44 protein-coding genes and 1 riboswitch are annotated in these 57671 nt (G+C 40.3%); of the genes, 16 read left to right on the forward strand and 28 right to left on the reverse strand.

All coding sequences use genetic code 11. The annotated features are described in order from the left end of the window. Positions 1-454 precede the first annotated feature (454 nt). The gene (locus MED217_RS00005; RefSeq protein WP_009778397.1) at positions 455-808 is read left to right on the forward strand and encodes a hypothetical protein; all 354 of its coding nucleotides are present in this window, start codon (positions 455-457) and stop codon (positions 806-808) included. On the opposite strand, the gene MED217_RS00010 is transcribed toward MED217_RS00005, so the two are convergent. From MED217_RS00010 to MED217_RS00055, 10 genes are all read right to left on the reverse strand, one after another. After that, the gene (locus MED217_RS00010; RefSeq protein WP_009778398.1) at positions 805-2115 is read right to left on the reverse strand and encodes a voltage-gated chloride channel family protein; all 1311 of its coding nucleotides are present in this window, start codon (positions 2113-2115) and stop codon (positions 805-807) included. The two genes, MED217_RS00005 and MED217_RS00010, sit on opposite strands and share 4 nt — an antisense overlap. Before the next feature lie 46 nt (positions 2116-2161). Further along, positions 2162-2226, reverse strand: a riboswitch (Fluoride riboswitch). An 80-nt stretch (positions 2227-2306) separates the two neighbouring features. Further along, positions 2307-2696 carry a hypothetical protein gene (locus MED217_RS00015; protein WP_009778399.1) on the reverse strand — a complete coding sequence of 130 codons (390 nt, stop codon included), beginning with the start codon at positions 2694-2696 and terminating at the stop codon, positions 2307-2309. Between the two features lie 124 nt (positions 2697-2820). Continuing rightward, positions 2821-4764: a M1 family metallopeptidase gene (locus MED217_RS00020; RefSeq protein WP_009778400.1), complete on the reverse strand. Its 1944-nt coding sequence runs from the start codon at positions 4762-4764 to the stop codon at positions 2821-2823. 139 nt (positions 4765-4903) lie between these two features. Further along, the gene (locus MED217_RS00025; RefSeq protein WP_009778401.1) at positions 4904-6178 is read right to left on the reverse strand and encodes a DUF3570 domain-containing protein; all 1275 of its coding nucleotides are present in this window, start codon (positions 6176-6178) and stop codon (positions 4904-4906) included. Between the two features lie 12 nt (positions 6179-6190). Then, positions 6191-6403 (reverse strand): DUF4266 domain-containing protein, encoded by a 213-nt coding sequence (locus MED217_RS00030; RefSeq protein ID WP_009778402.1) that lies wholly within the window; start codon positions 6401-6403, stop codon positions 6191-6193. After that, complete coding sequence (locus MED217_RS00035) at positions 6400-7389, reverse strand: FAD:protein FMN transferase (RefSeq protein WP_009778403.1); 990 nt, start codon at positions 7387-7389, stop codon at positions 6400-6402. Before MED217_RS00035 ends, MED217_RS00030 begins: the two co-directional genes overlap by 4 nt. Next, the gene (locus MED217_RS00040; RefSeq protein ID WP_009778404.1) at positions 7389-7832 is read right to left on the reverse strand and encodes a thioredoxin family protein; all 444 of its coding nucleotides are present in this window, start codon (positions 7830-7832) and stop codon (positions 7389-7391) included. Before MED217_RS00040 ends, MED217_RS00035 begins: the two co-directional genes overlap by 1 nt. A gap of 103 nt (positions 7833-7935) precedes the next feature. Next, entirely contained in the window at positions 7936-10638 is a 2703-nt protein-coding gene (locus MED217_RS00045) for a PD-(D/E)XK nuclease family protein (RefSeq protein ID WP_009778405.1), read from the reverse strand. 81 nt (positions 10639-10719) lie between these two features. Next, the gene (locus MED217_RS00050; RefSeq protein ID WP_009778406.1) at positions 10720-12105 is read right to left on the reverse strand and encodes an OmpA family protein; all 1386 of its coding nucleotides are present in this window, start codon (positions 12103-12105) and stop codon (positions 10720-10722) included. Between the two features lie 459 nt (positions 12106-12564). After that, a complete protein-coding gene (locus MED217_RS00055) occupies positions 12565-15708 on the reverse strand; it encodes a UvrD-helicase domain-containing protein (protein ID WP_009778407.1) in 3144 nt (1047 codons plus the stop codon). A gap of 236 nt (positions 15709-15944) precedes the next feature. On the opposite strand from MED217_RS00055, the gene MED217_RS00060 reads away from it, so the two are divergent. Further along, positions 15945-16553 (forward strand): superoxide dismutase, encoded by a 609-nt coding sequence (locus MED217_RS00060; RefSeq protein ID WP_009778408.1) that lies wholly within the window; start codon positions 15945-15947, stop codon positions 16551-16553. 798 nt (positions 16554-17351) lie between these two features. Here the strand turns inward: MED217_RS00060 and MED217_RS00065 are convergent. From MED217_RS00065 to purN, 4 genes are all read right to left on the reverse strand, one after another. Further along, the gene (locus MED217_RS00065) at positions 17352-19250 is read right to left on the reverse strand and encodes an amidophosphoribosyltransferase (RefSeq protein WP_009778409.1); all 1899 of its coding nucleotides are present in this window, start codon (positions 19248-19250) and stop codon (positions 17352-17354) included. Between the two features lie 54 nt (positions 19251-19304). Further along, the gene (locus MED217_RS00070; protein WP_009778410.1) at positions 19305-20228 is read right to left on the reverse strand and encodes a PfkB family carbohydrate kinase; all 924 of its coding nucleotides are present in this window, start codon (positions 20226-20228) and stop codon (positions 19305-19307) included. A 145-nt stretch (positions 20229-20373) separates the two neighbouring features. Further along, positions 20374-21009: a ribonuclease H1 domain-containing protein gene (locus tag MED217_RS00075; RefSeq protein WP_009778411.1), complete on the reverse strand. Its 636-nt coding sequence runs from the start codon at positions 21007-21009 to the stop codon at positions 20374-20376. Positions 21010-21065: 56 nt separating this feature from the next. Next, the gene (gene purN, locus MED217_RS00080) at positions 21066-21635 is read right to left on the reverse strand and encodes a phosphoribosylglycinamide formyltransferase (RefSeq protein WP_009778412.1); all 570 of its coding nucleotides are present in this window, start codon (positions 21633-21635) and stop codon (positions 21066-21068) included. A 178-nt stretch (positions 21636-21813) separates the two neighbouring features. Between purN and MED217_RS00085 the strand changes: the two genes are divergently transcribed. From MED217_RS00085 to pyk, 5 genes are all read left to right on the forward strand, one after another. Beyond that, positions 21814-22047, forward strand: coding sequence for an acyl carrier protein (locus MED217_RS00085; protein WP_009778413.1), 234 nt, complete (start codon positions 21814-21816; stop codon positions 22045-22047). A gap of 19 nt (positions 22048-22066) precedes the next feature. Then, a complete protein-coding gene (gene fabF / locus MED217_RS00090; RefSeq protein ID WP_009778414.1) occupies positions 22067-23320 on the forward strand; it encodes a beta-ketoacyl-ACP synthase II in 1254 nt (417 codons plus the stop codon). Positions 23321-23330: 10 nt separating this feature from the next. After that, positions 23331-24077, forward strand: coding sequence for a ribonuclease III (gene rnc / locus MED217_RS00095; RefSeq protein WP_009778415.1), 747 nt, complete (start codon positions 23331-23333; stop codon positions 24075-24077). A gap of 96 nt (positions 24078-24173) precedes the next feature. Further along, positions 24174-24662, forward strand: a complete 489-nt coding sequence (locus MED217_RS00100; RefSeq protein WP_009778416.1) for an IPExxxVDY family protein — start codon at positions 24174-24176, stop codon at positions 24660-24662. Further along, positions 24662-26098, forward strand: coding sequence for a pyruvate kinase (gene pyk / locus MED217_RS00105; protein ID WP_009778417.1), 1437 nt, complete (start codon positions 24662-24664; stop codon positions 26096-26098). The genes MED217_RS00100 and pyk overlap by 1 nt, the downstream gene beginning before the upstream one ends. 100 nt (positions 26099-26198) lie before the next feature. Here pyk and dinB read toward each other — a convergent pair whose 3' ends face one another. Beyond that, positions 26199-27302 carry a DNA polymerase IV gene (gene dinB, locus MED217_RS00110; RefSeq protein ID WP_009778418.1) on the reverse strand — a complete coding sequence of 368 codons (1104 nt, stop codon included), beginning with the start codon at positions 27300-27302 and terminating at the stop codon, positions 26199-26201. Between the two features lie 110 nt (positions 27303-27412). Here dinB and MED217_RS00115 point away from each other — a divergent pair, with 110 nt between their 5' ends. From MED217_RS00115 to MED217_RS00125, 3 genes are read left to right on the forward strand one after another with little or no spacing between them, the layout of a single operon-like run. Next, a complete protein-coding gene (locus MED217_RS00115; protein WP_009778419.1) occupies positions 27413-28072 on the forward strand; it encodes an NAD(P)H-binding protein in 660 nt (219 codons plus the stop codon). Next, positions 28065-28535 (forward strand): CYTH domain-containing protein, encoded by a 471-nt coding sequence (locus MED217_RS00120; RefSeq protein WP_009778420.1) that lies wholly within the window; start codon positions 28065-28067, stop codon positions 28533-28535. The genes MED217_RS00115 and MED217_RS00120 overlap by 8 nt, the downstream gene beginning before the upstream one ends. Next, positions 28526-29023: a YciI family protein gene (locus tag MED217_RS00125; RefSeq protein ID WP_009778421.1), complete on the forward strand. Its 498-nt coding sequence runs from the start codon at positions 28526-28528 to the stop codon at positions 29021-29023. The genes MED217_RS00120 and MED217_RS00125 overlap by 10 nt, the downstream gene beginning before the upstream one ends. An 84-nt stretch (positions 29024-29107) precedes the next feature. Here the strand turns inward: MED217_RS00125 and MED217_RS00130 are convergent, their stop codons facing one another. The 6 genes from MED217_RS00130 to MED217_RS00155 form a co-directional block, all read right to left on the reverse strand. After that, positions 29108-30508: an efflux transporter outer membrane subunit gene (locus tag MED217_RS00130; RefSeq protein WP_009778422.1), complete on the reverse strand. Its 1401-nt coding sequence runs from the start codon at positions 30506-30508 to the stop codon at positions 29108-29110. A 1-nt stretch (position 30509) separates the two neighbouring features. Then, positions 30510-33647: an efflux RND transporter permease subunit gene (locus tag MED217_RS00135; RefSeq protein WP_009778423.1), complete on the reverse strand. Its 3138-nt coding sequence runs from the start codon at positions 33645-33647 to the stop codon at positions 30510-30512. A gap of 15 nt (positions 33648-33662) precedes the next feature. Then, positions 33663-34799: an efflux RND transporter periplasmic adaptor subunit gene (locus MED217_RS00140; protein WP_009778424.1), complete on the reverse strand. Its 1137-nt coding sequence runs from the start codon at positions 34797-34799 to the stop codon at positions 33663-33665. Positions 34800-34813: 14 nt separating this feature from the next. Beyond that, the gene (locus MED217_RS00145; RefSeq protein WP_009778425.1) at positions 34814-35317 is read right to left on the reverse strand and encodes a GbsR/MarR family transcriptional regulator; all 504 of its coding nucleotides are present in this window, start codon (positions 35315-35317) and stop codon (positions 34814-34816) included. Positions 35318-35408: 91 nt separating this feature from the next. Further along, positions 35409-37775 carry a penicillin-binding protein 1C gene (pbpC, locus tag MED217_RS00150; RefSeq protein ID WP_040532437.1) on the reverse strand — a complete coding sequence of 789 codons (2367 nt, stop codon included), beginning with the start codon at positions 37773-37775 and terminating at the stop codon, positions 35409-35411. Positions 37776-37779: 4 nt separating this feature from the next. Continuing rightward, on the reverse strand, positions 37780-43353 hold the full coding sequence (locus tag MED217_RS00155) for an alpha-2-macroglobulin family protein (RefSeq protein WP_009778427.1): 5574 nt from the start codon (positions 43351-43353) through the stop codon (positions 37780-37782). Positions 43354-43795: 442 nt separating this feature from the next. On the opposite strand from MED217_RS00155, the gene MED217_RS00160 reads away from it, so the two are divergent. Continuing rightward, positions 43796-44296, forward strand: coding sequence for a CAP domain-containing protein (locus MED217_RS00160; RefSeq protein ID WP_009778428.1), 501 nt, complete (start codon positions 43796-43798; stop codon positions 44294-44296). 269 nt (positions 44297-44565) lie between these two features. On the opposite strand, the gene MED217_RS00165 is transcribed toward MED217_RS00160, so the two are convergent. Continuing rightward, on the reverse strand, positions 44566-44886 hold the full coding sequence (locus MED217_RS00165; protein WP_009778429.1) for an antibiotic biosynthesis monooxygenase family protein: 321 nt from the start codon (positions 44884-44886) through the stop codon (positions 44566-44568). Between the two features lie 5 nt (positions 44887-44891). Then, on the reverse strand, positions 44892-45953 hold the full coding sequence (locus MED217_RS00170; protein ID WP_009778430.1) for an isoaspartyl peptidase/L-asparaginase family protein: 1062 nt from the start codon (positions 45951-45953) through the stop codon (positions 44892-44894). A gap of 108 nt (positions 45954-46061) precedes the next feature. Between MED217_RS00170 and MED217_RS00175 the strand changes: the two genes are divergently transcribed. Continuing rightward, on the forward strand, positions 46062-46595 hold the full coding sequence (locus tag MED217_RS00175; protein WP_009778431.1) for a 3-hydroxyanthranilate 3,4-dioxygenase: 534 nt from the start codon (positions 46062-46064) through the stop codon (positions 46593-46595). A gap of 221 nt (positions 46596-46816) precedes the next feature. After that, positions 46817-48370, forward strand: coding sequence for an L-piperidine-6-carboxylate dehydrogenase (amaB, locus tag MED217_RS00180; protein ID WP_009778432.1), 1554 nt, complete (start codon positions 46817-46819; stop codon positions 48368-48370). 35 nt (positions 48371-48405) lie between these two features. On the opposite strand, the gene MED217_RS00185 is transcribed toward amaB, so the two are convergent. Beyond that, on the reverse strand, positions 48406-49191 hold the full coding sequence (locus tag MED217_RS00185) for a helix-turn-helix transcriptional regulator (RefSeq protein ID WP_009778433.1): 786 nt from the start codon (positions 49189-49191) through the stop codon (positions 48406-48408). A 116-nt stretch (positions 49192-49307) separates the two neighbouring features. On the opposite strand from MED217_RS00185, the gene MED217_RS00190 reads away from it, so the two are divergent. From MED217_RS00190 to MED217_RS00200, 3 genes are read left to right on the forward strand one after another with little or no spacing between them, the layout of a single operon-like run. Next, positions 49308-50621, forward strand: a complete 1314-nt coding sequence (locus MED217_RS00190) for a TolC family protein (RefSeq protein WP_040533074.1) — start codon at positions 49308-49310, stop codon at positions 50619-50621. After that, entirely contained in the window at positions 50621-51682 is a 1062-nt protein-coding gene (locus MED217_RS00195) for an HlyD family secretion protein (protein WP_009778435.1), read from the forward strand. Before MED217_RS00190 ends, MED217_RS00195 begins: the two co-directional genes overlap by 1 nt. A 3-nt stretch (positions 51683-51685) precedes the next feature. Then, entirely contained in the window at positions 51686-53278 is a 1593-nt protein-coding gene (locus MED217_RS00200) for an MFS transporter (RefSeq protein WP_009778436.1), read from the forward strand. A gap of 51 nt (positions 53279-53329) precedes the next feature. On the opposite strand, the gene MED217_RS00205 is transcribed toward MED217_RS00200, so the two are convergent. The 4 genes from MED217_RS00205 to MED217_RS00220 all read right to left on the reverse strand — a co-directional run bounded on the left by MED217_RS00205 (position 53330) and on the right by MED217_RS00220 (position 57547). Next, a complete protein-coding gene (locus tag MED217_RS00205; protein WP_009778437.1) occupies positions 53330-54421 on the reverse strand; it encodes a TFIIB-type zinc ribbon-containing protein in 1092 nt (363 codons plus the stop codon). An 18-nt stretch (positions 54422-54439) separates the two neighbouring features. Continuing rightward, positions 54440-55561: an SPFH domain-containing protein gene (locus tag MED217_RS00210; protein ID WP_009778438.1), complete on the reverse strand. Its 1122-nt coding sequence runs from the start codon at positions 55559-55561 to the stop codon at positions 54440-54442. Positions 55562-55679: 118 nt separating this feature from the next. Then, positions 55680-56411, reverse strand: coding sequence for a metallophosphoesterase (locus MED217_RS00215; RefSeq protein WP_009778439.1), 732 nt, complete (start codon positions 56409-56411; stop codon positions 55680-55682). Next, positions 56408-57547: an ATP-binding protein gene (locus tag MED217_RS00220; RefSeq protein ID WP_009778440.1), complete on the reverse strand. Its 1140-nt coding sequence runs from the start codon at positions 57545-57547 to the stop codon at positions 56408-56410. Before MED217_RS00220 ends, MED217_RS00215 begins: the two co-directional genes overlap by 4 nt. Positions 57548-57671 lie beyond the last annotated feature (124 nt).

The raw sequence follows: 57671 nt of genomic DNA on the forward strand, positions 1-57671 counted from the left end.
CGCCTCAGGAGGCGTTTGAGCTAACTCTTTGTTATACTTTATTAAAGCTTCTTGAAATGCGAGAAACATGTTTTTTAAATGTTCCTCAAGATCATATTTGCATCCTTCTAGGGATGCTAATCTCCTTCTGTTTGGAGATTGATGAAAATTGTCTAATTTTGCCATGTTTAAAAAATATTAATTAAGAGCTCCAACTCTTTTTTATATTAAAAAATACTCCCTGCGTCAACAGGGATATTTTTTACTCCACAAATATATAATTTTTTTTGATTGTTGTATATAAAAAAATAGATTTGATGTATTTTTTTAAATTTTGCAATAATCAATTATTTAGAGCTCTTGCTTGAAATCTTTTTGAGTTTTAGAATATTAATAGTTCTATACGATGTTGATTCACTTTGCGTTATACATTTTGAGCTGGTATTAGCAGCTCGTAAACTAACCAAAGCGCAAGATGAAAGCCAAACCCATATTAATTTCCATTTTAATCTATTTACCCTCAGTGTTGCTCGCTGTTTTTTATGTTCCAACGGCGCTTGACAAATTGCTCGATCCTAATCAAACAGGGAAAATTGTACAAAGCAGTGCGGTGATGCTTACCGCAGGAATTTTTATTCTTACGGGACTTGCCTTATTCTATTATCAAAAAACGATGCTGTGGGGCGTAACGATGCTTTCGCTTTATATGCTTCCGGTTATTGGCATTCATCTGTATAAAGGTAAACCTGCCGAAGTATTAATGCTTATTTTGATGAGTACGCTGTTTGCAGCATACATAAGAAAACCAGAAGTGTTTGCGAGTAATTAAAGCTCTTTATTTGCTCTTTTCTCACTGATTTCAGAAAGCAAACTGCCTTTTTCGTTGTTGTAATGGGTGTTTTTAGGACTTCCGATGATTTGCGCAGCGTAAACTCCTGAATGACCAGAAAACAGGTAAGCGGTGCTACACGCGATGGCGATAAACACGCCAGATTCGATCCCAAAAAGTTCAATACCCATAATGGTGCACGCAATGGGTGTGTTGGTCGCGCCGGCAAAAACAGCAACAAACCCCATACCTGCGAGAAGATCCATCGGTAAGGGAATAAACCAGATCAATGCATTTCCTAAAGTCGCACCGATGTAGAACAAGGGTGTTACCTCGCCACCTTTAAATCCGGCTCCCAGTGTAAATGATGTGAATAATACTTTGACAAGAAAATCATATTTGTTCATCGCTTCGCTGAACGAATCTACAATGGTGGGAACACCAAGTCCTATGTATTTTGTGGTGCCTATTAAATACACAGCAATGGCGATTACAACACCGCCAATAAAAGGTCTTAGCGGCGGATATTTAATGTATTTTTTGAATTGCGAACTCCAAAAATGTGTGCTTTTTGAGAACAGCATACTCACCAAACCAAAAATAATTCCGGCGAGAAGTGCCCATAACAGGTTGGCCGGGTTCATTTCGGCAATTGAATTAATATGATAATGCGTGTGACCTACATTCCAGGCTTGGCAGAAATAATCGGCAAGCACGGCCGCAAGAAAACTCGGTACGATCGCATCTAGCCGAATTCTTCCAAGAATAAGAACTTCTAAAGCAAAAATCCCTCCGGCGAGCGGTGTTCCAAAAACCGAAGCAAAACCGGCACTTATCCCGGCAATAAGTAAAATTTTTCGGTCTTGATTATTCAGTTTAAAGATTTTTGTGAATTGATCGGCCACTGCGCCACCTATTTGAACCGCAGTACCTTCACGACCGGCTGATCCTCCAAAAAGATGCGTGGCGATGGTACCAAATAACACCAAAGGCGCCATTTTAAACGGAATCACTTTTTTAGGCGTATGAAACTCTTCAAGCAACAAGTTATTTCCTTTTACGACGCTGTTTCCGTAGAGGTGATAAGAAAGACCAACAAGAAAACCGCCAATAGGAAGTAGCGCAATAATCCATAAATGAGCTTCCCTATAATTGGTAGCCCATTCTAAACTGAGCAGAAAAAATGCCGAAATACTGCCTGCAATCGCCCCGATCAAGGTGCAGATGATAATCCATTTAAAAAGATAAACCAGAGAAGGAATTTGCTCGATTGAAGTGAGCGAGCGCTTGAATTTGTCTAAGTTCATACTGCCATATATAAATGATTCTACTTTGACCTCGCGTTTGCGGGCCGGTTAAGTAGAAGTCATCAGCTTGCTAAGAAGCGGTTTGAGGCAGACCTCATTGCCTGTGATTGAAGCAACAAAGATAAAATAAATCTTTAAAGTGCTTTAAGAAAACAGCTTTTACTGAATAATCAAGATTTAATGCTTCGATTCTATTTATTCTGGTCAAACAAGGCTTTTACGTGTGGCTTATTGATCTCAATAATTGAAAAGATTCCCAGAAGAATTCCTAAAATACCGGTAAGGCAATTGAGAATAGCAACGATAAGCACAAAGGTGTAATTGCGTGCTTCACCAATGTATTTGGCGCCTAGCAGCGTTACAATCCCAAAAATTAAACTCATGACGAAGCCTATCCCGCAAATGATCCCGAAAAAGGTAGACATATCAAAAGGCGTCTCGGCATTTTGGTTGACTTCAGTAAAAATAAAATTCATAAAGAAGCCGTAGCCTATAAAGAAAACAGCACCCAGAAGGTTGAAGATTCCTTTTATGATATAAAGGATGCGGTAGGTGTTGAGGTTGTTGGTTTGAGTTTCCATAATTTGATTGATGTTGATGATTTGAACTATAGGTAGGTAAAATCGAAAAATGTTACACTGCTATAGATCACATAAAAAACCCCGAATACTGAAGCATTCGGGGTTTTACTTTTAAAAGCTACACTTAGTTTTGGTATTGTGCTACCGGCCAGCTGTCGTTTGAGAAGTTGACATCTGGTAACATCTTGTTTGGATCAAGCGTTACTTTAGCGACTTGTTTATCAGTTTCTAAAAGATAGTTCCAGTCATTACCTCTTTGCCAGATCTCCACAGGAAGTTCTACCATTTGAGTAGTATCATCTGCAAAAGTAACTTGCATTTTTACCGGCATCGGGATATCACCGTTGTTTGAAAGGCTAATCACATAATTACCTTGATATTGACGCACGCTATTTACAGCTAAATCAATATTACCGGTTCCATAAAACCATCCTTTAAAGAACCAAGCCAGGTTTTCACCGGCAACATTTTCCATATGATTGAAGAAATCACGTGGTTGTGGATGCTTGTACGCCCAAGTTTTAATGTAAGATTTAAAGGCGTTGTCAAAGCGCTCCGGGCCTAAGATATACTCACGCAACATAAATAATCCTTGTGCAGGTTTTGCATAAGCGATCATCCCTAAGTTTCTTAAGTTAGTTACATCAGGATAGGTGTCAATGCCTTCACGATTAGGGTTTGTATACCATCCTATCGCATTTCGGGTTTGATTAAGGTTTGAAGGGTATTCTCCGTTATTAAATTTGTTTGAGCTGTAGTGGTTGATGAACGTATTGAAACCTTCATCCATCCAAGCATAGCGACGCTCATTTGTACCAACGATCATCGGGAACCAGTTGTGACCAAATTCGTGATCGGTTACGCCCCATAATCCTGCTCCGGTAGACTTCCAGCTACAAAAACTAAGACCGGGATATTCCATTCCGCCGATGTCTGCAGCAACATTTACAGCTACAGGATAAGGATATTCAAACCACATCTCAGAGTTGTTTTCAATCGAATGTTTGGTGTATTCTGTAGAACGTGCCCAAGCGCCTTGACCGTCACTTTCAATAGGGTAAACTGATTGTGCCAACGCTTTCTTTCCGCTAGGTAAATTGATTTTTGCTGCATCCCAAATAAAAGCTTTAGAAGAAGCAAAAGCAACATCACGGGTGTTTTCCATTTTGAAATGCCACGTGAGTGTACCGCTTTGTTTTGCTCTCAACGACATATCGTCTAGTTCGTCTGCTTTTACCAGCATCACCGTCTCGTCGCTGTTTTTTGCTTTTTCCATGCGGTCACGAAGTGTTGCTGAAAGCACATCTTTTTCATTTTGCAAAGCGCCCGAAGCAACTACGATGTGATTGTAAGGCGCAGTGATTTTGAAATCATAATCTCCATAATCGAGATAGAATTCGCCTGCACCTAAATACGGCTCGATATTCCATCCTTCGATATCGTCAAGAACTGCCGCACGCGGAAACCATTGTGCCAGGGCATAGATGGTTCCGTTTTCGGTTTCCAGACGGCCCATACGATCCATTCCTTTCACCGGAATTTTATAAGTAAAGTTCATAGAAACGGTCGCTTCACCACCATTTGCAGGAATGGGTTCGTCAAAAAAGACCTGCATACGCGTGTCTGTAATGATATGTTTTGATGAAGAACTACGTTTTACATTAGCCTCCAAATTGGTGATGGTATAACCCCCGTCTACATCACCATTGTAGCGATTACCGCTAATGGGCGTTGTTAATGTTCCGCGAGAATCTTGGGTAAAGCGATTTTGTTCTAAATGCATCCAGATAAAATCAAGCTCTTGTGGACTGTTGTTGGTATATTCTAACGTAAGTTTCCCGGTGATGGTGTGTGCCTGATCATCAAGAGTGGCTTCGATTTTATAATCGGTTTCGTTTTGCCAGTAATCTTCTCCCGGTTTTCCGGTTGCTGTACGAAACTCATTTCCGTTGTGATCTAAGAATTCGTTAAAAAGCGATTGATTGCTTTGCACTTCTTGTGCATTACTTGCTGCAATTCCGCCGAAAACAAGTGCGGCAAGAGCAAGTTTTTTTCTAAAAATGTTCATTAACTAAAAGGATTTACTAAAATTTTGAAATAGTATTGTTTCTGTTTTAAACCTAGGGTAGGGTGAACCCTGAAGATTATAATGGCTTAAAAGTAGAAGTTCTCTTCCTTTTTGCGAAAAATAAAGCTACAATAATGCCTTAGTCTTGAACAAATTTGAATCCTGCAGTAATGATATTTGAGCTTAAACCGGTGTTGCGTTTGTAGTTGTAGTACTTCAAGTCAATACTTTTGAGACCAAATTGAAAAATGTGGAATTTGGTAAAAATGTCTGTATAGTTCAGACCGAAGCCAAACTGATTGGCATTATACTTAGATAAATCATAGTCTGAAGTATAAAAAGCATCGGTAGAAAGATGCGTTTCATAAGCACCAAATTGATCTGCAGCCGTCTGATTGTAAAAACGATAAGACGGGTAAATCGTGAATTTATCACCCAATTTTATAGGAAGTTCAAGACTTGCAGTATGTGACGTGATGCCCCAATCATCAGTGTAGTAGCGATAGTAGGAGCGCAAGACAAATACAGAATTAATGTAGTAATTCAATCTTCCGCCAAGAGCAATTTTAAAACGTGTATCGGGAAGACGCTCTACATCATCTGCCAGCTGAAAGTCATCAAAGAAATAATCTTGTTTATCACTAAAATAAACACGCTGAAAAGGCGTAGATAATAGTCCGTTTTGTTGAACCAGATCCAGTGCTAAGGAGCCTTGAAGATTTTTTGAAAGAATCTGAGAAAAACCAAAACCTAGCGAATAGGAATTTCGTGATGTGTCATCAAACGGTGTAAACTGCGGATTGTAGCCCGCATCGCCATAAGCGGCGCCCGGTCTCAATTCTACAGGATAGATTGCCGTCCACGTATCTAGGTATACATTTCCCGTGATGCTTAATTCTGTGTTTTTTTCATTGAATAAACGCGTGTAGCTTCCACCGAAACCTATCGAGAAATAATCATATTCAGAAGAGACTGAAGCTTTTGCCGACCAGATCTGATTGCGATCATCAGAATTGTGTGTATACGAGCCGGTCAAATTGGCCCAAGTATCGCTTTGAGAAGCACCAGAAGACGCTTGAAATGCATTTCCCAAGTTTGCGCCGTCAAAAGGATTGATGTTTGAAGAAGAGGCAGAGGTGTATGCAGAAACTCCGGCATCAATCGTCAAAACATCATCATCGTTTAATGGAATCGCCACTACGATCGTTCCTGTGGCGTCTGTGAGCTCTTCGGTACCAATACCACCACTTACGGCGGCGTTGTTTCCATCTTGGCTGTAATAACTGCTAAGCAGGTCGACTTCGGTAGTTTCAAGAACACGTTTTTTATACGTGCTTTCTTGTTGCTCTTCCTGAGCAAAAAGAGCAACTGAAAACAGGGCAAAAAATAGTAAGAAGTAGTTGTTCTTCATCATCGCTTTATAGATTTAGTTACAACCGCAGCCTCCGCCCGTTTTTCCTCCGTTAGCACCAACTGCCGCCTCGCGATACGAGTGAAAGGTAGATACATTGCGATCTGCAGCTTTATCAGCAAGCGCCATATCAGGATCATTGATATTTACCTTTTCATATTCTTTTACAGCAACGCAGCTGGTAAAGGAACACGCTAAAATGAACAGCATACTCAGTTTTTTTATCATGGCTTCTCGATTTCTATATGGTCTGACTTGTGAATGTTTCCTTGATCATCAACGATGATGCATTCTATGCCAGGTAATTGATTAATTCTATTTAGGCCTACCTCTATTCCTATGACAAAAACCGAAGTAGCCAGCGCATCTGCCAGTTCTGCTTTAGGAGCAAAAACCGTTGCGCTAATTATTCCCGTTGCGGGGTAGCCGGTTCTTGGGTCAATTATATGCGCGTATCGTGTGCCGTTAAACGTCACGTATTTTTCATAGTCACCAGAGGTTACTACGGCGCTGTTGACGATAGGTAAAAGAGCAAAGACTTTATTTTTATCCAGCGGATTGGTGATCGCAACTTTCCATGGGTTGCCGTTGGTTTGTTTTCCCCAAGTGTTCATATCGCCTGAAGCGTTTATGATTCCTGCGGAAACACCTTTTTCGATCAAAAGCTGTTTGGCTTTGTCTGCTGCATAGCCTTTGCCAATGGCTCCAAAGCCAATTTTCATCCCTTCTTTTTTGAGAAAAACCGTGCTTGCTTCAGAATCTATGACAATGTTTTGAAAACCTACTTTCTCAACAGAATTGGTTATGGTTTGCGCATCGGGCATTGCGGTCATGCTTCCGTCAAACTTCCAGATTTTATCCATCGAAGCATAGCTGATATCAAAAGCGCCATCGGTTAGTTTTGAAATGGCAATAGCCCGCTGAATAAGCTCAATAAGTTCGCGGTCTACTTTTACTGGTTTTTTTCCTGCATTGGCATTAATTGCCGAAGTCTGTGAATTAGGGTCCCACGAAGAAATCAATTTTTCGATCCGGGTAATTTCGCCGACTGCCCAATCAATATAGGCTTCTCCTTGCGCTTCATTATCTGCTACAACTGTAATGTCAAAGCGACTGCCCATCAATTTGAGCGTTCGCTTGTACGGTTGTTGTGCCGCGTGTAAATTAAACGTGGTCACCAAGGCAAGGATAAAGAGTAGAGCAGGTTTGAGCATTATTTTACAAAGGCATTTAGTTTTTTGATATAAGCTTCTGGAGTTGTTTTTTCATAACCTGTGTTTCCTAAAACGTGGCCATTCTTGTCTAAAACAACCACAAATGGGAAGTAGCCGTTGGGATTATAGTGTTCCGCTAATGTATTATTGGCTTTTTGTTGGGCTTCGGGTAGTGCATTTTTCTTTTTCCGTGGAAAATCTGCTTGAAGCATCACATAATGCTTCTGAGCATAAGATTTAAAGGCGTCAGATTGCCAAATTTCCTTATCTAATTTAATACACGGCGCACACCAGTCTGAGCCTTGAAAGACCAGAATAATGGGTTTGTCTTGAGTGGTTGCGCGTTCTTTTGCAGTGCTCCAACTGGTCAACCAGTTTTGCGCGTGAAGCGTTTGTTGAGCAAATACTAATACAACAAGTGTAAAAACAATTTTTTTAAACATAATAACCTTTCATTTTAACCACTTTAAAAGTAGTGCTCATTTTCTATAGATCTTGTAACTCGAGTTACATAGATATAAACGAAAAAAAAGGCTATTTAGTTTTTTAGACTTCCTTCTCAGTAAAAGGCGTATTGATGTCTAGAATCTCATTGATAAGTTTCAGAAGGTATTCTTCAAAGGTTTGCAGCAATTCTGAAGTTACTGCCGTGTCTTTGTCTTGGCTAAGCTTTAAGAAGCCAGAATTCAAGTTTTTAAATGAAATTATACCCGCTTCACAAGCACCGGGAAGGCCTTCACTTTTAGAAAGCATCAAGGCATAGCACAATACTTGAAATGCTTTAGACTGCTTTTTATAATCTGAAATGAGTGTTTCCCAGTCCTTTATTACCAGTTGTCCACGATCGACTTTGCCGGTTTTATAATCGAGAATACGGGTGACTTTATTTTCAAGATCGAGGCGGTCAACAGTTCCTTTAAGCTTAATTTCTGGAGTAAGCTGAATCGTATATTTGGCTTCTAGAGCTTTGATGATAATCTCTTTACCTGATTTAACCGATTGAAGTTCAAGGTTGAGAAAATTCAGTACAAACTGCTTGGCAACATTAAATATGATTAGGTTTTTACCTGTTTTAATGTTGAGTGCATTGTAATGCAATTCAAATTGATGTTGTACTTCAGCGTTTACCTGTTTTAAAATTTGCTGAAGTATTTCTTCGGTTAAGATGGTGTTGAGGTAGGGTTTATACAGGTTTTCTAGCGATTCGTGCACCACCGTTCCTAAAGTGTTGTGCGCGATAACATCTTCTACTGCTTCCAGTTCTTCAACACCTAGAACATATTTATAATAAAAATCAATAGGGTTTCTAATGTAGGTGCTTAAAGCCGAAGGTGAAAATCCGGAAGCTGCGTGTTTTTTGATTGCTTCAATGATCTCAGGAGTCTTTTCAACTTGTTTTAAGGTGACCGGCTCAAGACTTACGGGCGCGCTAGCACTTTGTTCCTGATACTGATAACGAGCATTAGGATCTGTGGCGAGCTGTAATAAAAACCGGCTCTTTTCTCCGCTGTTGAGACCACCTGCTTCATTGTTATAAATGAGGTTCACCTTTTGAGCGCGCTGAAGAATTCTGAAAAAATGATAGGCATAAATAGCATCCTTTTCACGATAGGTAGGAAGCTTGGCTTCGATTTTTAGATCAAAAGGAATAAAGCTGTTTTGACTTTTTCCCGAGGGAAACGTGCCTTCATTAAGAGAAGTGATTATGATGTTTTTAAAATCGAGCACACGAGACTCTAAAACTCCCATAATCTGCAGTCCTTGATAGGGATCCCCTTTAAAGTCGAGTGTTTCCTGACTTAATAGTTCCTTATAAAACTGTTTAAGTGTGCGTAAGTCGTTGAGGTATGTATAGGTGTCGTTTAAGTTTTTTAAGCGTGTGAACAGTTCTAGAAATGCGTGTAAAAATTCAAGCTGAAGCCAGTTTTTTTGAGGAAACAGGATTTCCTTAATGGCTTGAATACTTTCTAAAATATACTCGAGTGCACTACTGCTAGAATTTTGCCAGGAAGAGAATAGGAGTTTGGCGTTATCAGAAGCATTGGAGTCAATAATAAATTGAGGTTCGAGGTAGATCAGATTTTTTTCGGTAATCGTTCTTTTTAAAATTTCGCGTTCTCCATCAAGTAATAGTATTGCATACTGTTGGTCTAACAATGACAATACATCTTTGTAATAATAACCCTGCCCTTGCTTGTTGATCTGTAGTTGAAACCAACTTTCAAAAAATGCTGCTTGAGCTACCTGTTCTAGGGGTAGCCCCATAGTGACGTTAAGGTGCTTTATTGAAGCGGGTAGCGAATTGAGCAAAGGCAAAAGCAAATGCTCATCTCCCAAAATTACAGCAGTCTCGTTAAGTTCAGCATTGGATAGATTTTCTAAGAGTTGGCCTACATACTTTACTTGCCCAACGTGTTGAGCGATTCCTGTTGCAGTAATGTTCTTTTCAACGTTAAAATTTGATTGCTCTACAGGAAAGGCAAAGTTTTTGTCGGCGGCAGCATTCCACTTTTTAAGATAGGTTTTGATAAATCTACTGGCGACGTGATTTTGATCTTCGAGAAAATAGGGATCGATGTCCCAGTATATTTTGGTATTCGGTCTTTCTAAAAAACGATCTATTATTTTTTGTTCTGCGGTGTTAAGCGCATTAAAACCACAAAAAAGAACATATTCTTCATTTTGGTCGAGATAGCGTTCAAGGTTTTCTACCGCTTTTCTGTAAAGCATACCTTGATACCCTAAGCCTAGACGTTCGAGGTGTTGTTTATAATGCTCATAATAGCTGCTGATCGATTTCCAAAAGATCAAATAATTAGAAATAAGTTGAGAATCCTGATCTGTAGACCAATGATTCAGTTCTTTAATAGCAGAGAGGTAATCAAAAAACGAATTGGTATCAATAAGATGGCGATCAATTTCATTAAAATCACCTAAAAGCGTTTGTCCCCAACCTAAGAAATTAAGGAAGGATTCTGGATTGTCACCTTCAAAGTGCGTTTGATAGGTGTGGTAAAGTTCAACCTGTAACTGCGTCTGAGATGCCGCTGTTAATCCTGAAATCTCTTCTACAAGTTCTTCAATACTAATAGTTTTGGGAAGAAAACAAGTAGTTTCTTGGAGTTGAAGCTTTAAACGCTGAAGAAAAAAATTACCCGCGCGTTTGGAGGGCAGTACCACTACAGTTTGTGTAAGGGGTAATTGAGATTTTAGAAGGTTATTTATTACTTCATCTATGAATGTAGTCATAGGTTAAAAATAAAAAACGCCCTGAATTATCAGGGCGTTTTCCATTTATATTATTTCAGATAAAATCTGAAAAGAAGTGTCTTACTCTAAAGTAAGTTTTACACGTCTGTTAAGTTGCATACCAGCAGCTGTAGTATTAGGAGCGATTGGCTGCTCTTCACCGTAAGCTTTGATAGATAACTGGCTTGCATTAACACCTTCTTTACTTGTTAAGTAATCTACAACAGATTGTGCTCTTCTTTCAGAAAGATCCATGTTGTATGCGTTGCTTGCGCGGCTATCAGCGTGACCTTCAACCTCAAAAGAAGCAGTAGGATATTCTTTAACGATACTAGCGATTCTAGCTAGAGTCTCGTAAGAACTTGTTCTAATAGTTGCTTTATCAGTATCAAATAAGATACGACCAGCTTCACCATTCAATACTTCTAATACAGAAGCATCAACTTCAGGACATCCATTGTTAGAAGCAGGACCAGCTACATTAGGACAGTCATCATCTTTATCTGCAACACCGTCACCATCAGCATCAGCGAAAGGACATCCGTTGTTAGAAGCAGGACCAGCCTCATTAGGACACTCGTCTTCAGAATCAATTACACCATCACCGTCTGCATCAGGGCAACCGTTAGTTGCAGCAGGACCAGCAACATCTGGACAAGCATCTTCGTTATCAGGGATTCCGTCACCGTCAGTATCAGGGCATCCGTTAAATTCTGGTAAACCAGCTACTTCAGGACAAGCATCTTCAGAATCTTTAATTCCGTCACCGTCAGTATCAGGACATCCGTTGAACTCAGGTAAACCTGGAGTTTCTGGACATTCGTCTTCGTCATCGTAGATTCCGTCACCGTCAGTATCAGTTCCTCCGAAAGCAAAACCAATTCCTACTACGTGTTGCATGTGTCTGGTGTAATAAGTACCAGGCATCATTGCGTGCTTGTAAGTAGATGATACATCAAGGTTGATGTTGTCGCTTAACCAAAATTTAATACCTACAGTACCGTTAAGGGTTCCGTGACTTGGCATATCACCAATGAACACGTAACCACCACCACCACCTAGGTAAGGGTCAAACCAACCGCCTTCTCCAAAAAGAGCGTCACGGAAGCTATAAGAGAACATACCATCAACAGAGTAGTATGCTAGATCATCAACAGGAAGGTCTCCCATTTGATCAATTTTGTTGATAGAACCTCTAACGCCAAATGCAAATCCAGCACCTACGTAGCGACCTACGTAAAGAGTAGAAACAGAAGGAAGGATATTCCAGTGATCTCTAACGTTGAAATATTCGTCAGGGAATCCTCCGGTTAAAGGTCTGTTATCTGGTGGATATACAGGATAGGTATCCACTGCATTAACCCCTATACTAATAGCCCAAGGGTTATTTTTGTCTTGTGCGTTTGCAGTACTCAGACCCACGAAGGTCAAAGCCGCAAACAGAAATAATTTAGTAAGATTTTTCATGTTAAGTAAGTAAAATTTAAGTGTTAATTGAAGCAAATGTAATTTGTTAAAATCTAGCAACAAAGCCAAATTTAATAAAAATCATCAGTGAAATTTAATATTGAGTCATTCTATACTTGATTTTGTTGCTTAATCTTTGTTAAATCACATTGTTTATTTTAATCAATTCACCGAAAACTAAAACTATTTAAATAAGTCTATTGCTCTTTTCGGTTTGGTTGTTTAACATTTACAGGGGTAAAAGTAGTTTGTTAATGCAAAGCCACAAAATGACAAGTGATAAAGTTTTATTAAACCTTTATTGAAAATAATACCTTGTTATAAGGTGTTGACATACAGCGTTTAATTTGTTTTTAAAGCTTTGTGATGTGGGTTAAACCCTAAGAATAAGTTGTTTAAATGTATTTTTAGACTTTGCTGATTATGAATATTTTAGGAATTTACACTATTTATAAAATGTTAAAGCAAAACAATAGGGTTTTGGTCATTTAGATAGATGAGTGCTTTTAAAATCACCTTATAGTTCATAGTTTCCAAAGTTGTTGCATACTGCTCAACTTGGTTTTTATGTGTGGCATTAGGAGTACCTGTTTTATAGTCGAGTAGCCAAACTGAATTGTTTTTGCCTATTTCAACGCGGTCAGGTCTTATTGTTTGTCCTTTACTGTTAATATCGCGCTCATTTAGAATAAGATGCTTGTGATTAAAAAAACCAATTTCTTCCAAAGCACTTATTAATGTTCTAAGTTGTGTGCTGAGTTGGTTTACGTCTTTTTGTTCGATCCAGCCTCGGGTAAGTGCTTTATTTACGGCGCTATCAATATCAGCGATGGTTTTTATGCCGGCCATGAGTTCGTGTATAATATTTCCCATAGAAAGCGCTTCTTGCCTAGAGTCGTCCCATAACGCTTCGGCCTGTGTAACAATGCTAAGGTCGTGATCTTCACGGGCAGTGCTTAGCAATCTCAGCGTTGAGGCTTCTTTGGATGCTGGCTTCGATCCTGATTTTCGCGTTGCGTCACCAAAACTATAAAAACGGGTTTCAGACTCATATAGGTTTTTGGAGCTCAAATACTGCACAAATAAATCTGCAAAGTTTTTGGGTTCCGCATTATCCTTGCCGGTTTTAGATATGATGTGTAATTGTTCAACACTACGCGTTAAAGCAACATACAATACATTAATAGTATCAAGCTGCTGCTGTATGCGTTTGTGATGATAAAGCATAGCAGTTTGTTCGTTATACTCCGTCAACTCAGCTTTTTGTCCTAATAAAAGCGCTTCAAAGCCCTGATAATTATCGCTTTCAGGGAGATACCAATTGTAAGTATCGGTGTGATTGGAGTATAATTCGGTATGAGCAAACGGATAAATTACTACCGGAAACTCGAGCCCTTTGGCTTTATGAATGGTCATAATTTGAACCGCCTCTGAAGTTGGTGGTGTGCTTATACTCAACTTGTCTTGTTTGCGATTCCACCAGATGATAAGTTCTGGAATACCGCCTGAATTTTTTTGAGCAAAGTCAAAAATAGCATCTAAGAAAAACTGTAAATAGGCGCCTCCGTTTTTGTTAAGGTCAAAGCATCTTATGATATATTCTGCGGCTTCATAAATAGGCAATAACGCGCATTGTTCAAAATCAAAATTGTTGATTTGATGTGATAATTGCTGAAACAAGTTGGCACCGGTATACTTAAGATGTTCTTTGTAGAACTCGTGTGCATTTTCAACCTCCAGATAATTCTTAGCAAGATATTCTAAGATATTTAAGGTGATTGCAGAGGATTGAGGCTCAATGGTGTAATGCAGTAGATTTATGATAAACTGAACCTGCGGAGATTGTTTCAGTAATAAACTTTCACTAGAGATGACCGGAATATTTTCTTCTTGAAGGCGTTGCGCGATGGCTACACCTTCTGAATTTCTACGTACCAAGATACAGAGTTCGCCAAGCTCAAAGTTATTTGAAACACAGGTTTCAATGGTTTTTACGACCTCATCTAGATAAAGCGGAGTTAATTCATCTACCGTATTTCCTTCAATAAAATTAAGCGTGACTTGACCACCTATACGATGATTGATTTGTTGTGCGTTGCCTGATTTGTAAATGTTTTCATATTCCGCATAAGAAAAATCGCTTGAAACGTGCGTAAAAAACTCATTGTTGAAGTTTATTATTTGATCATAGCTGCGGTAATTCTGAGGGAGATCAATGGTTTTTTTATCCTCGTTCTGAAAAGGGTTAACCTCCGATTTTGATAAACGTATAAATTGTTCTGCTTCTCCACCTCGCCAACGGTAAATGGCTTGTTTGGGATCGCCTACCAGCATAACACTGTTAGAAACACTTTCGGTTTGACTCGTACTCACAGCATTATCAATAAGCGGCACCAGATTAGACCACTGAAGAACCGAGGTGTCTTGAAACTCGTCGATAAAATAATTCTCGTAGCGTTCCCCGAGACGCTCATAAATAAATGGCGTAGGTTGATTGGCTATATTTTTATGAATAAGCTCATTAAAATCGGAAATCAACACGAGGTTATTTTCAGATTTTATTTTTTCTACTTCTTGTTGAATGAGCTGAAGCAAGGAGAGCGGCGTGATTTTTTTGTACAACTCCTCGTTAAGTTTCAGTTTAAAAATCAAAGGTTTTATTGCATTAAACTGTGATGTAATTTCAGTAGAAAGCTTATCTAAAATTGCCTTGATGGGCTCTTTCTGACTTTTTGTGTACATCGGTTCTTGACCTAAATTCTGTACCCATTTCGTATTAAAATTCACATTAAAATCACCTTCAGCCATTTTATCAAGCGCTTTAGGTAAATATTTACGAGTGAAATGTGTGGCTTCTAATCCGTTTGACGCTATGAAGGTGATCAAGGCGGAAGCAGCTTCTTGAATTTCCTTTTCTAGATGTTTAGTTGATGTTTTTAGATAAGCTTTAAGTTGCTCAAAATCATCAAGTGACTTAGACTTGATGCGTTGCAGGTATTCCCGGTCATTTTCACTAAGTAGCAACTTGCTTATATCATAAAAGTCTCGGGAGATGTCCCAACTTTTATCGTTATCAATTTTCTCAAGAGCATAGTCAAGTAAAACGCGGGTTATGTTTTGATCTTTTCCGGCTTTATCGATAAGGCTGTCTACAGCTTGTTCTAATACATCTTGTGTGTTTAATTCAACTTCAAAGTTTTGCGGAATTTTGAGATCGTAAGCAAATGTGCGTATGATGCGATGTGTAAAATTGTCTATGGTCACCACATCAAATGAAGCATAATCTTGAACAATGTGTTTTAAAATGCGTTTTGCTTTATTCTGAATTTCGCTGCGCTCCAAACCGGTTTCTTCTTCAACTGCTGAGAGCATTGGGTTGTCTTGAGTAAAAATGGCATCACTAGAGAAATCCTGTAAATTCTTGATGATACGTGTTTTCATTTCGGCAACTGCCTTATTGGTAAATGTAATGGCAAGAATGCGTCTATACTTAAAATCATTACTGCTTTTAAAAAGAATGCTCAAGTAATTTTTGACAAGAGCAAATGTTTTTCCGGCACCTGCCGAAGCATTATAAACAGATATGGAGTGGTGATTTTGCATGCAGTCAAGTTACTAAATTACGCGATGTTGACTTCGGCAACTTTAATAAAGATATGTAGCAAATGCACTCAGACTTTTAGGTTTTGATGCTGTTTTGAGATTTTTGACGATACCCTGCTGAAAATGAACCGTCTTTGTGCAAACCTTAAGAGTATTATAACACAAGATACTTTAGATAAGCCGTGTTAAATAGTAACTTTGAGATTCAACTATTCTATTAACGAAAAAAATAAAATATGTCTTTTCAACTTCCAGAATTAAAATATGCTAAAGATGCATTAGAGCCTCATATCGATGCAAAAACTATGGAAATTCACCATGACAAACATCATGCGGGTTACACCAGCAAATTAAATGCTGCTATTGAAGGTACAGATCTTGAAGGTAAGACTATCGAGAATATTCTTATCAACCTTGATATGACTAACAAGGCAGTACGTAATAATGGTGGAGGTTTTTACAATCACAGTCTTTTTTGGGATGTGATGTCACCAGACGGTGGAGGAGAGCCAACCGGCGAACTAGCAGAAGCAATTAATGCTGCTTTTGGTTCTTTTGAAGCGTTTAAAGATAAATTTAGTAGCGCTGCAGGAACTCAGTTTGGTTCAGGTTGGGCTTGGTTATGTGTACACGAAGGTGGTAAAGTAGAAGTTTGCTCTACACCAAATCAAGATAACCCATTGATGCCTGAAGTAGGTTGTGGAGGAACTCCAATTTTAGGAATTGATGTTTGGGAGCACGCGTATTACTTAAAATATCAAAACCAGCGTCCAGCGTATATCGATGCATTCTTTAATGTGATCAACTGGCAAGAAGTTTCTAGCAGATATGCTCAGAATAAGTAAGAAGTTTTAAAACTGAATATAAAAGCTCGGCGTAAGTCGGGCTTTTTTTATGGGTACTAAAGGGTTTTAAATCCGAGTTTGTTTAAGCTTTAAAAGCAATCCGCAAAGCGGAATTTAAAGTTTTTTAGAACTGAAAGCAGTACGAAGTATTCTAAGCTTATAGCACAATTAAATTACATCAGGGCAAGCCTGTTTGCCGACAAAGGCAGGCCCATAAAGCATTGTTTGAAAACGAATTTTCAATTTCGAAGCAGGCCTTGGAGTATTAAACCCTTTGGCGGTGCCCAAAAAAGGTGGGAAACCCGTGGTTGAAGAAACGGCTCGCGGCGTGTTTTAGCTCTGTTTTTCAGTGTATATTTTGAAGAATTATCAGTAGCGACTAGTGTTTGTAAACCTGCTCGCCACCCCGATTTGATGCAAGTAAACAATCTTAGGGAAAAACCATGAAGCATTGCTTGAAAACGAACTTTCTATTTCGAGGGATGCCTTGGAGTATTGAACACTTTGGTTACCAAAAAAGGTGGAAAACCCGTGATTGAAGAAACGGCTCGCGGCCTGTTTTAGCTCTGTTTTTTCAGTGTGTATTTTGAAGAATTATCAGTAGCGATTAGTGTTTCTAAACCTGCTCGCCACCCCGATTTGATGCAAATAAAAAAGGTGGAAAAAATCCACCTTTTTTGCCCCAAATCTACCATGAACTTAACCTACTTATGTTATGGCAGATACTAAAGTATTACTTCTCTCCAACCGAAACCAATCTTTTAGATAAAGTGCGGAATTATTAGTTGAAGCGTCTTTTTAATAAGCTCTCTTTAAATTTCCTTCTACATAATTGATAAAAGCACGGTTTACAACACGATTTCCACCAACGGTAGGGTAATCACCGGTGAAGTACCAGTCTCCCAAATTCTTAGGACAAGCCTTGTGTAAATCACTCACTTTTTGATAAATCACACTTACCTCAGGCTTGATAGTTTCATCTTTTAAAAGCTCGGCAATTTTATTTGAAATTTCTTCGTCTGTAAAAGGTTCGTAAATCTCTTTAACGTAGTTGATCACATCAACATCTTCAAAGTCGATCTGGCTTACACATTTCTCATAAACCTGATTGATGATCTCTTCTTTGCCGTTTTCTTTAAGCAGATCAATGGCAGCTCTAAAGGCAATAAAATCTTGAAGTTTTGCCATATCAATTCCGTAGCAATCCGGATAACGAATTTGCGGTGCAGAAGAAACTACTACGATCTTCTTAGGATTAAGACGAGAAAGCATTTTTATGATACTCTTCTTAAGCGTAGTACCGCGTACGATACTGTCGTCTATAATTACAAGATTATCAGATTCTTTAACCACACCATAAGTCACATCATAAACGTGTGCAACCAGATCATCTCTACTGCTGTCCTCGGTAATGAAAGTACGTAGTTTTACATCTTTTATCGCAATTTTTTCGGTGCGTAATTTTTTAGACAGAATGGCTTCAAGACCTGCTTCATCCAATTCATTTCTGCGCTCTAGGATCTCTGTTGCTTTTTGCTTATCAAGTTCAGCTTGTGCAGCTTCAACCATACCGTAGAATGAAGTTTCAGCGGTATTAGGAATATAACTAAACACACTATTCTGCGTGTCATGATCGATATGCTTAAGTACTTCAGGCATTAACAACCTACCCAATTCTTTACGCTCTTGATAGATTTCGGCATCGCTTCCTCGAGAGAAATAGATGCGTTCAAAAGAACAGGCTTTACGCTCGTGCGGCTCCTGAATTTTTTCGATAGAAGTTTTTCCGCTCTTCTTGATGATCATCGCGTGCCCGGGATCGAGTTCCTGCACATCTTCAAACTTGGCATTAAAAACCGTTTGAATCACAGGGCGCTCGCTCGCAACAACGACAACTTCGTCGTCTTTATAATAATAGGCCGGGCGAATACCTGAAGGATCTCGCAACACAAATGCATCTCCGTGACCTAAAAGACCAGCCATCGCATAACCGCCATCCCAATCTTTAGAAGCTTTCTTTAATATTTTGGCAATATTCAAGCGCTCTGCGATTTGCGGAGAAGCTTCAAATTTTGAAAAACCTTCTTTCTTTAATTTCTTATAAATCTTAGCAACAGCATCGTCAAGAAAATGACCAATCTTTTCCATTACGGTGATGGTATCGGCCTTCTCTTTTGGGTGCTGACCTAGCTCTACAAGCTTATTAAAAAGCTTAAAAACATTGGTCATGTTAAAGTTACCCGCAACGATAAGGTTACGATGCATCCAGTTATTTTGACGCAAGAATGGGTGTACACTTTCTACACTGTTTTTACCAAAAGTACCGTAGCGCACGTGACCTAGTAAGAGTTCGCCAACATAAGGAACGTGACGTTTTTGTAAAGCGACATCATCAGCATACTCAGGGTTTTCTAACAGAACCTGGTTAATTCTTGAATTAATTTGAGCAAAAATATCTTGTATAGGCTGTTGTGCGATAGAACGTTGTCTGCTTATATAGCGCTCACCCGGTTCCATATCTAATTTAATGCTGGCAAAACCCGCACCATCCTGACCACGGTTGTGCTGTTTTTCCATCATTAAATACATCTTGTTTACACCATAAAATGCGGTGCCGTATTTTTCTTTATAATACTCCAGGGGTTTAAGAAGACGTATTACCGAAATTCCACATTCATGCTTAATTGCATCACTCATAGCTTATTCTAATGTTTGCGCCCCCTTCTGGTTAAGAAGAGGGCGCGCGTTGTTTTATAGGTCTAAATTAAATTGCGTTAAGGCTTTAAATTTCAGCAAACGCTTTTCGATTTCTTCGGGTTTTAAATTTTGCATACGCTCTGTACCAAATTTTTCTACACAAAACGATGCGAGGTTTGAGCCGTGAATGATGGCCCTTTTCATATTTTCAAAAGAAAGATCTCCCGTGCTGGTTAAATAACCGGCAAAGCCACCGGCAAAAGTGTCGCCTGCTCCGGTTGGGTCAAAAACTTCTTCAAGAGGTAGGGCGGGTGCAAAAAAGACTTTGTCGTCCTCAAATAATAAAGCACCGTGTTCTCCTTTTTTAATAACCACAAAACGAGGTCCCATCGCTGAGATTTTTTGAGCCGCAGTTACTAATGAATATTCGCCGCTCAGTTGGCGTGCCTCTTCGTCATTAATTGTGATCACGTCAACCTTTGCAATAACCTTTTTAAGATCTTCCAGAGCACTGTCCATCCAGAAATTCATGGTGTCAAGAATTGCCAGTTTGGGCTTTTTATTCATTTGATCCAAAACAGAAAGCTGCACAAGCGGGTGTAAGTTACCCAACATTACGATTTCGGCATCTTTGTAAGCTTCAGGAACGATCGGATTGAAATCGGCTAAGGTGTTGAGCTCGGTAATCAAGGTATCTCTAGAGTTGAGATCGTTGTGGTAACGCCCTTTCCAAAAAAAGGTTTTTCCATCTTTTACGACTTCGAGCCCTTCCATATTAATACCTCTGCTTTTGAGCAAGTCAATATATTCCTCAGGAAAATCTGATCCTACTACTGAAACAATAGCTTGATCAACATCAAAATTAGAGGCGGCCAGACCTATAAAGGTTCCTGCTCCACCAAGAATTTTCCCGGTTTTTCCAAACGGAGATTCAATTTCATCAAAGGCACACGTGCCTACAATTACCAGTTTATGCATCCAAAAATTTTATGCAAATATACAGTTTTGATAATGCAATTTTAAACAATGGTCGTTAGAGTGTTTCTAAACTTACGTAAGGCTTTATAAAAGGAAAGGCGATCAATAATTAATTGATCGTGAGCTGTTTTTGTGAAGGTAAGAATTATTTTCTACCAAAATCTGCCGGAATTTCTCCCCAGGCTTTCGTTTCCCATTTAACGATCACCGTCTTGTAGGTGTTGTTTTGAAGCCAGTTTTCGGCACGACGCACTAAGTCATACACGTCTTTGTTTTTTGAATTTTCGGTAAGCTTAGTATTGCATTTTTTCTTTTTTACCCAGCCAATAGCGATGCGCGAATCTGAATAAATAATGCGATCGCTGTTTTTTTGTTTTAAGAGTGCAAGACCGTGAACGAGGGCGAGAAACTCACCTATATTATTAGTCCCTTGTTTAAAAGGACCTTGATGAAAAAGTTGTTTCCCGGTTTGCGTGTCAACACCTCGATATTCCATAATGCCCGGATTACCAGAACTTGCTGCGTCTACCGAAATTGAATACAGATTGGGTTCGCCGTATTTCTGTTTTTCTTCAGCAGTTAATGTCTTTTTCTTTTTTGAAGTTCCTTTTACATCCTTGTAGTCTTTATTATAAGCAGCTTTAGCTTCAGGAAAGGTTGGGAAAGATTTGTATTGCGCCCCTGCAAAGCCATCAATCATTGCTTTGCAATCTTTCCAAGAGGTGTAAATGCCGGGCTTTTTGCCTTGCCAGACCACATAAAATTTCTCTTTCTTCGCCATAAATAATCAATCTCTTTCATTTCCGCGAAGGCGGGAATCCCTTCAACATTATATGTCTATTGCTTTTCTAGAATCTCTGCGATCACACGCGGAAAATGCTCATATTCCAACTCGTGAATTTTTGCCGCCAAACTATCTGGGGTTTCGTCAGACTCTAATTGTGTTTTAGCCTGAAAAAGGATCGTTCCTTTATCATATTCTGAAGTGACTTCGTGAATGGTGATGCCCGATTCTTTTTCGCCGGCGGCTACCACAGCTTTGTGCACGTTAGCACCATACATTCCTTTTCCGCCATAGGCTGGTAGTAAAGCCGGGTGAATGTTGATGATCTTACCGGGATAGGCTTCAATGATGTTTTGTGGGAATAGCCATAAGAAACCGGCCAACACGATCAAGTCGGGCTGTGTTGCCTTGACAAGATTTAACACTTGATCGGTATCATAAAAAGCGCTTCGGTTAAAACTGAAGGCGCTAATTTTAAGATTATTTGCACGTTCTAAGACTTTTGCCGTGTTTTTGTTGCTTAAAATTTGAACAACTTGCGCATCTTTTCGGTCTTGAAAAAACTCGGTGATTTGTTGTGCATTAGAGCCGCTTCCTGAAGCAAAAATTACAATTCGTTTCATATATACTAAGGTGTTGCGAGACTACAAAGCAACGCATTATTATTGTTTTAAATGTGCAGTTTTGGTTTAAAGTTCAAGAGGAAATGATTAAATTAACGACACATTTTAGATAGGTAATGTGGTAAAACGGTAAAGTTTGCTATTTTTGCCTCCTAATTAAAATTAAAAATTAAATATTATGTCAGACATTGCATCAAGAGTAAAAGCCATCATCGTAGATAAACTTGGCGTTGATGAGAACGAGGTTGTTGCAGAAGCGAGCTTCACAAACGACCTAGGAGCAGACTCGTTAGATACAGTTGAGCTTATTATGGAGTTTGAAAAAGAATTTGATATTCAGATTCCAGACGACCAGGCAGAAAATATCGCGACTGTAGGTCAAGCTATTTCCTACATAGAAGAAGCAAAGTAAGAAGAAAGCAAATTACCATATGGAGTTAAAGCGAGTTGTAGTAACAGGTCTTGGTGCGCTTACGCCAATCGGAAACAATATTGAAGAATATTGGGAAGGATTGAGTACAGGTAAAAGCGGCTGTGCACCTATTACTTATTTTGACGCAGAGAAGTTTAAAACCAAATTCGCTTGTGAGCTCAAAAATTTTAACGCACAAGACTATTTTGACAGAAAGGAAGCCCGTAAACTAGATCGCTTTGCACAATATGCATTAGTGTCATCTGACCAGGCTATCAAAGATGCAGGAATAGATCTTGATGTTGTTGATAAATTTAGAGTTGGTGTAATTTGGGGAGCCGGAATCGGCGGCTTAGAAACTTTTCAGGACGAAGTAATAAACTTTGCCGAAGGTGATGGTACTCCTAGATTTAATCCCTTCTTTATTCCTAAAATGATCGCAGATATTGCCCCGGGTAATATCTCTATCAAACATGGTTTTATGGGGCCAAACTACACTACAGTATCTGCTTGCGCATCTTCTGCTAATGCGTTGATCGATGCTTTAAACTATATACGTTTAGGTCATTGTGATATCATAGTTACAGGAGGAAGTGAAGCTGCGGTTACCAAAGCAGGGATGGGCGGTTTTAATGCAATGCATGCCTTATCTACTCGCAATGATGATCCGGCAACGGCTTCAAGACCATTTGATGCTACACGAGACGGTTTTGTTTTAGGTGAAGGTGCAGGAGCGCTTATTCTTGAAGAGTATGAGCACGCAAAAGCACGTGGCGCTAAAATTTATGCTGAAGTTGTAGGTGGCGGTATGTCTAGTGATGCACATCATATGACAGCTCCACATCCTGATGGGATAGGTGTAGAACGTGTGATGCTTAATTGCTTGCGCGATGCAAATATCAAGCCTGAAGAAGTAGATGCGATCAATACGCACGGTACCTCAACTCCGTTGGGCGATGTGGCTGAGCTTAAAGCTATAACCAAAGTATTTGGTGAGCACGCAAAAGATATTAATATCAATTCAACAAAGTCGATGACCGGGCACTTGCTTGGTGCTGCAGGCGCTATTGAAGCAATTGCTTCGATCCTTGCGATGGAGCACAGTCTTGTACCGCCTACCATCAATCATACTACTGTTGATGAAAATATTGATAGTTCTTTAAATCTTACGCTCAACAAAGCACAAAAGCGTGAGGTTAATGTAGCGATGAGCAATACCTTTGGTTTTGGAGGTCACAATGCTTGTGTCTTATTTAAAAAGTATAGCGAATAATCTCAGTTAGATGAGTGTAATTCGCAACATATTTACTTCCCGTCCTGAAAAGGGCGGGAATTTTTTTGTTACTGTCAAAAAAATAATCGGTTTTAAGCCCATCAATATTACGCATTACGAAGAAGCTTTCACCCACAGGTCTATGGCGCTACAAGATAAAAAAGGTAATGCCTTTAACTATGAGCGCTTGGAGTTTTTAGGAGATGCGATGCTGGGAGCTGTGATTGCTGCATATCTCTTTGACGAAGTGGGTAAAGGTGACGAAGGCTATTTGACAAAGATGCGTTCTAAGGTGGTAAGCCGGGAGCATCTTAACGAGCTGGGCAGAGATCTCGGGTTGCTCGGTTTAGTTAAATCGGCCATACCAAAAGAGAATTTCGGGGCAAACATTCACGGTAATCTTTTTGAAGCTCTGGTAGGTGCGATATATCAAGACAGAGGATATAGGTATGCGCGTAAGTTTATCAACAAACGCGTTATTGACCCTTATGTAGATATTGAAAAGTTAGAAGGCCGTGTAATAAGTTATAAAAGTCTGCTTATCGAATGGTGTCAAAAGGAAAAGCGACTCTTTGATTTTGATACTTATGAAGATTCTGGGCAGGATGTGGTGCGCCATTTTTCGGTGCGCTTATCTATAGATGGTAAGCAAGTGGCCAAGGCACGAGCAACCTCAAAAAAGAAAGCAGAAGAGAAGGCAGCGAAGCGCGCCTACTATGTATTTCAGAATAAAATAGATGTACATCGTTTTAACTAAATTGTTTTAGGTAGACTGTCGTTTTTACATTTAGATAAAGCTAAAGCCTAAGGGAATCTCTTATAGTTTGACTATATTTAACGCTTATTTAAGAAGATGGCAGCACTTAAGCTAGTATTGGATGATGCGTTTGATTATGATTTCAGTTTAATCGCGCTACACTGCTCTTTAGAGAGCTATCGTCTGGCTTTTATGATTAATAAATATGCTCATTTGAGATTAAAACGGGCCAAGGATATTGACTTTTATAACGACCAGCATAAGTTTAGCTTTGCTTCGTATAAATTTGAAGATCAAAAAAAATATCAAACCTATACGTTGTTAAGTAATAAATATAAAATGAGATACAAACAAGTACAGCTGGGTAGTGACTTGTTTGCAGAGGCAGATTCAGAACACTTCAAGACGCTCAACTTAGTTCCTGAAGTAAAGAATGCCGATTTTCTTTTAAAGATTGAAAGTGATAACGGAATATCTCCCAAGCTAGCACTGTTACCACACCTAAACCTAATACCACAAATAATTACCGCTTACGAAGTAGATGTAAGCACCATAAAGTCTAAACAAAATTTAATTTTTGAATAATGTCAAACACTAAGAAAACTAAAATTGTTGCTACACTTGGACCTGCGACCAGTAAGAAGGAAGTCCTTCACAATATGATCAAAGCAGGCGTAGATGTATTTCGAATCAATTTTTCGCACGCAGATTATGACGCAGTTAAAGAGCGTATAGATATGATACGCAGCCTCAGCGAAGAGTTTGGATACAACACCGCAATTTTAGCAGATTTACAAGGTCCTAAACTGCGAGTAGGGATTATGAAGGATGAGGTTGTAGTTAATCCGGGAGATAAGATTGTTTTTTCTACAAAAGAGGAATTTGAAGGCACCAAGGAGCGTGTTTATATGAACTACGAGCATTTTCCTCGCGACGTTAATAAAGGAGAGCGCATTCTTCTTGATGATGGTAAATTGATTTTTGAGGTTTTAAAAACCGATAATGAGAACGAAGTTGAAACTGTTGTAATTCAAGGAGGACCGTTAAAGTCTAGAAAAGGTGTAAACCTTCCTAATACCAATATTTCGCTTCCTGCACTTACTGAAAAAGATATCGAAGATGCAATTTTTGCAATCAAGCAAAATGTAGACTGGATCGCACTTTCATTTGTTCGTCACGAAGGTGATTTGATTCAACTTCAGGATTTAATCAAAGAGCATTCAGCGCATAAAATTCCGATCATTTCTAAGATCGAAAAGCCTGAAGCTGTACAAAATATCGATAAGATCGTTGCCTATAGTGATGGGTTAATGGTTGCCCGTGGAGACCTTGGAGTAGAAGTTCCTGCAGAAGAGGTTCCACTTATTCAAAAGCAATTGGTTCTTTCTGCAAAAAAAGCACGCATCCCTGTAATCATTGCAACTCAAATGATGGAAACGATGATCGATAGCTTAACGCCAACACGTGCAGAGGTGAATGACGTGGCAAACTCTGTAATGGACGGTGCAGATGCGGTTATGCTTAGTGGCGAGACTTCAGTAGGTAAATATCCTGTGCAGGTGATTGAGCGTATGGCCTCTATCTTGGCTAAGGTAGAAGATTCTCCATTGATCAAAGTGCCTCAAACACCACCTCACATTCGTACAAAGCGCTATATCACAAAGTCTATTTGTTATCACGCGGCGCTTATGGCAAATGATATCGATGCAAAAGCGATCACCACACTTACAAATAGTGGTTATACAGCATTTCAAATTTCAGCTTGGAGACCTAATGCGCATATCTTAGTCTTTACTTCAAACCGAAATATCTTAAGTCAGCTTAATTTACTTTGGGGTGTTAAAGCATTCTATTACGACAAGTTTGTTTCTACAGATGAAACCGTGCGTGACGTAAATCGTATCGCTCGTGATAGCGGATACCTAAATATTGGTGATATGGTAATTAGCCTTGCGGCGATGCCAATCAGCGAGAAAGGAATGGTAAACACATTAAGAGTACGCGAGATACAAGGAAATTAATACGTCCTGATCTCTAATAAGTTTAAAAGCTCTTTCCCTAACGGAAGGAGCTTTTTTTATTGGCATTCCTAAAAGGAATAATATCCGAAAATAATTTATGCTAAAATTCAAACTTGAGCTGTACTACGATTTCCTTTTTTTCAGAAGGTTTCTCGCGTTTATCTTCAGTGTTTAGATTGGCTAAAGTAATCCCTAGCAGCCGCACACTGTTTTCCATCTTTTCTTGGTACAAAAGCTCTTTTGCAGTCTCATAGATCACTTCTTTAGATCTGATGTAATAGGGTAGTGTTTTGCTTCGTGTTTTGAGCGTAAAGTCGCTGTATTTGATTTTAAGTGTTACTGTTTTTCCGGCAACATTAGATTTTTTGAGGCGGCGTTCTATTTCTTCAGCGATATTTTCCAGACGTTCGAGCATAAAGATTTCCGAAGAAATATTTTCACTAAAGGTGCGCTCGGCGCCTAATGATTTTCTGATGCGATGCGGTTTGACTTCACTGAGGTGAATTCCGCGCACCACGTTGTAATAATGATTACCGCTTTTACCGAATTTCTCCTGCAAAAATTCGAGACTTTTACTTTTAAGATCATTTCCGGTAAAAATACCCAGTTGATACATTTTCTCTGCAGTCACCTTACCTACACCGTAAAACTTTCTAATGTCTAAAGCTTCTAAAAACGGAAGTACTTCCTCTGGATTGACGGTTTTTTGTCCGTTGGGTTTGTTGACATCACTGGCAACTTTAGCAATAAACTTGTTTATAGAAATTCCAGCTGAAGCATTGAGCCCTGTTTTTTCTTTGATTTTAGCACGTATCTCTTTTGCGATCAGCGTGGCGCTGGGATTTCCTTTTTTATTTTCGGTAACATCCAGATAAGCTTCATCAAGGGAGAGCGGTTCTACAAGATCTGTATATTCGTGAAACACCTCACGTATTTGCGCACTGATCTCACGGTAGCGATCAAAACGTGTTTTTACAAAAATAAGGTCAGGACAAAGTTTACGTGCGAGTGCTCCCGCCATCGCACTTCGCACACCAAATTTACGCGCCTCGTAGCTTGCAGCACTTACAACACCACGTTCAGACCCGCCGCCTACGGCAACAGGTTTCCCGCGCAACTCAGGATTGTCGAGTTGCTCTACAGAAGCGTAAAACGCGTCCATATCTACGTGAATGATCTTTCTATTTACAGGTGGAGCTTCCATCAATTCTGCAAATTTAACTACAAATCTTCAGCCAAACTGCTCGGGCATTTGATACTTATAGAAATAAAGAATCATATCGTAACTTGTATATTCATTTATACTTATAAACTTTGAAAAAGACAGCGATAATTCTAGGTATTACCGGCGTGACGGGAAGCTTACTTGCAAAACATTTGTTTGATGATGAGCGTTTTGAAAAAGTAATAAGCTTTCATAGACGTCCATCGGGCTTACAGCATCCTAAACTTGAGGAGCATGTTATAGATATGTTTGAATTAGAAAAACATCAAGAAGCATTTAAGGCTGATGTTGTTTTTTGCTGTGTGGGCACCACTCAATCTAAAACCAGCGATAGGGAGACCTATAAAAAGATTGACTACGGAATTCCACTTGCAGCCGCAAAGCTTTGTGTGACCAACGATATCAAACGCTTAATTGTTATTTCGGCATTGGGAGCAGATCCTGAGAGTCGTGTGTTTTACAACAAAGTCAAAGGCGAGATGGAACGCGATGTTTTAGCCAAAAAACCAAAGAATACGTACTTTTTAGAACCTGCATTACTTGCCGCAGACCGGGAGGAAAAGAGAGTCGCAGAGAAGATAGGGATTGCTGCTTTCAAGGTCCTAAATCCTTTTTTGATTGGTCCGTTAAAAAAGTTTAGAAGCATTAAACCGAAAGCCTTGGTGAAAACGATATTATATTTGACTTTTAAAACTTATGAGGAAGCACGTGTTCCTTCAGATGAAATTCAAAAACTAGCCGATGCTTGAGATCGAACGTAAATTTTTAGTGAAAAGTGATGCTTTTAAGGCGGAAGCATTTCGTGAAAACGAGATAAAACAAGGCTATCTCAACAGTAATCCTGAGCGTGCCGTGCGTGTGCGTATAAAAGATGACGTGGGCTTTTTAACCATAAAAGGAAAGTCTGATGAAAGTGGAACAACACGTTTTGAGTGGGAAAAGCAAATAAGCCGTGAAGAGGCCGAAGCCTTGCTCAAACTCAGTGAACCCGGAATGATTTCAAAAATAAGGTATGAGGTTAAGGCAGGAGCTCATATTTATGAGGTAGACCAATTTTTTGAGGATAATGAAGGTTTGATTCTTGCTGAAATAGAGCTTCAATCGGCCACCGAAGATTTTGAGAAACCAAACTGGCTGGGCGAAGAAGTAACAGGAGATCATCGTTATTACAACTCACAACTCAGTAAAAATCCGTTTAAATTATGGAAGTAAAATCACTACTTAAAATAGGTCTGTTGAGCATACTCTTATGGGCTTGTAAAGAGGAAAGAACCGAAGAAGAACTTCCGGTTTTACGAGAAGAAAACAGCAAAACAGTTTCTGAATTACAAGCCGAACTTGAAGAAGCAGGGTATTTGACCATGAATTATGTAGATGAAAAGACCAAGGACACTGTGATTATGCAGCAGTACTTTATTGCTTTTTTAAAGCGTGGTCCTAATCGAGATCAACCTAAGGAAGTTGCAGATAGTCTTCAAAAACTACACCTGGAACACCTAGGCCGAATGTACGATCTGGGATACGCCGATATTTCTGGTCCATTTGGTGATGACGGTGATATACGAGGGATTACAATTTACAATACGCCTACGCAGCACATGGCGGATAGCTTGGCAAACCTTGATCCTATGGTTAAAGCAGGAAGGCTATCGATCGAGATTCACCCTTGGTGGGCGGCAAAGGGTTTTCCCTTACGGTAGGAAACTATTTGTGTGATACCAATAAAAAATCCGAAGTACTATACTTCGGATTTTTTCAATTTAGGAATGAAAGGTGCGATGCTATTACTGCCAGCCTCCACCTAAAGCTTCATAAAGATCAACTACAGATTGCAGTTGAGTTAATCTGGTGTTAATGAGGTCTAGGCTTGAGTTTAATGCGTTCTCTCGAGCTGTTAGTACTTCTAAATAGTTGGCGAGACCGTTATCTAAAAGCTCTTCAGAATATTCGGTTGCTGTGTTGTACGACTCAAATTCTTTGCGTTTAACATCAAGTTTTTCGGTAGCCGCTTCATAGGTGTATAACGCGTCAGAAACCTCTCTAGAAGCCGTTAACAAGGCTTGTTTAAATTGTAAGCGCGCTTGCTCTTGCTGTGCCTGTGCAACTTCGTATTGCGTTTTGATAGACCTTCTATTAAAAATAGGTTGTGTAAGTCCGCCAATAAGGGTTGCAAAAAGGGAATTGGTGTCAAACAATTCGTCTATTTGCAGCGCTTGTAAACCTCCCGAAGCACTTAGCGTAAGCGACGGGTAGAAATTACTTCTGGCTACATTTGTCAATTCAAAAGCATTGATCAAAGCAAATTCTGAAGCTCTCACGTCAGGTCTGTTTACGAGCAGCTGAGCAGGAACACCTGTTTTTAAAGAAGTTTCGATTTCCTGATTGCGTAAACCGTCACGTTCTATTGTACCCGGTTGCTGTCCCAGTAAAATCGAAAAGCTGTTTTCTAACAAGCGTATCTCGTTGATCAAATCGATGCGCAATGCTTGTGCAGTGTATAATTGCGCTTCGGTTTGTTTTACACCAACTTCTGTTACATTTCCCGCTTCTTTTAAAGCTTTGGTAGTTTCTAAACTACTGCTGCGCGTCTCGATGGTTTCTTCGGTTACTCTCAGCTGTTCGTCTAAAGCTAAAAGCTGGTAGTACGAAGAAGCGATCATCGCTACAAGCTGTGTTTTAACCGCTTTGTGCGCTTCAACAGTTTGTAAATATTGTGCGCCAAAGGCACGCTTATTACTTCTTATTTTCCCCCAGATATCGGCTTCCCAAGATAAGCTTGCGCTCAGTTCATATTGATCAAGAGAAGAGAATAAGCCTCCAAACTGACTGTTTGAAGAAAGCTCTTGATGTGTCATTTGTGCAGTTGCATCAAGAGTAGGAAAATACCCAGCTTTACCTTGTTTGAAATTGGCTTCAGCAGCTAGGATCTGTTGAAGGGCTACGCGAATGTCAATATTGTTTTCAAGACCGGTTTCAATGTGTCCTTGTAAAATGGGATCAGAAAATAATTCTCTCCAAGATACCACAGCCATATTGATACTGTCTTGTTCAATAGCATCGGTGCGATAATAGGTTTCGTCAATAAGTTCTTGAGGTCGCTCATATTCCTTAGCTGCGAAGCACGAGGCCAGCAACAAAGGAACAGCGCCTAATATGAATATTCTATATATGAGTTGCTTTTTCATCTTAATGCGTTTCTTCGGTTTGAGTTGGAGTTCCTGAAATTTTCTCTTGTAGATACTGGAACATAATGTAAAGTATAGGTATTGCAAACACACCTAAAATTGTTCCGATGAGCAAGCCTCCTACAGCTCCCGTACCAATAGAGCGGTTACCCGCAGCACCTACACCAGTTGCTAGTACAAGTGGCATAAGCCCAAGAATAAAAGCAAAAGAGGTCATCAAAATAGGTCGTAAACGTGCTTTTGCTCCGTCTATGGCAGCATCTACGATAGATTCTCCGTTTTTACGGCGTTGAATAGCAAATTCTACGATCAGAATGGCGTTTTTGGCCAGAAGCCCCACCAGCATTATGAGTGCGATCTGGAAGTAAATATTGTTCTCAAGCCCCATAATCTTAGTAGTAAAAAAGGCTCCAAAAATACCTAACGGAAGCGATAAGATCACTGCTAAAGGAAGCAGGTAACTCTCATATTGTGCCGAAAGTAAGAAGTAAACAAAAACCACACACAATAGGAAAATAACCACCGTCTGGCTTCCGGCATTTACTTCTTCACGGGTTAGTCCTGAATACGCAATGTCATAATTGTTTGCCAGTTTTGCTGCTTCGGCCTCCACAATAGAAATACCATCACCCGAACTATAACCAGGGTTCATAGAAACATTAACTTTTGTAGAATTGAACAAGTTGAAACGCGTTACTGCCTGCGGACCGTAAACACGCTCAAAACTTACATATTCACTCAACGGAGTCATATTACCATCGCTGGTGCGTATAAACATCGAGTTGATATCGTCGGTATCTGCGCGGTAATCAGGATATGCCTGAATATACACTCGGTATTGCTTACCAAACCTTGAGAAGTCGGCAGCATAAATACCACCTATATATCCCTGAAGCGAAGAGAAAATGTCATCAATAGCAACCCCGGTTTGTTTTGCCAAAGGCACATTAATATCCAGTTGATATTGAGGATACCTGGTATTGAATGAAGATTGAGCATATTGAACTTCTGGGTGTGCCATAATGTTACCCATAAATTCTTGATTGGCTTGATCTAAATCTGTAATTGAACCACTAGCACGGTCGAGTAGGTTTACTTCAACACCAGAAGAAATACTAAATCCGGGTATACTTGGCGGTGCAAAGAAAATGATATTAGCATCAGGAAATCCTGCAGCTATGCCAAACAGCTTTGCGGTAATCGCATCAACCGAAAGAGAATCTGCTTCACGTTCTGAGAAGTCTTTCAATTTGATAAACCCAAGGGCATTGTTGCTACCTTGACCACTAATTAAACCTCTACCTGCTACCGTGTTTGCAGCTTCAACACCCGGAAGATCTTTGATTTGCTCGTAAAGCGCTGTTATGGCCTCATTGGTACGGTCAAGTGAAGAACCCGGCGCAAGAGATAAATCAATAAATAAAACCCCACGATCTTCATTAGGGACAAATCCCGTACGTGTAGTCGTTGCAGACCAATAAATACCTACACCGGCTAAGATGAGCATAGCAAAAGTAATCCACTTTCTCTTGTATAAGAAGGTCAATGATTTACCGTAATGCTCTATGGTTGCATTAAATCCTTTATTGAATTTATCATAAAAGCGTTGTAAGAAGCTTTTCTTTTCTTTAGTTTCTTTCTCGTCGTGGGCTTTTAAGAACAGTGCACATAAAGCCGGACTTAAAGTAAGCGCGTTCACCGCTGAAATTACGATGGAGACAATAAGAGTAATACCAAATTGCTCATAAAATACTCCCGTAGGTCCCGTAATAAAGGTTACCGGAATAAATACTGCGGCCATTACTAAGGTGATCGAGATGATCGCACCAGAGATCTCGTGCATCGCGGTTATTGTAGCGCTTTTTGCACTTTTTGCACCTTCGTCAATTTTCGCGTGTACCGCTTCAACAACTACAATGGCATCATCAACCACAATACCAATTGCCAGTACAAGTGCAAAAAGGGTAAGTAAGTTTATAGAATACCCAAATAAATTGAGGAAGAAGAACGTACCCACAATAGAAACCGGTACTGCGATGGCAGGGATCAATGTAGATCTAAAGTCTTGAAGGAAAATAAATACTACGATAAAAACCAGGATAAAGGCTTCGATAAGGGTGTGCACCACTTTTTCTATTGAAGCTTCAAGAAACTCATTGGTATTGTAAGGGATAAAAATCTCTACACCTTCCGGAAGTCCGGCTTCGATCGTTTCAAGTTCTTCCATTACCGTTTCAATGATCTCCTGCGCGTTTGAACCTTTGGTTTGATAAACGGCAAAAGTCACACTAGGATATCCTTTGGTTTGTGAACTCGCTGCATACGATTGTGCGTCAAGCTGAATATCTGCAATATCTTTCAGTCTTAAAAATTGTCCGTTTTCAAGAGCTTTGATGATGATATCTTCATACTGTCCTTCCTCTTTATATCTACCGGGATATTTGATGGTATATGAAAAAGTTTCACCATTATTCTGTCCTAAAGTACCTGCAGCCGCTTCTAAACTTTGTTCATTGAGAGCAGCAGCAACATCACTTGGTACAAGATTGTATGCCTTGAGACGATCTGGCTTTAACCAGATACGCATCGCATAATCTTGTTGAGAGAATACGTTAACATCTCCCACACCGTTAATACGTTTAAAAGCAGGAACAACATTGATGTTTAGATAGTTGTTTAAGAAGGTAGCATCGTACTCCGGATTTTTAGAGTACATAGACAAGAACATTAATGATCCTGTTTGACGCTTTTGAGTAACAACACCCGCTTGGGTAACCTCCTGCGGAAGTAATGGATTTGCAAGAGCAACTCTGTTTTGTACGTTAACCGCATCAATATCAGGGTCTGTATCCTGATCAAAGTATACTGTGATCTCGGCAGTACCATTATTGGTTGCGGTAGAAGTAATATAACTCATTCCTTCTACCCCGTTAATCTGTTCTTCGATTGGTATGATTACACTCTCCAGAATCGTTTCGGCACTGGCACCGGTATAATTTGCAGTTACCTGTACGGTAGGCGGTGCTATATCAGGATATTGCTCTACCGGTAAGGTGGTAAGTCCTAGCACTCCCAAAATCACTATGATGATAGAGATTACGGTAGAAAGTACTGGTCTTTCTATAAAAGTCTTTAACATGATTTCGGTTTCTGTTTATTGAAATATTTGTTTAGCAGGTTTTGCTATGCTGTCAAAAGGAACCTCATTGGGTTGGATCGTAGTCCCGGGGCGCACTTTATTAGCACCTTTAGCAATGATTTTATCGCCGGGTTCAACACCAGACGCTACAACATAAAGGTTGCCTATAGTAGCACGAGGAATGATCTCAGTAGTCTGCGCTTTATTGTTGCTGTCAACTTTATAGGCTATTATTTTTCCTTGTTGCTCAAAAGTTGAATTAAGAGGGACTACAGGAACTTCGCTATATACATTAGGTATTTTTAAAGTACCACTGTTACCGTTAGTAATAAGTTGATTAGGATTATCAAAAATTGCTCTAAAGCTTACTGTACCTGTTGTACGATCTACTTGAGCAGTTACGGTTTCAATTTTTCCTTTGTGTTCATATTCTTTTCCATTAGCAAGAATAAGAACAACTTCCGGGAAGTTTTCGATTTTTTCCTGAAGCGATGAACCTTCAGTTTTTTGAATAAAATTGAGGTATTCAGATTCATTCATAGAGAAGAATGCATACACTTGTTCGATATCTGCAACGGTAGTCAAAGGTGTGGTGTCTGAAGGACCAACGAGGGCTCCTTCACGATAAGGAATTGCACCTACATAACCGTCTACCGGACTTTTCACAGTCGCATAACTGATGTTTGCCGCGATACTTTCATAACTACTTTTGGCTTGCTCCAATTGTGCTTTTGCGGTTTCTAACTGTACACTACTAATGATGTTTTTTTCTACGAGCGGCTTAAGTTTGTCAACCTCTACCTGAGCAGCATTCACATTAGCACGAGCAGCATTTGCATCTTGTGTTAAGGATTGTGTTTCTAGCTTAAAAAGCGGCTGTCCTTTACGTACTTTAGCTCCTTCATCTACGAGCACATCAGAGATATAGCCTTGTATTTTTGCACGCACACCACTATTTACAATACCTTCTATACTTGCGGGATACGAGCTGTAGCCTGTAAGGGTTTGTTGAGGTATGCTTATCACAGGTAATTGCTGTACTTGTTGTGCTTGCCCTTGAGCCTCACCAGATGACTTGTCGTCTCCACAGGAGGTAAAAACAAGAACTCCCAGTAGGGCGGGAACGAGATAGTTAAATATTCTTTTTTTCATGGTTGAGGGTTTATTTATTGTTTGTGTTTTTCTAAGAGTCTTTCGCGTATGCGCTTTATAGAGTCACTAGCCTGTTCTAAGTAGTTGAGATAATCCAAGTGAAACTCAAGATCAAAATGCTGGTCTGCATTTTCAGGCTCGATGTGATTTATTTTTTCTTTATAGTTCATAATGGCGATGTGCAGATGCTTTTCTTTTTCCCACGTATCAAGCATTTCACCCATACTGAGGATCATGCTTTTAGGGTTCATTATGAAATACTTCTTGCGATCGCCGCAAACTGTATAATATGTGATCTTTTTAAGATGCTGTAAATTGGTCAGGTGTGTCGAAACAGTGCTTTTACTTGCTTGAAGATTATTAACCAGTTCGTCAAATGTGCATCCATTTTTACCGGTTAATATTAAGGTAGATAGAATTCTGGCTGCCAAAGGAGGAATATTATCCTTCTTCTCAATATGCACACCCAGGCGTTCAATTAATATATGTTTCTCTTCATTTAGTGCTTCCAACTCCATATCTAGATCATTTGAAGCGACAAAATTACGGTTGGTTCGGAAAATACCGAACTAAACAGAATTTAAAGTTTTGTTAAATGAAAAGTTAAATCTAGGCAGGCCCTATTTCTAACGTTTGCGCCTGCGTGTTGCCTTGGGCGTCTGTTGCAGAAATCCTGTATTTACCGGGCTTGAGGGCTAGAGATAGTTCGTGGAAAGTAGTTGTAAGCCCGATGTAAGTACCATCTAAATACCAATAAACCGTCGTGTCTGCATCGCGATGTGCAAGTTTGAAAACCACCTCTTGTTCCCCGTCAAAATCTTCAGGAATTAAAATTTGTTCTCCTTTTTTGGGATAGATAAATTCCATCAATTGGGTGTCCTCACTATAACAACCCGATGCAAATGGAGGCATTGATTTGTATTCAGGATGCTGCGGCGCATAATAATATTCCCAAACCGTTGGAAGCGTAAACCAAGAGGTCGAGACCATATCGGCTAAAGGATAACAATTGGCATTTACACGCAAATTGCGCTCTTTATTTAGAAATATGGGTTTGTGATATGTACAAGCAGATGTGCGTATTCCTTTTTTAGGAATCCATGCTGTGTGTGTTTTGGGACAATGTAAACCGGCTAAAGTTCCGCTTTGCGAACAAATACTTGCTTCGGTAAGTTCATCATACGGCATTTCAAACCAAGAGGATTGCGGCAATAGGTTAAGTACATTAAACAGTATGGGTGCTGCAGCTTCAATACCTGTAATTCCGGGCCGGCCCTCACCATCTGCATTACCAACCCAGACGCCAATGGCATACGAACCCGTTACACCTACCGCCCAAGCATCTTTAAAACCATAACTGGTGCCGGTTTTCCAAGCAATGGGTTGTGCATCGGTAAAGAATTCCCAGTTTTCTGAACCTTGAGGTCGGTTAACTTCTTGTAAAGCCAGCATCGTTTCATAGATCGCTCCGGCATCAAAAACTTCGGGATGCTGTACGGGAGTTCCTAAATTGTAAGTGTTTTTTTCTGTATAGATGGGTTGCTTAAAGGCTTGCTGCGGATATTCGCTAGACGTACGATTAAAAAAATTGAGTGTCGCTGCCATACCTGCGTAGGCATTGGTTAACTCCCAAAGGTTGCTTTCTGCTCCACCCAGAATTAAGGATAAGCCATAATAATCTGCCGATTTGTTGATGGCCTTAAACTGAAGCTGATGCAGGTTGTTATAAAATTTTTGAAGTCCGTATTGCTGCAATAAGTGCACAGCGGGTACATTGAGTGAGCGAGCCAGAGCTTCTGAAGCCGGTACTGCGCCTTGAAAACTTCGATCAAAATTTTGTGGTGCATATCCACTAATGCTCGTAGGTACATCAGGAACTAAGCTATGCGGTAATAAGTCTCCATTACCCATAAGCGCGGCATACAAGAAGGGTTTAAGCGTGCTGCCGGTGCTGCGATTACTTTGAATGATGTCAACATAATTGGCATGTTCTGCAGTGGTAGGCGCGTTACCTACATAACCCAAAACCTTTCTGGAATTTACATCAAGAACCAAAATTGCAAGGTTATGAATCTGGTTTTGCTTCAGCTGAAAATGAGCCTCTTCAGCAATTTGATTCATTCGTTTTTGCAGGTTATAATCAATAGTGCTGGTAATTGATTTTCCTGTTTGTTCGCGTGCTAAACGTTCAGTGAAATGCGGTGTCACGTCAGGCAAGTCTAAGGGTTTACCGGGAAGATCTTCAGCGATAGCAAGTTCATAGGTTGTTTGATCAATAGACTTCTCCTCTTTTAGCTTCTTAAGTAGGCGATTTCTTTTCGCTTTAAAAATAGCTTCATTTTTCCCGGGAAAAACTAAAGATGGAGCATTGGGTAATACCGCCAAGGCTGCAGCTTGCCCCCAGCTGAGTTCTTGCGCAGGGATTCCGAAATACCGCCAGCTTGCACTTTCTAAACCAACTACATTTCCGCCAAAGGGCGCGTGCGAGGCATAAAGTTTTAGAATCTCATCTTTACTATAACCGGCTTCTAGTCTGGTGGCAAGAAAGGTTTCAATAAGTTTTTCAAGATAGGTTCGATTGGGATTGTCTCTTGAAAGACGTATCACTTGTTGGGTCAATGTGCTGCCGCCACGACGGCTTTCTTTGGTAAGATTTGACCATAACGCCTTGCTCATCGCCACCGGATTAAAACCCGGATGCTTATAAAAATAGGCGTCCTCAAAAGCTATGATGCAGGTTTTAAACCGTTCTGGTACTTCGTCTACCTCTGGGAAACGCCACTGGCCGTCACTGGCAATACGGGCGCCCAGCAATGCACCAGTGCTACCGCTGACCACAGTGGCTGTGGGTTTGTTGAATAAGGTCCTAGGTAAACTGAAGCACCAGACCAAAACGACAAGAAGCAAAACACCTAGAACAATCTTATGGCGTTTGAGCCTTTTTAATAGTGATAGCCTAAGCGTTTTGTTCAGCATTGATCTATTGTTCTACGGTGATCCACTGGCCTTTTGTACGCGCAAAATAGGTATGATCATACATAGCTTCAACTTGGGTACCCGGCAAATAATAGGTGCCTAAGAAGGAGGTGTTGAGGTCTACTTCAAAAGTGCGGGTTGTTTTCGGTTTCAGATCAAAGTAAAAATTAACACGGTCATCTCTAATATCTTTATAGCGCGCTGTACCCGAAGCACCACCATTTAAACTGGTGTAGCTCGTATTTACGATTTCCCATCCGCTGGGGAAAATTTGAGATAAAGCTACATTGTCAATCTGATTTTGAGAATTGTTAGTAACCGTGATTTTTGCCTTGATCGCCGTAGCCTTACGCAAGTTATTAACCGCTATGTTCTTGCCATTACCGTCTAGAAATTGTGTGTTTAGGATCAGGTTATTTTGACTAGCCAATTCTTCACCTAGCGGAAGTTTACCTTGCTGAATAAGGCTAACATACACCCGATTATCCTGAGTATTTTTCAAGGTTAGCACCTTTTGCTCTTCTGAAACATTAAGCGTTTTACGCAAGAAGCCATTTTCGGTAGTTAGTGCTGTTCCATCGAGCTGTACTGTGATGGCTTTTCCGCCATTGGCGATGAGCATTTTAGACAAGCTTAATAAGGCATAGGCGGTAGTTTGTGTACTGTGCCATTGTGACGAACCAAGATCTTTAGCAATACTGTTTGCTAATTCAAGTTGCCGCTTGTCATCAAGCAAAATCATCGTTTCTAGTGCCATCGCTTTGTTTCTCAAAACCGAACCATAGGTGTATTGCAATTCGCGTTTGGTGCTGAAATTAAGAGAAGCTTCACTTACCAATTGTTGTGCTACCTGCTTTTTACCCGCAAGAGCATAAGCTGCTGCTAAACGCCATCTGGAGTCGTTGTTCAGGTCACCGGATTCTCGTAGGCGGTTCATCGCGGCCAATTCGGGCTGACCGGCTAAGGCCAATGTGTAAAGGCGATAGGCCTGTGTTAAACTGCTGTTGTACGAGGTCGCCCCGTTGCGCCATTGTTTTGCTGCATTTTTTTGAAACGTCAGCCAGTTTGATAAAAATGTAATTGGAGGAGCATAACCTTGTTTTTGAGCTTCCAGAATAAAATGTCCTGCATAGTTGGTTGCCCAAGCATCAGATTCACGTTCACCGGGCCAGTAGCTCACGCTGCCAGAGGGATTTTGTAAAATACCTAAGCGGTCTATAGTAGCTTTAATATTGCTTATAGTTTCCTGTTTTTGCGCACTTTCCAAATTGAAAATAGCGCTTAAATATAGCTGAGGAAAGCCGCTTGATGTAGTTTGCTCAGCGCATCCGTAGGGATAATGAATTAAATACTGAAGACGTTTTGTAAAATCGATTTGCGGTAAGGTAGAAAGTTCTACCGTTGCACTATTTGTTCCCAAAACTCCAAAACCGGTATAATCTATCTGGAGTTCGGCATTGGGTTCTAAAGTGTAGTATGTTGCTTTCTGCGAAATAGGGTTCGGATTTTCAACATCAATTTCTACAGCATACGATGCTTTTTCTCCGGCTCCGCTGGCGGTGATTTCAAATTGCTGAGGTGTTTCTGCCGGAAGCACTTCAAATTCAAAATTCACAATTTGTTCACCGGGCTCGTTGAATGTGATCGTTTTTGATTTTGAACCAACAGCCTTAAGCGAATTGCTGCTTTCTATGGTAACCGTGGTTTGTTTTACCTTGTCTTCCATAGCAAAAACGGTCACCGGTAGCGTGAGCTTTTCTCCCGGAGCCAAGCGTCTCGGGATAGAGGCCAATACCATTAAAGGTTTACGCACGGGCGTTGTTTCTTGTGTGCTTCCGTAAGCGCCGGTGGCATTGTCACCCGCGATGAGCATAGTGCGCACCGATCCCACATAGTTAGGCATATGCAGTTTGTGCGTTGCTGTTGCTCCAGCGTTCAAATGAAACGGACCCAGATAGGTTACAACTGGTTTAAATCTATTTGCTTTTCGGTTTTTCGCTCCGGCGGCCATATCGCCACCTCCTATCGCATAAATATTGTCTACGCTACCCGAATAGGCGCCGATAACATAATCATAGATGTCAAAAGTTTTTACACCCAAAGCCTGGCGTTTGTAGAATGCCTTGTGAATATCAGGCGTGTTGAATCTTGTTAGATCAAGCAAACCTTCATCTACCACAGCGAGGGTGTAGGTCATTTCTTTTTGAGAAGCTTCACTTACGCGCACTGTGTAATCTGTTTCCGGTTTGAGTACTTCCGGCATTTTTAACTGCGGTTCAAGTAGGGTTTGAGGATCCTCAACCATAAGAGGTATTACACCATACAGGCGTATAGGGCGATTGTTTACTGTTTGCGCATGAGGCTGTAGCAGACTAATGTGCACATACACATTGGGAGCCATTGCCTGAGTAACAGGAATGCGCACGGTAGTTTCTTCATTAGTGGTTTTTACCCATTGTTTAGAAATCACTTCGGTTCCGCTTTCTATGCTGATTAATGCATTTCCGGCTGCTGCAGAAGGAAACTTGATTACTGCTTCTTCGCCTACCGTATAGTCTTCTTTATCTGAATTGAAAACAAGCATTTTTGCACTTTCAGCATTTGCTGTAGGTGCGTTGCTCCAATTGCGATAAAAATAGGTAATGAGGCCAGAGGCATGACCCGATTCTTTATCGATCACACGCAGCAAATAGCGGCCGCCCTCTTTTTCTGGAACATTGATTTTTGCAGTTGCTTTTCCGTTGTTGTTTGTAGTTACCTTAAAAGATTGCAAAGGTTTGTAAACCGAAGCATTCTCATAGCGCGAGAGGTTGTCGTAACCTCTGCTATACCACCAGCGCCATTCCATTTTAAACAGTTGTACCTCCAGTTTGCGATTAGGTGCGGGTTTTCCGTTTTCGGTGAGACTTACCAAATCAAAATTCACATCTTCATCGGTAAAATACGCATCGTATTTATGAGGTTCAGGAGCCTTAATTCCTGTAAAGTGCGCGTATGGAGCGATGGTTTTTGAAAACACATCTACCGAGAAATCTCCGCCGCCTTCAAAGACTTTGGTTAAAAAAGTAGCCTTTAGCATTCCCGGAGCTTTGTTGCTCAAATCAAGTTTCTGGTTGAAACTCAGTTTTCCTGAATTGTCTAAACTTTTATCTTTTAAAATCGGGAGTTCAACTTCAGAGAATTTGCGCACGGGATCTGTGAAGTCGTAGTTTTCATAATCTTTAAAGGCAGCAGCCGTACTGTTGAGTGTTGCGGTTACTTCTGCTTTAAGATTGCGGGCCGGTGTACCGTGTAACCACTGTGCGGTAAGGCTTCCGGATATGGGTTTTTGAGTAGATAGGGTTTCTGCATCAAAATCTAGATTTAATTTGAGGCGATTGGGTTTTACGGTAGCGACGCGCAAGGTTTTTGAAAACTGAACACCACCTACGGTGATGGTTGCATTCCAGTTTCCTGTAGGGTCTGTACTTGCAGTTGGAATCGGAAAATAGTAAAAACCGTGACTGCTTCCGCCAGAAACGTTCTTATTTGTAAGTGTTGAACTCAATAGCGTACGTTGCACGAGTTTTCCGCGGGCATCGGTTACCTCTAGTTTTACAGGATGTTCCTTAGGTAAAGGGTTTGCCTGGTCATTAAGAACAAAACTCAAATGAATGCTGTCGCCGGGACGATGCACGCCACGTTCGGTATAAATAAATCCGCGTAATCCTTTTTGTAACTGGGCTCCGCGAATATCAAAGTTACTTAGGGATAAGGCGTTCCCATCATCGAGTTTTGCATACGCAAAATTATTGCGCTGCTGCGCTACAACAAAGGCAGCTGTTTGATCACTTTTATAGGATGCGAGACCGTCGATGTCTGTTTTTAGGTCTTTGATGAGTTGCTGCTGATAGTTGTAAATTTTAATATCCACGCCAATCTCAGGCTCAGCTGTGAGCAAGTTGGTGGTGATAAAATCATAGGCGCCATTAGCCCCTTCTTTTACGATAAGCCCCAAGTCTGAACCTATAATATTAGTTTGTGCAAAACGCTCTTCGTTATAGTAGGCGGGATGGCACGGATTGTCTTCTTCCTCCCAGTTGTACACGCGCGTTCTCCACGAGTACAATTCGTTATCCCAATAGCGCTCTTCGCGTTCATCTTCTTCGACCCCGGTTCCGGTGTTATAATAATCTTCATAAGACTCTTCAAGGTAAATATCTTCTTTGCTTTGAGTAATTCCTTCTTCAGCATCAGGGCAAGGGAACAGACTATAGTCTTGATTAAAGCTCAGCTCAACGCGGTACATTGCTCCGGGATCGGCCTTAAATAATTCTGAAAGATCTACGGCATAAGCTTTCCATAAACCGGTTTGACCAATGCTGTTATTGATCAACGGAATGGTTTTTTTTGCGATGCGTCTGCCCACGCGTTTCAAATCATAGGTAGAAGTACTGTTGAGGTCAGAATCCTGAAGGTATTGCAGCATGTTGTCTTCAAAAATCTTGATGACACGCACATCAACAGCTGAAAGATTAACCGCTTCAAAGTAAATCGGCGTTTTCATCGAAGCAGGAAGAATGTTGCCTTTAGAGATCAAACGCACTTGAGGTTTTAACTGCTGAAAGGATATTTTTTGAGAATAGGTTGTGGGTAAAGCTTCGCCAAAGGCATTCTTTATTCCTTTATTGAGTGTGAGTGTCAGCTCGCCGGTTAAGGGCTGTCTGGGATAGATATTTAAAACATTGCCCTGAACCTCATAACGCAAATTAGATAGACTATCAAGCTGAACAAGTCCGTCAAAATTTTGTTCCATTTGAAGCGGGTCAGAAAAGTTGACGCTTACGGCCGTTTCCGGACTCAAAGTAGACACTACATCTACGAGTGTAAAATTGGCTTGACCCGGGATGTTGAGTGTGCTTTGACCTTGGGTAGCACTGGTAATACTCTCGCCATTCCAGGCGATACGTATTTGCGAATTCTCCTTTTTACGATGAATGCTGTCTATGGTAAAATTGAAAAAAGTGCCCTTGGTTTCTTCTGTGGGCCAATCAATATGAAGCGCCTTTCCTTCCTGAGAAGCGCTTACGAGTTGTTTTGCTTTTTCTGCAGCCACCCAATCTGAAGTTTCAATAGAGCCTGTTAAGTACTGCCACTCTTTACTATAAGATTGAAGGTTGCCTAAGTTTATCTTGAAGTTGGGTGTGATGGTTTTAAATCCGAAGGTGTAATTTTTAAACTCCGGGTCAATGTCTTCAAAAAAGCGGCTCAATTTTAAGGTTACAGTGTATTCGGTATCGGGGCGCAGGGCTTCTTCCGGCTTAAAAAGAAGCTGAGTTCCGTTTTCAATAAAAAAAGAACCTTCTGTTTTTGGATTAATGATCAGGTATTCTGAAGGTATTTCCTGAGTGGCTTCAAACTGAGAAGTGGGCTTGGCGAGGACTACGCGTATAGGATCTTCAATCGAAGCATTACCAAAGGTGTTGAAAGAAATATATTCTTTGAACTTAAAAATATTATCGGTTTTTGGATGCTTTTTGGTACAAGAGGAAAAAGCTAAAAAAGCAACAAGGTAGAGGAGGTAATATTCTTTTTTCATGAAACCTATTTTATTGAGAAACGCCACAATTACAAGCTAAATTGTAAAATACTTCTTTTCTTAATTTTTGACTAATGCTTTTCTTCTTTTTTGCTCATTTTTTGAGCTAAAATGCTTGTTATGAAACTCGTATAAAATACTTGTATAAAAATTATATCAATCAACACGATTTGATGTTAAAGTATAATTTATTGCATTTCATCGACGAACAAGTGCGTTTTTTAATCGATGAAATACACAAATGGCGAGTTTTGTATTTGTTTACGTACATTCAAAAAGTCGATAAAGTGCATTTTGAAACGCTATAAAGTGTTAAATTTTATGATAAAAATGTTAAATACAGCCATAATATCGACGAAATACACAAATTGACAGTTTAAGTGTTGTAGGAATAAAATATCCTGCTTATGTTTGTCTCAACATAACTCATAACCCCCAAATCATGAGAACTTTTACAACCAACTTGTTGGCAATAACTTTTGCCATATTCTTAACCAGCTGTTCACAAGATGAAGAGCTTTTAACCTCTAATGAAGAGACAACTCTTGAAGTTTCTGCAGACCTCGTTATCGAAGATGCTTTTGCTCAAGAAATTCTTGTCGAAGTAAATAAGCATCGCGAGAGCATTGGGCTTTCTCAATTAGCTTATAACAACGATTCTAAAGTGAAGGCCATAGAACATTCAAAATATATGGCTACCAAAAATCAAATTAGCCACGATAACTTTTTCCAGCGATCAGATTATTTGAAAGCTAAAGGTGCTGCACGCGTAAGTGAAAATGTCGCTTACGGGTACCGCAGCCCAGAAGAAGTTGTATCTGCTTGGTTAAAAAGCGAAAGCCACAAAGAAGCTATTGAAGGTGATTTTACTCATAGCGGACTTTCAGTAGTGAAGAATGAAAAGGGAATCGCTTTTTTTACGCAGATCTTTATCAAAAAATAAAAATGTTTTAGGCTTGTAAGACAGCCTGAAGATTAAAACCCCCAAATCTAAAATCCCCCAACCGACCCAACAGGTCACAAGATCAATTACAACATTCAAGACATTTACAAAATTTACAACTTTAAGTTGGTTTTGTTATGTTAGATGCAGCAGGCGGGGGCCTGCTGTTTCGCCTTTCTCCTCGCGAGAATTACTTACTGAAAAACCCTTAAGTTTTTTGCTTAAGGGTTTTTTCATGAGATATGTTTTAAGTCAACCGACCGGCTAAGTTAATTTTCCTTATCAAAATGATATTCGCGTTCTACTTTACACACACGTACTGAATATGCTGAATACCACTTGTCTTTTCCGGTTTGTTGTGCGACGAGATGATCTACTTGATTTTTCCAGCTGGCGATGGCAGCTTCGGTTTTCCAATACGAGATAGTGATTCCTAATGCGCTTCGTGCGTGTTCCATTCCTAAATAACCCGGTTGCTTTTGTGCAAGCGCTTCCATCTTGGTAGCCATTTCGGCGTAGCCTGAAGTATCTTCGGTTTGTTTAGAAGTAAAAATTACGGCGTAATAGCTTTGTTCAGCAGAAAGTTCCACAAGATTTAGTTTTCATTTTCTTTATAAATACCCAGAGTCAGCTCGCCTTGATCATTCATATAGGCACGATACATGCCTTCGGTGTTGAATTCCATAGAAGGATTTCCGTAGTGATCCAGCGCTACAATTCCACCGGTTCCACCAAGTTTGGTCAGCTTCTCCTGAATCACATTTTGCGTAGCATCGGTTAGCGTTTTTTCAGCATATTCCATCTGAGCGCTGATGTCGTAAGCTACCTGCCCGCGAATGAAATACTCTCCCCAGCCGGTTGAAGAAACACCACACGTCGCATTGTTTGCATACGTCCCAGAGCCAATGATTGGCGAGTCTCCTATGCGGTTGTAGCGCTTGTTGGTCATCCCGCCGGTAGAAGTTCCTGCGGCAATATTTCCATTTTTGTCAAGTGCCACGCAGCCAACGGTACCAAACTTCTCGTCTTTGATAAACGGATCGTAAAATGCAGTGGCTTTGCTGATGCTGTCTTGTTTCTCGCGCTCTAATATGCGCTGCAGCCCGTCGTATCTTCTTTGGGTAAAGAAATAAGAAGGATCTACTTGCTCAATGCCTTTTTCTTTGGCAAAAGTTTCAGCTCCTTTACCGCTTAAAAGCACGTGTTCAGAATTGGTCATAACTTCGTATGCTAGGTTTATCGGGTTTTTTACATTGGTAACCCCGGCAACGGCTCCTGCATTTAAAGTGGCGCCATCCATAATAGAAGCGTCTAATTCATTTTTACCCTCGTGAGTAAAAACCGCACCTTTAGCTGAATTGAACAGCGGCGAATCCTCCATCACATTTATAGTGCGTTGTACAGCCTCAAGACTGCTTCCGCCATTTTTCAATATTTCGTGACCGGTTTTGATAGCTTCAGTTAGTTTGGCTTTATAAGCTTGCTCCATCGAGTCGGTCATATTCTTTTTAAGAATCGTTCCGGCTCCGCCGTGTATGATAATGGCAAATTCTTGTTGATTTGGAGTTTCAGCAGTAGCTGCTTCTTCAGTTTTTAAATCTTGATTACAAGCGACAAAGAAGAGACTTGCAATACATAGGGAAAGAACAGATTTCATAGGTGTTAAATTTAAGCTCCTAAAATACAGAAAAACTAGCGGCAAACGGAGAGGTCAATTGTTTTATGCCACTTTATTATGTTGTAATTTTAGCCTAAATACAAGACTATGGCTATTGCAAAACCTTTTAACCTGACCCAATGGGTTGAAGAAAATCGGGATTTATTAAAACCACCGGTAGGAAATAAAAATTTATATAAAGACGCAGACGACTACATTGTAATGGTGGTCGCCGGCCCTAATGCGCGCAAAGACTATCATTATAATGAAACCGAAGAATTGTTTTATCAATTAGAGGGTGAAATCGAAGTACACGTGCAGGATGAAGGTGAAAAACGCACGATGCAATTAGGTCCTGGCGATATGTATTTGCATCCGGCAAAAGTGCCGCATTCTCCGGTGCGTAAAGCAGGTTCTATAGGTCTTGTTGTTGAGCGAAAACGCGCAGATCTTGACGGAAAAGACGGCTTATTGTGGTTTTGTGATAATTGCAATCATAAACTCTATGAGGTTTATTTTCCGCTGAATGATATTGAGAAAGACTTTTTAAAGCATTTTAAAGTATTCTATGCAAGTGAAGAATTACGCACCTGTGATAAGTGCGGTACAGTGATGGAAGCTGATGCCCGCTTTGTAGAATAACAGGAAAGCTACAGAAATAAAAAATGCGCTCTTTTGAAGCGCGTTTTTTATGAGTATTGTTAAAGGGCGTATTTCTCGAAATTAAAAATTGGTTGCTACAGAATGTCTCCAAGATAGGTTTTGAGGGGATTTATTAATCTGCTAATAAATGCTTTAAATAGATATAGTTATTTACTAACTTCGAAGGATTAAAACATAAATAATAAGAAAACTACAATATAATGGCTCAAACCACTGATAACGCAGCAATAGCTGAAACGCTGAAAGCATTAGAGATCATTTCTGAAAATGCAGGAACTTCAACCGGTTTACAAACGAGTAATTCGGGTACATTGATTACTTCCGTTTCTCCCGTTGACGGAAAGGATATTGCATCAGTGACGCAAACCACTCCGGAAGAATATGAGCAAGTGGTTCAAACTGCAGCTGAAGCATTCAAAGTATGGCGCGTGATGCCGGCACCACAGCGAGGCGAAGTGGTGCGCCAGTTTAATGAAGAGTTGCGTAGACTTAAAGAACCGTTGGGAAAACTCGTTTCTTATGAGATGGGTAAAAGCTATCAAGAAGGTCTAGGCGAAGTTCAAGAAATGATAGATATCTGTGACTTTGCAGTGGGGCTTTCGCGCCAGTTGCATGGTTTGACGATGCATTCTGAGCGTCCCGGGCATCGTATGTATGAGCAATATCATCCGTTAGGCATTGTTGGGATTATCTCGGCATTTAATTTTCCGGTGGCGGTATGGAGCTGGAATACGGCTCTGGCTTGGGTTTGTGGTGATGTGTGTATCTGGAAACCTTCAGAAAAAACACCGCTTACGGGTATTGCCTGTCAAAAAATTGCAGCACGGGTTTTTGCTAAGAATAATTTGCCTGAGGGGATTTCGTGCTTGATCAATGGTGATTATACCGTAGGCGAATTGATGACTAAAGACGAGCGTGTACCGTTGGTTTCGGCGACCGGTTCTACCCGAATGGGAAAACAAGTAGCACAAACCGTTGGTGCTCGATTAGGAAAATCCCTCTTGGAACTCGGCGGAAACAATGCGATTATCGTTACTCCGGATTCTGATCTCAAAATGACCGTGATCGGTGCGGTATTTGGCGCGGTGGGAACTGCCGGGCAGCGCTGTACTTCTACGCGTAGATTAATTATTCACGAAAGTATTTATGATAAAGTGAAAAATGCAATTGTAGATGCTTATGGCCAATTGCGTATAGGGAATCCGCTGGATGAAAACAATCACGTGGGGCCGGTAATCGACAAAGACGCAGTGAAAAATTATCAAAATGCTTTGACTAAAGTGGTTGAAGAAGGTGGTAAAATTTTAGTGGAAGGCGGAGTGCTAGAAGGTGAAGGTTATGAGAGCGGATGCTATGTAAAACCAGCCATTGCAGAAGCTGAAAATCATTATGAGATCGTACAGCACGAGACTTTTGCTCCGGTACTTTACTTAATGAAATATAGCGGAGAAGTGGAGAATGCGATCGAATTACAAAACGGTGTACGCCAAGGTTTATCTTCTGCGATTATGACCAATAACTTGCGTGAAGCAGAACGTTTCTTAAGTGTGGCCGGTAGTGACTGCGGGATCGCCAATGTAAATATAGGTACTAGCGGTGCAGAAATTGGTGGTGCTTTTGGTGGCGAAAAAGAAACCGGAGGTGGTCGTGAGAGCGGTAGCGATGCCTGGAAGGTGTATATGCGCCGCCAGACCAACACGATCAATTATACGACTGAGTTGCCGCTGGCACAGGGAATTAAATTTGATTTGTAATAAGAAATACGAAAGCCGCTGTTTAAGCGGCTTTTTTATAAACTCTGTTTTTTAAAAGCTGCAGGAGATTGGTTGACAATTTGGTTAAACGCATAGCTAAAAGCAGAGAGGCTGTTGTATCCTGAGGCATACGCGACCTCACTAATTGATAGATCGGTCTTTAAGAGGAGTTCTATAGATTTGATGATCCTGGTAAGCTTTACATATTGTAAAAATGAGGTCTCAATGTTTTTCTGAAACAAACGAGACAAGGATCGCGCACTATATCCAAAATGAGCGGCGACCTCCTCTAAGTATAAAGGTTGGTCTACGTTAAGATGAATGTACTTTAAAATAGGGCGTAGCATTTCGTTGGTCGTGGTGGGCAACACTACAGGAAACGGCGTTTTTGCAACTTCAAGAATAATATTACGCAGGGCAATTAAAAACTCAAAAGCTTCAGCATCTGTTCGTAGAATATCCCCATTCCAGCGTTGGGTGTAATTGATCATTTCCATCAATAAATTACTCACCGGGAAAATACCGGCTTTCTTCAGGATTTCAGTTTCAGGAATCAAATCGGCAGGAAAAAATAAATTATGCACCATCTTCACCGATGTACGCGAAGTCACATTATGCTCTAAGCCTGCGGGAATCCAGATAAAATGCCGTGCCGGAAAGAAAAACGAGTTGTTTTTGGTATTTAAAAAAGCCACCCCGCCTTCTACATAACTTATTTGATGTTTCTTATGGCTGTGCATGGGAAGCTGTTCTTCGATCTTAGAATGATGAACATAAATACTATCGGGATAATGTGCCAGCGCTTGTAAAAAGGGATGCATCCTATAAAACTACAGTTGGCGTAAATTATAAAATAATTGTCTAATTATTGAATACAAGACTTGAAAAGAGCGCGGAATTTTGCACTATGAAATTTTTCGCTTTTAATAAGGTATTCATGCGCCTCTTTTGTGTGATTGTGCTGGTGAGTGGCTTTTCGGTTTCTGCGCAGCAATTACAAGACAGTATTCCTTTGCGCTTGACTGAAGCTTGGGAATACGCGGCGCAGTATAGTAAAGAGATCAAGCTTAAACAGCTCGAAGAAAAAATAGGAGCAGAAGACGTGCTTGATGCAAAAAATCAACGCTTGCCTGAGCTTTCAACACATGCGAGTTATGGTAAGCTGAGTAATATTCCTGTTTTTACTAACGGAATTAGAGAAAAAGCAAACTTTATTCCGCTAGAAGATCATAGTACTTACGGTGCCGGAGTTGAAGCCTATTTTAATATTTATAATGGCGGTAAAACCAACATTCATATTGATCAGGCTAAAACCAAACAGCGCTTGATTAATTATCTGGCTGAAGAGTCACGCGATCAAATAAAGTACGAAGTGGCTTCGGCCTACCTGTCGTTACAACGCGGTCTTCTTTTTGAAAAGTTAATAGCAAAGAATATTTATTCTAATCAAGAATTGCTAGATCAGATCACTAAGCTTTATGAAAATGGAGTAGTGTTGAAGAGTGATTTGTTGCGTGCAAAGCTTCAGTTATCCAAGCAGCAAACCCAATTGCTCGAAGTGACCAATAATGCCAAACTCGCGCACCAGCATCTTAATATTTTAATGGGTTTTTCAGAAGAAACTCCTGTAAAACCTATAGATACGGTCAAGGTAGAGCTCATACAGGAAGATCAAGATTATGCCTATTATTTGAATGAAGCTAAAAGCGCGCCGCTATCTAAAGCAGCAGAAACTCAGGTGACTCTAAGCGAACTTGAGGAGCAGGATTTAAAGGCAGGTAAATTGCCTAAGCTTGGCCTTTTTGGCGAGTATATGTATTCCTATCCACAAATCAGGTTGTATCCCTATGAGACTGCACCGTATTTATTGGGAATAGTCGGGATTCGCGCGAGTTATGATATTTCAGCATTGTATAATGATAAGCATAAGGAGCTTGCAGCTGCACTTGAAGTAGAGCGACAAGAGGTAGAAAAACAACAGGTTGATGACGATTTGAGAAAAGGTATCAAAGCGGCTTATCAAGACTATCACGAAGATTTACAAAATATAGAAGTCGCTCTGATGAGTATTGAGCAAGCCGAAGAAAACTATCGCATCGTGCGCCAAACCTATTTTAATCAGTTGTCTCTTTTAACCGATTTGTTAGATGCAGATAACCAACTGTTGCAGGCGCGTTTTGAATTGGTAAACAGCAAAATAGCAGCGCGTTTACATTATTATCAACTTTTAAAAATCACAGGTAACTTATAATGAGCAATACGATTAAAAACTATCAGAAAATAGACCTTATCGCAGTAAAGTCGACCTATGTGGTCGCTTTGCTTATTTTAATAGGTTTACTTATTTGGGGTGTTTCTTCAGCATTTCATTTTATGAATTATGAAGAGACAAATGATGCGCAGATCAAAGAATACATCAATCCCATTGTAAGCAGAACCGGTGGTTATATCGAAAAAATAGCTTTTGAAGATCATCAATACGTGCAGCAAGGAGATACGCTGGTTGTACTTGAGACCAATGAATCTGAAGTGAGCCTTCAAGAAGCAAAAGCGGCTCTGGCAGAAGCCGAAGCGCAACTCATGGTTTTAGAAAGTAATGTCAATACGGCCAATAGTAATGCTACGGTAAATCAGGCGCAGATAGGTGCTGCCGAAGCTAAACTCTGGCAACAGCAAAAGGAATATGAGCGCTACAAGAAATTGCACGAAGCCGAAGCGGTAACACAACAGCAATTCGAAGATGTAAAGACCAGACTTGGTGTAGCTAAATCAAATTTAGAGGCGGTAAAAAACACCTTCAACACTTCTCAGAACAGGTCTAATGATGCCTCGACACAGATCGCGGTAGCCAAAGCACATATAGAAAAGCAAAAATCGGTTTTAGATCGTATTCAGTTAGAGTTGAATTATGCGGTTATTCTTGCGCCTTCTGATGGTTATATGGGGGAGAAGCGTTTGCAGGCCGGGCAATTTGTTCAAAAAGGACAAACCTTGAGTTTTATTGTAGACCAAACTCAGGGAAAATGGGTGATTGCCAATTTTGAAGAAACCCAAATTGCGAACCTAAGAGAAGGACAGCCGGTGAACATACAGGTAGATGCTTTTCCCGACGAAGCTTTTGAAGGAGTAATAGAATCCTTATCTCCTGCTACGGGTTCACAATTCTCGCTGATGCCACCCGATAATGCCACCGGTAACTTTGTAAAAATCACACAACGCTTTCCTGTGCGTATTCGGTTGAAGAAAGAGCAACAAGACTTAAGTAAACTCAGAGCCGGAATGAACGTTGAGGTGGCCATTCCAAAAGCCTAAGTGATGAGCAATAACACCGTTTTTAAAAGTTGGGTGCCTAACTGGCTGGTTCTAGTCGTTATTTTTCTGGCACTGGTGCCTATCGCCAGTGTCTTGGGTATTTACATGTCAGGCATAAACAGTGCAGCTTCTTATTATGGGGCAGATCCTACAGATATTCAATATTCGGTGATCATTTTTTATCTGGCAATAGCTTCGGCCTTCCCTCTCGAGCGTCGGTTTTTCGACTATTTTGCGCCCAAACCTTATTTTGTGGTGTGTGCGATCATTTATGTGGTGCTCAATCTCATTCTCTATTCCACAAACAGCATCGCTATTCTTTTTATTATACGGTTTCTGGGAGGGATGTTGAGTTTAGGGTTTATCGGGGTAATCTTCACCTTGATCTTTAGACAATTTTCGCAACAACGCAGTCGGGTTTTAGGCTACGCGACTTTTTATGGTGCGCTGTTTTCAACTATGCCATTGGCGCAAATTCTGGACGCCTATGTTTTTTCATATTATGATTTTAACGTGATCTTTTTGATTAAAATCTTTATGGTAATCCCGGGTTTTTTACTGCTTTTAATTATTCTGAAAAGAAACGTGAATTTGCGCAACACCAAAAGAATACCGCTTTACAGTGTAGATTGGGCAAGTTTTGTGCTGTATGCTTCTGCCCTTATGTTGCTCGCATATGTGCTTCTTTATGGGCTCTATTATCAATGGTACAGCAGCGGGCGTATTCTAATCTGTAGTATTGCGTTTGTGTTTTTGATGTTGCTTTTTGTGTTTCGGCAACTGAAGCTTAAGCGTCCCTATATTGACTTTAGCCTGTATAAGCATCGTAATTTTAGAATAGGAATGCTGCTGCTTATCGTGTTTTATTTTTGCAAAGGCGATATGAGCGTGATCAATGGCTTTTTGAATAACAATGTAAATCTAGATGTCTATCATAAGGGCTACATTATGCTTTTTAATGCTCTAGGTATAATCGCTGGAGTCGGGCTTACTGCGCGTTTTATTCTTACGGGAACCAACATCAGGTTGATTTGGGTTACCGGATTTTTAGCGCTACTGGGTTTTCACGTGTACATGTTGTTGCTTTTAGGAAATCAAGCAGAACTCTCTGACTTGATTATTCCGTTGTTTTTGCAAGGCTTCAGCAATGGTACATTGTTGCTTTCTATCGTGATCTTTTATGTGACAGGTGTACCTTCAGCAATTGCATTTTCAGCATCTGTGAGTGGTGTGGCTTTTCGGTTTTCTTCTTTTACGGCGAGTATGGCGCTGGTTTCGTATATGGGATTAAACAGGCAAAAAATACACGCAAGTGCTTTTGCCAATCAAATTCAACAAACCAATGATCTTGTAGGCGCGCGTATTTCGGGTTATAAAGAGGCGCTTTTAAATCAAGGAGCCTCTGCGTTTCAGGCGAATGCCGGAGCAAGCAAGATGCTGGGCCAAGCACTAAACAATCAGAGTAATTTATTGTTTGCGAGGGACTACTATCTTTATGTAAGTGTAGTGATCGTAGCGGTAATTCTAGCGATTATTTTGATTCCCAATTTTCATTATCATATGCGAAAAATCGGGGCAAAATTAATTCCGTTTTAAGCTCTTGGGTTTTTCTTGGCACGGCCAAAGGATTTTATACTTTGAGGTAGTTTACTTGCTGAACAAATACACCAATCCAAAAAGGAGAATCCCTGCCAACACGGCAAAGAAAATTTTCCAGAAAGAATACGGGCGTTTTCCTGAAATGCTTCCGTTTTCTCCATTTACAAAGAAGCTGTATTCTTTTCCTTTATAGCGATACGCCGAGATATAAACCGGTAACAAAATATGTTTGAAAGTTTCTTCTTCCAGGTTGATGTTTAACGTATTTACCCGTTGCTCGTCTCCGCCAATATCGCGACGCGCCCACGTATCTGCAATGCGACGCATTTCTTCCTGAGATTCGAGATGCCCATCCTTGAGTGGAATCGTATATTTTTCGGTTACAAAGCCCGCGAGAAAGCTGCTTTCAAAAGGCTGTAGCTTTTTTAAATTCCACAGTGCGACACCACGAGGCACTTTACCGGTGTGTTGCTTTGAGGCGTTGATGAGTGTATCATCTACAAAACCGCTAATGTTTCCGCTTATGGGAATCCAACGGGTTTTGCGCACGCGGCGTGTGCGTCTTCGGCCCTTGCTGTCTTTGTAGGATTGTGTTTCATAATAGTAATCACCACGTGCACCGCTGTATTGGCCATAAAGTTGCGCGTCAAACGTCCAATACGGTAAATACAATCCTTTAGTAAATTGAGGGTCTAGCGTTGCTTTTTTTAAATCGTTGGGCGCCCACCAAAGTCTGTTTACCCATTTTTTAAACCGAAGAATCGCTTCTTGTTGTGTAAGCTGAAAAGGCAACACTGCACCCGGAAGAATCCACTGTTCAGTTTTTGCATCTTCTCTGATTAGCGGCGTACCGCAATACACGCAATGCAAAGACTTGTAATTCTCTTCAACGTGCTGATTGGCGCCGCAATTTTTGCAATGCAGTATGCTTATTTCTTCGCTGTTTGCCTGAGCTCCTTTTTCCTGAAGAAATTGCCGAAGCGGTAATTCTTTGATAGGATCGGTTTCCAGTGCGATTTGCTCTTGGTTTCCGCAGTATTCGCACGTAATCGTTGTGGTGCCAGGCCTGTATTTAAGCTCGGCACCACAATTTTTACAGGCTTTTTTGAGTTCAGATTTTTGAATGGATGGTTCGGTCAAAGCAGCTTTGAAAATTAATTATTGACCCGGAAGTGGAGGTGGTGTATTTCCGCCTAAAAAGGGTTTCAGTTCTTCGATCTCCTGAAGCGCTTTCCATTCACTCATGCCTTGTTTCCAGATCAAAGAATTTCTATTGATCGTACGCGAAGCAAAAAGTGCCTGTAACTGATCAAAACTTACAGGTCCTTGCTGCGTATTATTCTGAGCATAATAATATTGTGTTGCGACCGGCATTGGAGGAGGTGTTGCAGCGGCTTGCGGTTGTTGTGCCTGTGGCTTGCTCATGGCATTTCCCATTTGTTGGGCAAGCGCAAAGCCCATTCCCATTCCCATCCCGGCACCGGCGGTACCGCCTTCATTATTTGCAGCAGCTTCAATAGCTTTTGCAGTTTTGAATTTGGTTAACTTATCAAGGTCGAGTTTATCGATTCGGCTGTATTCGAAGATTTCTTTTTTGAGCTCTTCGGGCATCGATACATTTTCGATATAGAATTTTTCAAGCGAAATTCCCACCGACGTAAACTCGGGTTGCATCACTTCTTTACACGTCTCAGAAAGTTCTGTAGTGTTTGCAGCATACAATTCTATCGGAAGATTGGCTTCTCCAACGGTGTCTGTAAATCGCGTTGCGATCAGGCTTTTGAGATGCTCATTGATCTCAAAATTGGTAAAATTGGCATCGGTGCCTACAATGTCTTTAATGAATGTTCCGGCGTCGCTTATTTTAAATGCATAAGTTCCAAAAGCTCTGATTTCGACCAAGCCAAAACGATCGTCACTTAAGGTAATTGGGTTTTTTGTTCCCCATTTTTCGTCGGTGAATAAATGGGTGTTTACAAAATATACTTCTGCCTTAAACGGACTGTCAAAACCATATTTCCAGCCTTTAAGTGTAGAAAGAATAGGAAGGTTTTGTGTGTTTAAAGTGTATGTTCCCGGCCCAAAAACATCTGCAAGCTGACCTTCATTGATAAAAACAGCAGTTTGTCCCTCGCGTACGATGAGTTTTGCGTTGTTCTTAATTTCGTTTTGATAGCGCTCAAAACGATGTGCAATGGTATCTGGCGTATAATCGAGCCACTCGATGATGTCGATAAATTCGTGGCTGAGTTTTTCTTTAATCTTATCAAATATTCCCATAGGTTGTTTCGGTTTTAATGAAGCTGTATACTTATGAGTATCAAAAGTCTATATTTTGTTTCAAACTATTTACTCGATGGGCAAGATTTAAATGCTCTATGGCTTACTTCAAGATCATTTATGCGTTTCTTCCTTCTTCATCAGGATACAAAGTGTAAACAGGATCACTTTGCCAGAATTCCTTTGTATCAGCATCTATGATCGAAAGCTTTCCTTTAAAGGCAGCTCCCGTGTCTACATTCCAAACATTAGCCATTTGCGTTGGTTCGTCTCTGGCGATGCGGGTTACAGGAGTGTGACCGATGTAGATCTCTTTGTGGTATTGCAGCCGCATAGGATATTCCGGGTCCTCTTTTTTAATGCGTTTGTCAAGGCTAACTGCCATTTCCCAAAAGGTGCGATCCCAATAAAAAGCCGTGCTGTAATGTTCAAACTCGGGACCATTGCGGTTTTGAAAACCGGCATGAACAAACATGCGGTTTTGTTCATCTATATGATAATCTTTGAGGTTTTTATAGAATTCAAGATGCTCTTGTTTGGTTTCTTGGGTGATGTTTTCATAAGACTTCATCGTGCTTCTTCCGCCGTGATTGAGCCAAGTGTCATTTTTGGTATTGTCTCGCAACCATTGATACGCCAGATCATCGTGATTACCTCGCATAAAAATGCAATTATGCGTTTTTGACAATTCAATTAAAAAGGAAACCGTTTGTGCGCTCTCACTCCAGCCGTCAACATAGTCTCCTAAAAAAATAAGTAAATCGTCTTGGGTTACTTTGGCGCGCTCAAGAATTTGTTCAAGTGCTCTCAGGCCGCCGTGAATGTCGCCTATGGCGAGGGTACGTGTCATGAATTGTATTTTACTTTTCGCAAAATGCGAATGTTTTCTTTGTATGCATTGTAAAGTTTGGTGCCGTATTTTCTAAGATACGGCCGAATACGTTCTAGTTTATCAAGCGCCGGTTCAAACCCGTTGAGGTAGCAAATTAAATACGTTGCCGGCAGGTTGTACAGGTCTTCAAGTTCGCCTTTGTTGAGTTCTTTATTAGCCAATACTTTCTTAAGAATAGTATTGTTATTGTTATAAATATGATAGAGCAATTTTCGGTCAAATTGAGGTGGCTCAAAGACTAAAGTGCTGTCAATAGTGTATGACCCGTTTTCATTAAAATTGATCGTCAATTCTTCCAGCGGATAATATTTATATTCATTCTGAAGTCCTAGCAGTACGTATTCTAAAATAGTAAAATGATCATCGGTCATAGCAATGGAAACTTCGTCTAAAGCCGAATAAAAAAGCCGCACTTGCTCGTTGATCAGTTCGATATCTACGCGACTAAAATAGGTGTTGCCTTTAACCTCTTTTTTATTGCCTGCCCAGCAAACCACAAATTGCTCTTTAAACACTTTGTACTGCGTAAACAGATCTGCGTGCCGCACATTGATAAAATCGATAACGCCGTCCAGAGTCAATTCAATACTGTTGTGAGCGTGTTTTTCGATCGTGGCGACGATCTCGCTGTTCACATCTTTGATTTCACTCTTAAAAACCTTGGGCATAGAGATGCTTCCGTCTCTAAAAAAAGCAGTGCCACCCCAATATTTCCAGATGTTTTTCTTTAGCGCTGTGAGTTTATTGATTGGTCTTATGGTGACTAAACCAATTACCTGATCTGAAGGCAAATGCGGAAACGGAATGTTTTCATAAGAAATCAGTGGCGGATTGGTCAAATAGGCATTCACCAAATTTTGAATTTTGCTATCATCAAAAAACGGAACGCCTAAGATTTCGTTAGTTTCATCTTCAACTCCAATTACGATATAACTGTTGTTTTTGGGGTTCGAATTAGAAAGCGCACATACGTGTTTTAAAAACTTAGCCTTGCCTTCTTTGGTACTGATGTCAACTTTTCGCTTTTTGTCATAAAAACTGTTCTCGTCATTATGTGCGAGTAAGTTTTTAATGAGCAGGCGTTTGTTGATCATTCTTTATTGCTATTAGTATTGTTATTTTTATTGGCACGGCCAAAGGGTTCAAAACTCCAAGACTTGTCTCGAAATTGAAAATTCGATTCCAAGTAAAGCCTCGCTCGCTTACCCTGAGGTAGTT

Source organism: Leeuwenhoekiella blandensis MED217 (assembly GCF_000152985.1).
Taxonomy (GTDB): domain Bacteria; phylum Bacteroidota; class Bacteroidia; order Flavobacteriales; family Flavobacteriaceae; genus Leeuwenhoekiella; species Leeuwenhoekiella blandensis.

Coding starts and splice junctions, on each gene's coding strand:
- MED217_RS00070 (WP_009778410.1), bottom strand. CDS start 20,228: ATGCATAAACTGGTAATTGTAGGCACGTGTGCCTTTGATGAAATTGAA.
- MED217_RS00005 (WP_009778397.1), top strand. CDS start 455: ATGAAAGCCAAACCCATATTAATTTCCATTTTAATCTATTTACCCTCA.
- MED217_RS00190 (WP_040533074.1), top strand. CDS start 49,308: ATGCGCCTCTTTTGTGTGATTGTGCTGGTGAGTGGCTTTTCGGTTTCT.
- MED217_RS00220 (WP_009778440.1), bottom strand. CDS start 57,547: ATGATCAACAAACGCCTGCTCATTAAAAACTTACTCGCACATAATGAC.
- MED217_RS00210 (WP_009778438.1), bottom strand. CDS start 55,561: ATGGGAATATTTGATAAGATTAAAGAAAAACTCAGCCACGAATTTATC.
- MED217_RS00020 (WP_009778400.1), bottom strand. CDS start 4,764: ATGAACATTTTTAGAAAAAAACTTGCTCTTGCCGCACTTGTTTTCGGC.
- MED217_RS00045 (WP_009778405.1), bottom strand. CDS start 10,638: ATGACTACATTCATAGATGAAGTAATAAATAACCTTCTAAAATCTCAA.
- MED217_RS00215 (WP_009778439.1), bottom strand. CDS start 56,411: ATGACACGTACCCTCGCCATAGGCGACATTCACGGCGGCCTGAGAGCA.
- MED217_RS00145 (WP_009778425.1), bottom strand. CDS start 35,317: ATGGAGTTGGAAGCACTAAATGAAGAGAAACATATATTAATTGAACGC.
- MED217_RS00130 (WP_009778422.1), bottom strand. CDS start 30,508: ATGAAAAAGCAACTCATATATAGAATATTCATATTAGGCGCTGTTCCT.
- MED217_RS00075 (WP_009778411.1), bottom strand. CDS start 21,009: ATGGCGAAGAAAGAGAAATTTTATGTGGTCTGGCAAGGCAAAAAGCCC.
- MED217_RS00055 (WP_009778407.1), bottom strand. CDS start 15,708: ATGCAAAATCACCACTCCATATCTGTTTATAATGCTTCGGCAGGTGCC.
- MED217_RS00125 (WP_009778421.1), top strand. CDS start 28,526: ATGGAAGTAAAATCACTACTTAAAATAGGTCTGTTGAGCATACTCTTA.
- MED217_RS00175 (WP_009778431.1), top strand. CDS start 46,062: ATGGCTATTGCAAAACCTTTTAACCTGACCCAATGGGTTGAAGAAAAT.
- dinB (WP_009778418.1), bottom strand. CDS start 27,302: ATGGAAGCTCCACCTGTAAATAGAAAGATCATTCACGTAGATATGGAC.
- MED217_RS00050 (WP_009778406.1), bottom strand. CDS start 12,105: ATGAAAAATCTTACTAAATTATTTCTGTTTGCGGCTTTGACCTTCGTG.
- MED217_RS00155 (WP_009778427.1), bottom strand. CDS start 43,353: ATGAAAAAAGAATATTACCTCCTCTACCTTGTTGCTTTTTTAGCTTTT.
- MED217_RS00010 (WP_009778398.1), bottom strand. CDS start 2,115: ATGAACTTAGACAAATTCAAGCGCTCGCTCACTTCAATCGAGCAAATT.
- MED217_RS00195 (WP_009778435.1), top strand. CDS start 50,621: ATGAGCAATACGATTAAAAACTATCAGAAAATAGACCTTATCGCAGTA.
- MED217_RS00015 (WP_009778399.1), bottom strand. CDS start 2,696: ATGGAAACTCAAACCAACAACCTCAACACCTACCGCATCCTTTATATC.
- amaB (WP_009778432.1), top strand. CDS start 46,817: ATGGCTCAAACCACTGATAACGCAGCAATAGCTGAAACGCTGAAAGCA.
- rnc (WP_009778415.1), top strand. CDS start 23,331: ATGAGTGTAATTCGCAACATATTTACTTCCCGTCCTGAAAAGGGCGGG.
- MED217_RS00100 (WP_009778416.1), top strand. CDS start 24,174: ATGGCAGCACTTAAGCTAGTATTGGATGATGCGTTTGATTATGATTTC.
- MED217_RS00170 (WP_009778430.1), bottom strand. CDS start 45,953: ATGAAATCTGTTCTTTCCCTATGTATTGCAAGTCTCTTCTTTGTCGCT.
- MED217_RS00035 (WP_009778403.1), bottom strand. CDS start 7,389: ATGCTCAAACCTGCTCTACTCTTTATCCTTGCCTTGGTGACCACGTTT.
- pyk (WP_009778417.1), top strand. CDS start 24,662: ATGTCAAACACTAAGAAAACTAAAATTGTTGCTACACTTGGACCTGCG.
- MED217_RS00060 (WP_009778408.1), top strand. CDS start 15,945: ATGTCTTTTCAACTTCCAGAATTAAAATATGCTAAAGATGCATTAGAG.
- MED217_RS00065 (WP_009778409.1), bottom strand. CDS start 19,250: ATGAGTGATGCAATTAAGCATGAATGTGGAATTTCGGTAATACGTCTT.
- MED217_RS00085 (WP_009778413.1), top strand. CDS start 21,814: ATGTCAGACATTGCATCAAGAGTAAAAGCCATCATCGTAGATAAACTT.
- MED217_RS00185 (WP_009778433.1), bottom strand. CDS start 49,191: ATGCATCCCTTTTTACAAGCGCTGGCACATTATCCCGATAGTATTTAT.
- pbpC (WP_040532437.1), bottom strand. CDS start 37,775: ATGCTGAACAAAACGCTTAGGCTATCACTATTAAAAAGGCTCAAACGC.
- MED217_RS00025 (WP_009778401.1), bottom strand. CDS start 6,178: ATGATGAAGAACAACTACTTCTTACTATTTTTTGCCCTGTTTTCAGTT.
- MED217_RS00160 (WP_009778428.1), top strand. CDS start 43,796: ATGAGAACTTTTACAACCAACTTGTTGGCAATAACTTTTGCCATATTC.
- MED217_RS00040 (WP_009778404.1), bottom strand. CDS start 7,832: ATGTTTAAAAAAATTGTTTTTACACTTGTTGTATTAGTATTTGCTCAA.
- fabF (WP_009778414.1), top strand. CDS start 22,067: ATGGAGTTAAAGCGAGTTGTAGTAACAGGTCTTGGTGCGCTTACGCCA.
- MED217_RS00120 (WP_009778420.1), top strand. CDS start 28,065: ATGCTTGAGATCGAACGTAAATTTTTAGTGAAAAGTGATGCTTTTAAG.
- purN (WP_009778412.1), bottom strand. CDS start 21,635: ATGAAACGAATTGTAATTTTTGCTTCAGGAAGCGGCTCTAATGCACAA.
- MED217_RS00030 (WP_009778402.1), bottom strand. CDS start 6,403: ATGATAAAAAAACTGAGTATGCTGTTCATTTTAGCGTGTTCCTTTACC.
- MED217_RS00140 (WP_009778424.1), bottom strand. CDS start 34,799: ATGAAAAAAAGAATATTTAACTATCTCGTTCCCGCCCTACTGGGAGTT.
- MED217_RS00200 (WP_009778436.1), top strand. CDS start 51,686: ATGAGCAATAACACCGTTTTTAAAAGTTGGGTGCCTAACTGGCTGGTT.
- MED217_RS00135 (WP_009778423.1), bottom strand. CDS start 33,647: ATGTTAAAGACTTTTATAGAAAGACCAGTACTTTCTACCGTAATCTCT.